This is a genomic window from Segatella copri (assembly GCF_009495355.1).
GTDB lineage: Bacteria > Bacteroidota > Bacteroidia > Bacteroidales > Bacteroidaceae > Prevotella.
The window spans coordinates 1-57,671 of record NZ_VZAD01000037.1 but is presented as its reverse complement, the minus strand read 5'-3'; the positions used below and the strand labels follow the sequence as shown (position 1 = coordinate 57,671).

Sequence of the window (57,671 nt, the reverse complement as noted above, 5' to 3'; positions counted from 1 at the left end):
CCTTCAGTTTGTCAAACATCAGTCGGCATACTGCAAAGTGTACGTCTGCATATTTTACGCCAGGCTTGGCAACCTCGAGTGTATAGTCATGACAGGCTTCCACGATAGAGTAAATCTCCAGCTGGCGTTGTGTGAACTTACCGCTTACAGGCATGGTGCGTGTATTGTCAGAACAATAGTTGTTGATGGTTTCTGCACCTGCATCGCAAAGAGCCAAGCGGCCTTCCTGGAGTATGTTCATGGATGGATTGCCATGCATGATTTCACCGTGCTGGGTAAAGATGGTTGGGAAACTGACCATGGCACCATACGAGTTGGCTATGCCGTCGACCTGTCCTGCAACATATTTCTCTGTCAGCCCCGGACGGGTAAGTCGCATGGCTGTGGTGTGCATCTTGTAACCGATGACAGCAGCACGCTCCAGTTCCTCAATCTCTTCTGCCGACTTGGTAGATCTCATCTTCACTACAGCCTGAATGAGAGTAAGCGATGCTTCCTCTTTCTGCTGGTTGGGATGAATGCCGAGCAGATCGAATATCTGCAACTTGATGTCCCATCTGTAAGGAGGGAGGAAGTGTATCTTGCGCTTCTTCGACATGGCGTTGTTGCAGATGGTCTTCAGCGACTTCATTGGAGCCGTGTTCTGGATTCCCACTTGTTCAGCCATATCGTGCACACTGTCTACGCTTCCGTACCAAACGATGTCTTCAATGTCTATGTCGTCGCCAATGAGTGTCTCGATGTCATTGTCTACATCTATCACACCAACCAATCCGTCTCGGTTTTGTCCGAAGTAATACAGGAACGAAGAGTCTTGTCGAAAAGGTGCATACCCGTTATTAGGGAAATTGCAAGGCGATTCGTTGTTGCCAAAAATAATGATGACGCCGCTTCCTACCAGTTCTTTCAACTCTTTGCGGCGCTTGATATAAGTATCCTTGCTAAACATATTTTAGAATTTTACTTTAATTTGCTGCAAAGTTAGTAATTATTTCCCTAAAAATGCTTATCTTTGCAATCAAAAGTGTATATTTAGTGTGAATTTATAAAATATTAATAGATTCGGACTACATTTTGTTGCAAAACGGATAAAAAATAGAAACGGATAGTAGGTTATGAACTTAAGACTTAGTGCAGGTTTGGTGTTGGAAGGCGGCGGTATGCGTGGTGTGTTTACCAGTGGTGTGCTGGATGCCTTTATGAAGTATGATTTGTATTTCCCCTTCACGGTGGCAGTGTCGGCAGGGGCTTGTAACGGTATGTCGTATATGAGCCGTCAGCCACGTCGTGCACGTATTTCCAATATTGATTATTTGGCCCGCTATCAGTATATTGGCCTGCACCATCTGGTGACTCAGGGGTGTATTTTCGACAGGAAACTGCTTTACGACAAGTTTCCTAATCAACTGTTGCCCTTTGATTTTGATACCTACTTCAAGTATGCTGACCGTTTTGAGATGGTTACCACCAATTGTCTGACAGGAAAGGCCATGTATATGTCAGAGAATCATGACCGACAGCGTGCGCTCGACATTGTACGTGCCTCCAGCAGTCTGCCTTTTGTGAGCAAGATAGTATGGGTGGATGGTATCCCGATGCTGGATGGTGGTATAGCCGACAGTATTCCGGTACTGCGTGCCATAGAGAAAGGATATGAGCACAATGTGGTGGTGCTGACGCGCAACAAAGGATGGCGTGATGACGGGAAGGACAGAAAGATACCTTATTTATATAAGAACTATCCGCGACTACGTGTGGCGTTGAGCCATCGTCATAAGGCATATAATGAGCAGATACAGCTGATAGACGACCTGGAGGCTGCGGGCAAGATAACCTGCATACGTCCCTTGCGGCCGTTGGAAGTGGGACGTATCGAAAAGGATACCGACAAGCTGGAGCGCCTGTACGAAGAAGGCTTCGCTCTGGGCGAAGCCTTCTGTAAGGAGCATCTTTGATATGCTTGTTTTATTTATAGTACTTGCGAAAGTTCTGTTGTTTATACCTCTTCTACATATTTGGGGCTTTCGCCGTACTTGTTGGTTCCTGGTTTTGAATCCAAGCAGCAGAAGACGAATACTACGAGACTTAGCAGTCCGCTGATGATAAACAAAAAAGAACCGGCCATAATGTTCATAGAGGTGCTGTTGTTCATGTTTTCAATGATTTCCTGGCTCAGCATGTCAGGAGTTTCTATCAGTTCAAAGATATTGATGTCCATGCTGAGAATGCCATAGAAAATGGCAACAAGACCAATCATGCTGATAATGAAGGGTATGCCAACAAACCATCCGCTACGGCCTGTGTCATGCAGACGGCGGAAAGTCAGTGATAAGGATAAAATGGTAATGGCAAGGCTGACGAGGTTGGAGATGATGACACCCGCTATTCCCATATAGCCGACAGGAGTCATGATGAGGTTGATGATGAATATACCTAATATGGCCCACCAAAACTCTGAGCGGCGTGCTCTGCCTTTGAATGTTACGATTTTCTTGCATGCTGTCGAGCATGCCTCAATAAATCCCATCTGGGGTTTTTCTGCATAATTAGCCATAATAAAATTGGTTTAATAGTTAATAATTTATGTTGATTTTCTCTATTCTTCTCCCAACAGGTCGGGGCGCAGTCGTCTGGTACGCTCCATAGCCTGGTCGAATTCCCATTGTCTTACCTTTGCCTCGTTTCCGCTCAAGAGGATCTCGGGTACTTTCCATCCCTTGTAGTCAGCAGGTCGGGTATAGATAGGTGCAGCGAGGATGTCATCCTGGAAACAGTCAGACAGTGCGCTCTGCTCGTCGCTGATCACACCTGGTATGAGTCGTATCACGGCATCAGATATGATGGCAGCTGCCAGTTCGCCTCCTGTCAGCACATAGTCGCCCACGGAGATCTCTCTGGTGATGAGGTGGTCGCGCACACGCTGGTCGATACCTTTGTAGTGTCCACACAGAATGATGAGATTGCCTTGCATCGACATCTCATTGGCTATCTTCTGGTTGAAGGTCTCTCCATCAGGCGACACGTAGATGACATCATCGTAGTCGCGTTCAGCCTTCAGGGCAGAGATGCAACGGTCGATAGGTTCACACTGCATTACCATGCCGGCGCTTCCACCGTATGGATAGTCGTCTACACGTTTCCATTTGTCGAGTGTATAGTCTCTCAGGTTGTGCAGATGAATCTCTGCCAGTCCTTTCTTCTGTGCACGGGCCAGGATGGATTCTCCGAAAAATCCCTCCAGCATTTCGGGTAATACTGTAATGATGTCTATTCTCATAATGTCTGCAAAGTTAATCATTCTACAGGAAAGAAGCAAATGTTTGGCAGATTATTTGCCGAAAAAAAGAGGCGCACAAGTATTTTGCTACTTGCACGCCTCTCTCTTTATTTGTTATTTACTCTGTATTTTCTCTCTTTATGCGCAGTTCAAACCTTTGCCTCTGAGCAATGCCTCGCCATAGTTGTTCATGGCTGACATATAGTTTGCAACGATGCACTTTACCAAATTCATAATCTTTGTTTTCATAATTGTTATCCTTTCTTTTTTTTGTGTTAATACTGCGGGCTCAATTGTGTGTGAGATTTTACTTGCCCATTTCCATTTTGTTGTTTACATGGATTGCCTGTGCTACCATAGCACCTACAACCAATAAAATCATTACTGTAATCATAGTCTTTTCCTTTCTTTTTAGGAGGCTCCCTTTGAGCCTCGGTTTAACATTATCCTTTAAAACAATCTTACCTTATCGAGTGCAAAGGTAATGCCATTTTATTGAATATCCGTCACAAAGACATGACAAAGATATGAAAATGTGCGATTTTTTGATACATGTCAAGATGGTGGCACTTTTTGCCATTCAGTGCCATGGTATTTGACTTCTGTCAATATTTTGGGGTGTTTGTTGCCTGTCATGCTTTACAGTGCTTCGTCGTCTGGACGCTGAAAGGCAGCCTTGGCTTTCAGTTTGGGAAGATGTTTCTTCTTTCTGAGCCATGCAGCCTTTCGTGCTTCGTACTGTTCGCGATGACGTTCCAGGAAATTGTCTGCCATGCTTACAATATATTTACTTCTATATTTATATACCTTATTATATATAATGTCTATTCTTTGAACTTGCTGTAGATAACCTTTATCTGTATGGGACTTGCGGGTTTGCCCTCACTGTCGGTGGAGTTGTCACCCCTGAACAGTCGGGTAGTGGAGAGTCCCATGTCGTGGGTTATCTTACTTACATACTGGTAGTTGTCGCGTGTCACGTAGCTGATGCTTACGGGCAGAAGCGCCACTTTGTTCCAGTTGGCTGTTCGCTTAGCCACAGGCACCTTATACATCTCGGTAATCAGATTGCCGATATTGTTGAAGGTGTAGGCGTTCTTTGGTGTAGAGGTGCTGCTCGAGTTGAAGGCTGCCGTGTAAGAGGTACGGTAGTTGGTAATGTTGCCATGCTCGAAGAAGCTTGTCAGACTATCTACCGGTATCATCAGAATGTTGGCAGGTGTGGCGAATGTGTATTCGTCGTCACTTTCCTGGTTGTTCATTCTTGGGAATGTAACCGAAGCCAAAGCCAAAGTGTCGTTCTCATGTCCTCGCATGATATCTTCAACAGGAAGTGTGGCTGTGGTGTAGATGCCAGCTGGAGACTTAAGATAGGTGCAGTTGGTTTGGGTCAGCATATTGTTGATGCTGTTCTGGTCGCTCTCTATGTAGTTGGTCTGCAGTACTTCCTGTGTGCTGAAGAAGGGGTAAGAATAGTTTCTCTTCTCAGTACTGTCGCGCAGACCGTCATACGACTTGATGTTCTTCCAGCGCTCCCAACAGAATACCAGCTGCATGATGTTTACCTTGGCTACGTTCCCGATACCCGCCTCATGCTTGATGTAGAAGCCCGGACATACGTTGTGAACAAACTGATAGTTGTTCTTGAAGTATTCAGGATGGTCCTTACGCATGGTCATCAGATAAGCACCATAGTTGTCGTACTGGGTGCCGTCCTTGGCAGTATAGCGCTTGTTGAGGTAAATCTTGAAGTATTTGTTCTTCAGCGTATAGGTGGCAGAAGCCTTGTAGCTGTTAGCTGTGTTGACATATCCCTTGGCTATAGGGTCGAAGTCGGAGTAGTAATTCTGACCTTCCTCCATAGGCTTGCTCATTTCGTAAGCCGTCACCTTCATCGGTGCAAGGGTATCGCCGTACGAACTCTCGTAGTTTACGAGCAGATAGCATGAATCGGCAGTCACCTTTCCTCCCTTGTACACTCCGTTTTCGTATTCTCCACCATGGGCGTAGCGAATATAGTCAAGTGTGTCGAGTTCGAAAGAGGCGAGGGTAGAGAACTGTGCCATGTAGTTGCCTGTGACATAGTTGCCAGTTTCAGGGTCCTTTACCATTCCTATGATGCCGTTGCTGTTGTTGCTGAGCACCGAACCTGTAGCGGCCGATTCTGTTATCACATTGTAGCGTGCGTCGGATATGTTGAGCCCGTCTACTCTGTTGGTGACAGACTGGCCTATAGAGTCTGTTGTGTCATCGCATGATGCCATGAAGAGGGCAGCGATGGCCAGTGTGGTTATCTTAAATAGTTTCATTATCCTTGAAATAATATCTTTGATTTTGTTATTCGTCGGGACAAACCTCGTTGATGAAGTTCTTGTAGGCTTCGGTATAGTCATCACCAGGGAATTTCATCACAGGCTTCTCCTTCTCGGCAGCATACTGAAGCAGTACTTCCGAAACGTTGGCTTCTCCCTCAATGACACCGTCGCTGTAGTCGATAGCCAGTTTGCCCAACTCGGTGAAGTCGAATGGAGTCTTGTATCCTTCGAGCAGTTCCGACTTGGCCTCGCGGAAGTCAACACTGTTAGAGAAGTTGTCGCCCAACTGTCCCTTCAGCTCATTGGTGTAAAGAGCCGAGATGACCTTTGTGTTGGCGAAGGAAGGCTCTTCAGCAAAAGCCGTCTTGATGTACAGTGGAGCCACAGCGCTCATCCATCCCTGACAGATGATGACGTCGGGCTGCCAGCGTAGCTTCTTCACTGTCTCGAGCACGCCTCTTGCAAAGAAGATGGCGCATTCACCATTATCTGTATACTCCTGACCAGTTTCGTCGGTACCCATCTGGCGATTGTTGAAATAGTCGTCGTTATCGATGAAGTATATCTGCTGGCGTGTGACAGGGATAGAGGCCACCTTGATGATCAAAGGGTGGTCTGTATCGTCGATGATAAGATTCATTCCAGACAGGCGAATGACTTCGTGCAACTGGCCGCGGCGCTCGTTGATAGTGCCCCATTTGGGCATGAATGTGCGAATCTCGAAGCCTGCTTCCTGCATCTTCTGAGGTAACTCACGTCCCATTACTGACATGTGGCTTTCTGCCACGTAGGGGTCAATCTCCTGATTGATGAATAATACTTTCTTTGCCATAGTTATAATTTTATTCTTACGAATTAGGTGCAAAGATACAAAAAAAACTTCAAATTAAGCCAACTTTTTGTCGAAAACAAGAAAAAGAACCGCTTTATTGGCATATTTTTATAATATTTCTTTCTTATTTAAGAAAAAAGTTGTTATTTTGCACCCCGAAAACAAATTTAGCAATGAAAGTATTCGATAAGATTGTTGACCTCCAGAATGAACTCTTCGCAGTTCGCAAGGAGGGTAAGGAAATCGGTCTTGTACCAACTATGGGAGCGCTTCATGAGGGTCACGCCTCTCTCGTCAAGCGTAGTGTGAATGAGAATGGCGTGACAGTAGTCTCGGTTTTCCTGAACCCTACTCAGTTTAACGATCAGGGTGACCTGGACCGTTATCCTCGTACACTCGAAGCCGACTGCAAGCTTTTGGAGGCTTGTGGAGCTGATTATGTGTTCGCACCATCAGTCAAGGAGATGTATCCTACACCCGATGAGCGTCATTTCGAGTTTCCACCTGTATCTACAGTCATGGAGGGTGCCCGTCGTCCTGGCCATTTCAATGGTGTGTGTCAGGTGGTAAGCCGCCTGTTCTATATTGTACGTCCTACCCGTGCTTATTTCGGTGAGAAGGACTGGCAGCAGATTGCTGTCATCAAGCAACTCGTGAAGTACATCGGGGCTGATGTACAGATTGTGGAGTGTCCTATTGTCCGTGATGAGGACGGATTGGCAAAGAGTAGCCGCAACACTTTGCTTTCAGCCGATGAGCGTGCCATAGCTCCAGCTATCTACAAGGCTCTGAAGGAGAGTGTGGAATATGCCAAGGGCCATACGGTGAAGGAGACTCACGACAAGGTTGTGGCTGACATCAACGCCATAGAAGGACTGGAAGTAGAGTATTTTGAGATTGTAGACGGCGACAGCCTGCAGGATGTGGATTCATGGGAAGCGAGCGACTACGTAGTGGGTTGTATCACAGTATATTGTGGTAAGACTCCTATCCGTCTCATCGACCATATCAGATATAAAGGATAAACGATTGTTAAACAAACCGATATTATGCAGATAGAAGTATTGAAGGCTAAGCTCCATTGTGTGACGGTGACAGAGGCCAACCTCAACTATATGGGCAGCATCACGATAGATGAAGACCTGATGGATGCCGCAGGGCTGATAGCGGGCGAGAAGGTTCAGATAGTGGACAACAACAATGGTGAGCGTCTCGAGACCTATATTATAAAAGGTGAGCGCGGAAGCGGTTGCATCTGTCTCAATGGTGCCGCAGCCCGTAAGGTGCAGGTGGGTGATACTGTTATCATCATTGCCTATGCGCTGATGGACTTTGAGGAGGCTAAGACCTATGAGCCTACAGTGGTGTTCCCCAAAGAGGGCAACAAACTGTAAACGAAGAAACAAACATATTGGATAAAACGATAAGACACACCGGTCGGGAGAGGTATAAAACACTCTCAGGTCGGTGTGTCTGTGTTTTTCATCACTAACTTTCTTTCTCTTCCTTTCGGTTAGCCCAAAGGAATGAGAAGCATAAACTAAAGAGTATTGCCAACATAGATATTGTCTTTTACTTGGTTTATATTTACTTTTTCTTTGTTTCTTTACCTTTTACTTTTTTACCTTCCTACTTTTTTACCTTCCTACTTTTTTACCTTCCTACTTTTTTACCTTTTTACTTTTTTACCTTTTTACCTTTCTATAAGGTACCAAAGGTTCTGCAGGATGATGATTGTCAGAACGAGGAACAGGAACAGGTAAAATCTTTCCCGTCGGAAGAAATCAGCGAGGGTGAACCGTGCCTTTATGTGCTCGTTCAGATAGTTGCGATAATCTCGTATCATGGCACAACCGATGATGATGCCTGATATGAGTATGGACGCTCCGATGATGAGCAGTACAGACTCTGTTGTTGTTGCTGCATATAGTTCTTTCATGGCACAAAATTAGTATTTTTCGTTGAAACAGGGTGTCGCATTCCTCAACTTTTGTGTCGCATTCCTATCAAAAAGGTGTCGCATTCGTAGGAATGCGACACCTTTTTGAGGATTTTTTCATGTTTTTTGTTCGAAAACAGAAATAGTATTTCTTATTCGCTCAACTTTTGCAAAGGGGAAATTTCTATGATTTATCTTCTTTCTATGAATGTATTTCTCGCCAGACGGTAGGAGTGCAGCCCTCTTTGGCTTTGAAAACGCGATAGAGATGAGTGCGCGAAGAGAAGCCACATTCTGCCGAAACGATGTCGTTGCTGTAGTCGGGACATTCTGTCATCATCTGCTTGGCTGCATTGAATCGTATCTCGCTGAGCCATATTCTGAAGGTGGATTTCAGGCACTGGTCGAAGTAGATACTCAGTTCGTTTTTCGAGATGTGGAGTGTGTTTGATAGTGTCAGCATATTGGCAGCGCTGTCTTTGTAGCCCATGTTGGCACACCACCTGTCAAGACTTTTCTGGATGAATTTCCTTCTTTCTTCTGGCAATTGGGGCGTATTGTCGATATCATCCATCTCGTTGTCATTGGACTCTTCTGTCTTTTCTTCTGACTTTGCTTTTTTTCTCTTTGCGTTCGCCTTAATGGCTTCTTCCTGTTCTTCTTCCTTGTCCAACAGTTCTTCGGTAGGAGTGTAGCTGCTGCCGAGTGCCACAAAGCTGAGGTTGAAGAAGAGAAGGGCGAGCAGGCCAAAAGGTCCTGCGATGAACAACAATGTGTTGGAGAGGATAGCGAAAGGCATGATGATGGCAGCCAAAAACAGGATGACCACGCTGGAACGGGCATATCTCACATAGGGGAGCATATCGGATGCCGCCATTGTTTCGAGCATGTTCTTGCGCTTGATCATTTCCTGCACAATCATATAAATGCAGTACACCACATTTCCGAAATAGAGTGCCAGCATGACGTAGAGCCACTTGCCGATGTACAGACCCTGATTGAGGTAGGAACTTAGGGCAAAGATGGCGATAATGGCGATATAGATGACTGAGCATACAAAGTGGAACTTCCTTCTGTTGGCATGGGTTGCCTCTATGTTATAGATACCCATGGAGATGAGGGTGAAGCAGGGGGTATAGATCAGGATGTTGATTATAGCACCCAAGTTGGCGTCTGTCGCCCTGAATCCGAAAAACATCTGCATGAAATATTGCAATGCCAAGCCTATCATGGCGATTAATATCATTCCACGCGAACGCTCGAATCGCTTGTTCTTCCAACTCACGTGAAGATGGGTCATAGCCAAGATGAAAGCGTTGATGAGCATGAAGATTAAACATGCAAATTGAAGTAGGTATAATGGGTTCATAGTTTTTTATTTTTTTACTTTTTCAATGCAAAAGTATAATAAAATTCTCAAAAACGGACTCTTTTCTTTGAAAAAAATGATAAAAAAACAGAAAAACGGGCAGAACCATGAGTTCTGCCCGTTTATGATGAAAAGCTTTTTGCTTCTTAGCCTTTAGAATGTATAATTCTATGTTTCTTGGAATTACTCGATAACTACGAGGGCATCCTCTTCGAGAACAGCCTGACCTGGTTTCACGCAGATGGCGGTTACCTTGCCGTCCTTCTCTGCCTCGATGTTGTTCTGCATCTTCATCGCCTCGAGAACGACAACTGTATCGCCAGCTTTTACTTCCTGACCAACAGCCACCTCGATGCTGGTGATAGTACCTGGCAGAGGAGCCTTTACGGCATTGGCGGTATTCACGTTGGCAGCAGGAGTAGCCTCTGCATCATCCGATGCGGCTGGCTGACCGAGCACTACTTTCTTCTTCTCAGGCTCAGCTTCCTGTTCCATTTCCACCTTGTAAGCTTCGCCGTTCACGTTCACGCTTGCGATGTTTCCCTCTACAGCGTCAATCTGAACCTTATACTCTTTTCCGTCGATTGTATATTTAAACTCTTTCATTTCTGTTACTTTATGGTTTAGCTGTTAAACTCAGGAACTTGGCATTCCACATAGTCTGTCGTGGCTGTATGGTGATGATGCCCGGCTCCTTGTCGTGTACGTTATTGCCCTGATACTCGTAGAGTGCCATGGCAATGGCAGCATAAATATTTTTGTCCATTTAATATAATGTTTAATTATTAATGTTTAATGTTTAATTGTTAGTGCTAAATGTACACAAAGTAAACATTAAGCACTAAACATTAAACATCATCTCATTACATTGGCATACAACCATGCTTCTTGGCAGGCAGGTTCTGGCGCTTGGTTGCGAGCTGAGCCAAACCGCGGCAGATGCGGAAACGGGTGTTACGTGGCTCGATAACGTCATCGATGTAACCATACTGAGCTGCCTGATATGGATTAGCAAACTTGTCAGTATACTCCTGCTCCTTCTCTGCCAGGAATGCCTTCACGTCCTCGCCGGCTTCCTTCTTAGCCTTGGCTTCCTTGCCACAGAGAACGGCAACGGCACCGCTGGCACCCATTACGGCAATCTCTGATGATGGCCAAGCGAAGTTCAGGTCGGCACGCAACTGCTTGCAGCCCATCACGATGTGGCTACCACCATAGCTCTTACGCAATGTGATAGTGATCTTTGGCACGGTAGCCTCGCCGTAAGCGTAGAGCAACTGTGCACCATGAAGGATGACAGCATTGTACTCCTGACCTGTACCTGGCAAGAAGCCTGGTACGTCTACGAGAGATACGATAGGGATATTGAAAGCATCGCAGAAACGTACGAAGCGGGCTGCCTTACGGCTGGCATTCACATCGAGTACGCCAGCGTATGCTGATGGTTGGTTGGCAACGATACCTACACTCTGACCATTGAAGCGGGCGAAACCAGTGATGATGTTCTTGGCAAATTTAGGCTGAACCTCGAAGAACTCGCCGTTGTCGGTCACAGCGCCAATCACCTTATACATATCGTATGCCTGGTTAGGATCCTCTGGGATAATCTCGTTCAGAGAATCGTCCATGCGGTCGATAGGGTCGGTGCACTCTACACGTGGAGCCTCCTCTGTGTTGTTGCTTGGGATGTAAGAGAGCAGGCTCTTGATCATTTCGATAGCCTCTTCCTCTGTCTTGGCAGCGAAGTGGGTTACACCACTCTTGGTAGCGTGAACCGAAGCACCACCGAGGTGCTCTGCATCGATATCCTCACCTGTTACGGTCTTAACCACCTTAGGACCTGTCAGGAACATGTAAGATGTCTGCTCCTTCATGATGATGAAGTCGGTCAAAGCTGGAGAGTAAACGGCACCACCGGCGCAAGGACCCATGATAGCTGAGATCTGTGGGATAACACCTGAAGCAAGGATGTTGCGCTCGAAGATCTCGCCATAGCCGGCGAGTGCGCAGATACCTTCCTGAATACGTGCACCACCTGAGTCGTTCATACAGATAACAGGTGCACCCATGGTCATCGCCATATCCATCACCTTGCATATCTTCTGTGCCATAGTCTCAGAAAGCGAACCACCATTTACGGTGAAGTCCTGAGCATATACATATACCAGGCGGCCAGCGATAGTAGCACTACCAGCAACCACACCGTCGCCAAGATACTGCTTCTTCTCCATACCGAAGTTAGTGCAGCGGTGCAACTTGAACATGTCATACTCCTCGAAGCTGCCGGCATCTACCAGCATTTCGATACGCTCACGAGCTGTATATTTGCCACGTGCATGCTGCTTCTCGATGGCTTTCTCGCCACCGCCAAGACGAGCCTGTTCGCGCTTGGCGATCAGCTCCTTAATCTTTTCTATTTGTTTGCTCATAATTAATTATTATGTATAGTTTTCTTTTCTTTTATAGTGGATGTAGGCGACAGATGCGCACAAATCGGTGGCAAAGATACGAAAAAAACCGCAGATAGCACGCTATCTACGGTTAAATATTTAGAATTCTATTAAAATACGTCCATTTATCTGTCTTCCTGTCAGATAGTTGGGCACGGCATACTGCTGATTGGTCACATCTGTCACCCAGTAGTAGCTGTTCACATTGTCGATTCCGAAGAGGTTGAGACAGTCTACACCCAGCCATATATCTTTGAGGAACGATTTCTTTGTTCGCTTGGTGTTGTCGTAGAGCAGGTAGCTCATACCGATGTCTGCTCTTCGGTATGAGGTGGCCCTGAAGGTGTTGGTCTCCAGTTCGCGGTGAGGAGCCGAGAAAGGCAGTCCGTCGGCGAAGGCCAACTTGAGTGACATGCGCCATCGGTCACTTCCGGGGAAGTAGTCGGTGAAGAAGAGGTTCATGGCGTACCGCTGGTCGGTAGGCAATGGGATGGACTTGCCGCCCAACTTCATCTTGGTATTCATGATGGAAAGGCTGATCCAAGAGTCAGTGCCTGGCACGAACTCGCCGTAGAGTTTGAGGTCGAGTCCGGCTGCATGTCCGCTTGCCTCATTGTTGCCGTAGTAGGTCACCTTCACGTTGTTGACAGAATAGGGCACCAGATTACTCAATGCCTTGTAGTAGGCTTCTGCCGAGAACTTGAATCGCTGGTTGGCCATGCGGAACCGGTAGTCGTAGCCTGCTATGAAGTGGATGCTTCGCTGGCTCTTTATCTTCTGGTTGAGTGAGGCGATGGTCATTCCGTTTATGGTAGAGGTGTCTCTCAGTTCCTTGAAGAATGGTGCCTGATAGTATAGACCTGCTGCCAGACGGATGGTGGTGTTCTCGCTATAGGCAGGAATGATGCCCAGCGAGATGCGTGGACTGAGGATGGTTTCCTTGTTAAAGCTCCATTGGCTCAGGCGTACACCATAGTTGAGGGTGAAATGCGTATGTCCTCCCTTGCTGGCAAAGCGGTAGGTGTCTTGCAGATATGCCTCTATGCGGTGGGCGTCGAGGGTGTTGCGGGCTTTGAGCGAGTAGATCATCATCAGGTCTTTTCCTGTATGTGGCACGCTGTAGCCGGCGCTGTCGCGCATTTCGTATTCCACAGAGTTCTCCGATATGTGTTCTTTCTTATAGGTGAAGGCTGCTTCCATCTCGTGGTGCTGCGCCTTGTGTTTGAACATCAGCTTGGCACTCAGAACACGGGCTGTCAGATAGTTGCGTGCATGCTCAAAGTAGGTGCCTACACCCAGATTCTCACTCGTCTCGGTCTGGTCGAGCCAGTACTGGCTCTGAATGTCGTATTTCTCCTGTTCCTTGGTATAGAAGGCACTTCCTATCAGCGACAGGTTGGTCTTCGTACCGAAGTTGCGCGTGATGCCAAGAGTTCCGAAGTAGGTGATGAAGCGGTCTTTCTCGTGTCCGTCAAAATACACCTTGAAACTCTTCACATTCTCCATCGTTCCAAAGGTGGTCTCTCTGTTTTCGGGCTCAAAGTCGTAATGGTTGTCGGATATGTAGCCTATGAGGTCGAGTTTCCATCTCTTGTTGGGAGTATAACTCAGATAGGTCTGGTAGTCGAGGTATTTGGGCTTGTACTCACCCTTGGTTTCCATCGATCCGAGCAGGTATGAGTTGGTCTTGTATCTCACGCTGTTGAGCCACGACAGTTTCTTGGTTCCCAATCCTATATAGGCATCAGCGCCCAGCATACTGGCAGCCAGACTTCCTTCTACAATCTGTTTCTTGCCTGCCTTGGGCTTCAGGGTCTTGTAGGTGATATCGAGGGCCGAGCTCATCTTGTCTCCATATTTGGCAGCATAGCCTCCTGTAGAGAAGCCTATCTTGTCTACCATATAGGGGTTGATGACCGAAAGACCCTCTTGCTGTCCGCTTCGTACCAGGAACGGACGGAATACTTCCACATTATTAATATATACAGAGTTCTCGTCGAAGGCACCGCCTCGCACATTGTATTGTGATGACAGTTCGCTGTGGGTGCTCACACCTGCCTGTTGCTGGATGAGGTTCTCCACAGCATTGCCACTGGCAGAAGGTGCCATCTTGGCATCTTTGGCCTTCAGTTCCTGGGTCTGACTGGTCTGAATCTTCTCGCCTGTCACCTGCACCTCGTCTATCATATTATCTTCGGTATGCAGCACTATCTGCAGGGTCTGTTTTCCCCTTGGACGTCGCAGCACACGGGTCTTTGTCTTATAGCCTATCATCGAGAACTTCACCACCACACTGTCTGCCGACATGAGTTGCATGGAGAATTCACCCTTGAGTGATGTGAAGGCTATCTTGCCTTGCTTGGCTACCGACACAGTAGCCAGTTCCACGGGGTTCATGTCCTGGTCGGTCACTCTTCCCCGGAGCGTAAAACTTTGAGCCACAGCCTGTATGGCGGCGACTGTCATTATCGTGAATATTAGAAAGAAACGTTTCATTATTCATAAAACGCAGAAAAAGACTTTTTATTATGATGCGTGTCTCGTATTTTTTTCGTAATTTTGCAGCCAGATTTCAGAATAGGTATTACAACATTAAGAAATTCGTTATTATTATGTCAACAATTATTTATCCGTCACCTATATTTGGTCCCGTCAACTCCCGTCGTTTAGGAGTATCGTTGGGCATCAACCTCATGCCTTCCGACGGCAAGGTATGTTCTTTCGACTGTCTGTATTGCGAGTGTGGCTTTAATGCCGACTTCCGTCCTCACAAGAAGCGCCCCACACGTGAGGAAGTACGCACAGCCCTTGAGCAGGTACTGGCACAGCGCAAGGCCAACAACGAACCCCTCGACGACATGACCTTTGCTGGTAATGGTGAACCTACAGGGCATCCCGATTTCCTGGGCATCATCAAGGATACCATAGCGCTGCGCGACAAGTATTTTCCCAAGGTGCAGGTGTCGGTACTGAGCAATGCCACCTATATCTATAAGCCTGAGGTGCGGGAGGCTCTTATGTTGGTGGAGAACAACATCCTGAAGCTCGATACCGTGGATATGGACTATATCCGCAAGGTGGACCGTCCGCAGCAGCCTGCTTACAACGTGGAGGATGTCATCCGTTATCTCAAGATGTTTGATGGACATGTTATCATCCAGACCATGTTTATGCATGGCGACGGAACCGACAATGTGAGCGAGTACTATGTGGCACCTTGGTTGGAGGCAGTCAAGGACATCCAGCCAGAAAAGGTAATGGTCTACACCATCGACCGTGAAACTCCCGACAAGCTTTTGGCAAAGGCTACTCACGAAGAACTCGATGCCATCAAGGCACGTGTGGAGGCGTTGGGTATCAAGTGTACAGCCAGCTATTAATCAGCATACATATACGATGAAAGCAAAAAGCAATATTCTGATTATTAGCGATATGTGTGGTTATGGCAAGGTGTCGGCAGCTGTGCAGATGCCCATCCTTTCCTATATGGGTCACGATGTGTTCAATCTGCCCACCATGTTGATCAGCAACACCTTTCCTTATGGCAAGTATGCCGTGATGGAAAGTACTTCGTATATGAAGGACGCCATGCAGAAGTGGGACGAGTTGGGAATTCATTTTGATGCTATCACCACAGGCTTCCTTGCCTCTGAGGAGCAAGCCAAGATGGTGGCGCATTACTGTCGTGAACAGGCAGAGCAGGGGACGGAGATATTTGTGGACCCAGTGATGGGCGACTATGGTCGCCTTTATTCTGGAGCCAACGAGGGTACCGTGCGGTGCATGCGGGAAATGCTGGGTGTGGCTCATCTTTGCTTTCCCAACTATACCGAGGCCTGCCTTTTGGCAGATGTGCCTTATAAGGAGGAGGGAATGACCGAAGCTGAGGCTTATGTCCTTGTCGACAAGTTGCGGGCATTTGGCTCGCAGTCGGTTCTCATCACTACTTGCATTGTCGACCAGCAACATGCCGTGGTGGGCTACAATCACTTTAACAATGAGCATTTTCTGCTTCCTTACGAGGAAATACCGGTACAGTTTCCTGGTACGGGCGATATTTTTTCGAGCATCATTGTAGGAAGGTTGAGAGACGGAGACAGTCTTCGTCATGCCACCCGCACTGCCATGGATATTCTGCGAAACTGGATTGACATCAATAAAGATAATGAGGACAAGAACCGTGGCATTCCCGTAGAGCGCCATCTTTCCGACTTGTAACGTAAACTATTATTCTGTGCAGATAGTTTTTTTCTGCTGTGTAGACAGAATAGTGTTGTGATTCGCGCGCTATATATATAATAAGGTGTAGATCTTTCGTTGGGTTCAATACATTATTGAACCCTGCGAAAGTTAGGTGCGTTGCAAAATGCAATCGTTTGCATCGCAAAAAGGGGAAAAATCTTTGGTCTTTTGGATCATTTTCTGGTATTTACTATAATTTTGTACCAGTAAATGAAAACAATACCAGATGTCAGGATAAGTACATTCGAATAGTTTTTAGCAGTGTTTTTTAAAGGTAATATAATAAATTAGGTTTTTGATATAATATAGGAACGTTTTTCATAAAGTCAAATAGCAGAGTAAAGCTTACTTTCACTCTGCATCGACGAGAAAAGGTGCGCTAATGCGACGTTTTGGAAATTTGGTTTGTCGTGAGACAAACCTTTTTTTTGTTCTTTCATTAAATACAAATAGATGAAAGGGCATTCTAAGTCAGCTGTGTATGTGTATACTTATACAGTATAATTATGCGATAATTGCTAAAAAATAATTATATAACTATGAAAAAGTCGTCGGTCAACTGGAAAAATAATTTTTCCTAACTGGATGATTTTTTCAACTCAACTAAGCTAATCGTATTCCTGAATATTTATTCATGAATTTCCCTTGCTGTTGTTGATTATACAGTTGCCTGAAGACAGCGGCGAGTTGCCATCGAAAAAGTTTGATTTTCGGAAGAGTGTATCTTTTCACTCGAGAAAAGTGTTGATAATGATGAGGGAGGGGGATAAATAAAATAGCCTCGGGATTGCCGAGGCTATTGAGTGGATATGGTTTGTTGTTATTTTGCAGATTCAAATTCGCGGAGGAAGCGGGTATCGTTCTCTGAGAAGAGACGAAGGTCGCTGACGCGATATTTCAGGTTGGTGATGCGCTCTACACCCATGCCGAAGGCATAGCCGGTATAGACATTGCTGTCAATGCCGCATGCATCAAGGTCGTGAGGATCTACCATACCGCATCCTAAAATCTCTACCCAACCGGTATGCTTGCAGAAGTTGCATCCCTTACCGCCACAGATGTTGCATGAGATGTCCATCTCGGCACTTGGCTCGGTGAAAGGGAAGTAACTTGGACGCAAACGTATCTTGGTGTCTGCACCGAACATCTCGCGGGCAAAGGTAAGAAGCACCTGCTTCAAGTCGGTAAAACTTACATTCTTGTCTACATACAAGCCTTCTACCTGATGGAAGAAGCAGTGGGCACGGGCGCTGATGGCCTCGTTGCGATATACTCGACCTGGGCAAAGTACACGGATAGGAGGCTCGTGAGTTTCCATATAATGAGCCTCGTCACCAGAGGTATGGCTGCGCAGGAGGATGTTCTTGGTGACATCATTGGGATCGCTCTGCTCGATGAAGAAGGTGTCTTGCATATCGCGGGCAGGATGGTCGGCTGCAAAGTTAAGCATGGTGAACACGTGCTTGTCGTCGTCAACCTCAGGTCCGTGATAGAGCGTGAAGCCCATACGAGAGAAGATGTCTATGATTTGATTCTTGACAATCGTAAGAGGATGGCGGGTTCCCAATGCTACAGGGTAGGCTGTACGGGTCAAATCGATGTCGTCACTTGAGGCTTCAGCCTCTTCGAGCTGCTCCTTCAAACCGTTGATCTTGTTTTGGGCAACCTGCTTCAACTCGTTGATCTTAACGCCAATAGCCTTTTTCTGATCGGCAGCCACTGTACGGAAGTCTGCCATAAGGGCATTGATTTCGCCCTTCTTGCTTAGGTACTTGATGCGAAGCTGCTCCACCTCTTCGGCATTCTTTGCTGTCAGTGCGCTGACTTCCTTCAAGAGTCCTTCTATTTTCTCTAATAACATATTTCTAACTTAATTAAGTCTAATTTGTGTGCAAAGATAACATTTTTCGGTTGAAATATGAAATATCTCAAAAGAAATGTGTACTTTTGCATGCAAAAATTTGAGAAAAACAGGTTGGTTTATGAAAAAACTTTCTTTTATTGCCGTCTTCATGGCGGCACTGACCATCATTGGATTTTCTGCAACAGGGTGTTCTGACAAAAAACCGGCAGCTGTTGCAGATTCCGCAAATACTGACACCTTAGTGGCAGACACACAGGCTATGGACTCTACTGAGGCTCTGATAGAGGAAACTCCTATGCCCAAGGCGGCTGATGAGTTGTTTGATGACTTTATCTTTAATTTTGCCGCCAACCGAAAGCTTCAGTTGAAACGTGTACACTTTCCTCTGCCTGTCTACAGACACGACAAGGTGGTTAAGACCATTGACAAGCGTCATTGGAGAATGGAGCATTTCTTTATGCGACAGGATTACTATACGCTGATATTTGACAACCAGCGTCAGATGAATCTTGTAAAGGACACAACTATCGATCATGTGGTGGTAGAGAAAGTGTTCTTCAGAACGAAGAAGGTGCAGCAGTTCCTGTTCAATCGTATCAATGGTCAATGGATGATGACTTCGATTAATTACAAGCCGATGTATGCCAATATGAATGCCAGCTTCCTGAAGTTTTATGGATCTTTTGCTTCGGATTCCACCTTCCAGTCGCAGCATCTGCACAATCCTGTGAAGTTTGTTGGTCCTGATCCAGATGATGACTTCAGTACGATGACGGGTGATATCGAACCGGAAACATGGCCTGCCTTTGCTCCCAAGTTGCCTAACGGGATGATATACAACATCATTTACGGACAGAAATATACGGAGAGCAGTCAGAAGATATTTGTTATCAGAGGTATTGCCAACGGAATGGAAACTCAGCTTACTTTCCGTCGTGTGAAGGGCAAGTGGTTGCTGATGAAGCTGAATATGTAGTAGAGAATACACCTCTTTATATATAATAAGGTATATAGAAATGAAAGATATAAGAAATTACAGCTTGTTGGGGCACAACACATTTGGTATTGATGCCTGTTGCCGTCGATTTGTGGAGTATGCCTCTGTTGAAGAGGCTCAGCAGATAGTCGCCTCCTTGGGTGAGACTGATGAGCCCTTGCTTCTTTTGGGCGGTGGCAGCAACCTGTTGCTTACGCAGGATTATCCTGGCACCGTGCTTCACTCAGCCATTCTTGGTGTTCGTGTTGTAGCCGAAGAGGGCGACAAGGTGTTCTTGGAATGTGGCAGCGGTGAGGTGTTTGATGATGTGGTGGCTTATGCCGTCAAGCATGGATACCATGGAGCAGAGAATCTTTCGCTTATTCCAGGTGAGGTGGGTGCCAGTGCTGTACAGAATATTGGCGCCTACGGAGCAGAGGCCAAGGATATTATATATAAGGTGGAAGCGGTGGAGGTTGCCACAGGAAAAGTGGTGTGGCTGTCGAACGAAGACTGCGGATATGGTTACCGACAGAGTAGATTCAAGCACGAGTGGCACAACAAGTATCTTATCACGCACGTGGTATATGAGCTTTCGCGTACTTTCGTTCCTTCGCTCGAATATGGCAATATCAATTCCGCTCTGGCAGCCAAAGGTATAGAAAAACCTACAGCAGAAGAGTTGCGCCAGGTGATTATAGAAATCCGCCGAGCCAAACTGCCCGATCCTGATGTGCAGGGCAATGCCGGCAGTTTCTTTATGAATCCTATTGTAGGCAAGGGTAAGTATGACGAGTTGGCTGCCCTGTATCCGGGAATGCCTCATTACACCATAGATGCCGAGCATGAGAAGATACCGGCAGGATGGATGATTGACCAGTGTGGCTGGAAGGGTAAGAGCCTTGGACGTGCCGGAGTGCACGACAAACAGGCACTGGTGTTGGTAAACCGTGGCGGAGCTACGGGAGCGGAAGTGGTGACGCTTTGTCGTACGGTACAAAAGGATGTGAAGAACAAGTTCGGTATAGACATCTATCCCGAAGTGAATATATTCTGAAGAATACACAAATAAGATATGTTGAAGGTAACACTGTTAGGAACGGGTACCTCGGGTGGGGTGCCTGCTTTGGGCTGTGAGTGTGACGTGTGTCGCAGTACTGATCCTAAGGACAAGAGGCTGCGGAGCGCTGCCATGATAGAGACAGAGAGCACCCGGCTGCTGATAGATGCTGGTCCGGATATCAGGCAGCAGATGCTCAGAGTGCCTTTCAGAAAAATAGATGGGTTGCTGATTACCCATAAACACTATGACCATGTAGGGGGAATAGACGACCTGCGTCCTTTCTGCAAATATGGTGATATCAATATCTATGGTGACAAGGGTGTGACGAAATCGTTGCCTGTTACTATGCCATATTGTTTTCCTGCCTCTTCTAAAGAACTGTATCCTGGTGCTCCCAAACTGCAGTTGCATACCATCGAGCCCCATCATATATATAAAATAGGTGATATAGAATGGATGCCTGTCAAAGTGATGCACGACAAAATGCCTATCCTCGGATTTCGTTTTGGCAAGTTTGCTTATATCACGGATATGAAAACTATACCTGACGAGGAACTGCCTTACCTGAAAGGCTTGGAAGTGCTCGTTGTCAATGCCTTGAGATTCGATAAACCGCATCACAGTCATCAATTGGTGGACGATGCCATCCGCTTTGCGATAAGGATAGGAGCCGAAAAAGTGTACTTTACCCACATGACGCATGATATAGGCTTACATGATGCTGCCAACAAACGGCTGCCGAAAGGTTTCCAGTTTGGTTATGATGGACAGGTAATTGAACTGTAAGGAAGATGCAAGGAAAAAGCGCTAAAAGTGTTAAAAAAAGGCTGTTGCCGAGCACGCGAAAAACTTTAACTTTTGTTAGCACTTTGTAAGTTGCTGATTGTTAGTGGTTTACAAAATAGTTACAAAAAGGCCCTAAAAAAAGTCACAAAAAAAAGAACAACGTATTAAAAAAATACTTACCTTTGCATCGTTTTAATAAACAAATGATTGTTTTACAGATTTAAAAAGCAAAGAAAATGAAGAAATTAGTTTTGATGTTCGTAGCTATTGCAGCTATCTCTTTCGCATCTTGCGGTGGTAACACAAAGTCAAATGCAAACTCTGCAGATTCAGTTGATACAACATCTGTTGATTCAGCTGATACTGTAGCTACTGTTGACTCAGCTGCTACTGATTCAGTTGCAAAGTAATTAAGTATTAGTATACTTAACGAACGAAAAATGAGAGAAACACCGCTGGACCTATGGTCTGGCGGCTTTTTCGTTTATATACACCAAACTCTTTTTATGATAGACACAAGTGCATTTCAAGGCAAAAAGGCTGCTTATTATACTTTAGGTTGTAAACTTAACTTTTCGGAAACCTCTACTTTTGGAAAAATGCTCGAAGACATGGGCGTGATAACTGCCCAAAAGGGAGAGCGTGCAGACATCTGTTTGATCAATACCTGCTCGGTGACAGAAGTTGCCGATCATAAATGCCGTCAGGCTATACACCGTATGGTGCGACAGAATCCTGGCGCTTTTGTTATTGTTACGGGTTGCTATGCGCAGCTTGAATCGGAGAACGTAAGTAAGATAGAAGGTGTTGACCTGGTATTGGGGGCCAATGAGAAGGCGCATCTGTTGCAGTATCTCAGCGATGCCTGGGCACAGAAGTTCGCTTTTGAGTCAGGACTGGAAGAAGTTGGTGTGAATGCGCTGCATGAACATCACAGCGTGAAGACCAAGGACATCAAGACTTTTCAGCCTTCCTGTTCGCGTGGTAATCGTACACGCTATTTTCTGAAGGTGCAGGACGGCTGTAACTATTATTGTACCTACTGTACTATTCCTTTTGCACGAGGCAACTCGCGCAATCCAAGTATTGCTTCGTTGGTTGAGCAGGCTGGGCAGGCTGCAAGCGAAGGAGGAAAGGAAATCGTGATTACTGGTGTCAACATTGGTGACTTCGGACAGACTACCCATGAGTGTTTTCTTGACTTGGTAAAGGCGCTCGACCAGGTGACTGGTATTCAGCGTTATCGTATATCAAGTCTGGAACCAGACTTGTGTGACGACGACTTGATAGCTTATTGTGCTGAGAGCCGTGCCTTCATGCCGCACTTTCATATCCCCTTGCAGAGCGGTAGCGACGAGGTGCTGAAGCTGATGCACCGCCGTTACGACAAGGCTCTCTTTGCCCATAAGGTAAACCTTATCAAGGAGAAGATGCCCGATGCCTTTATTGGTGTGGATGTGATGGTGGGCTGTCGTGGTGAGACTTCAGAGTGTTTTGAGGAATGCTATGAATTCCTGAAGAATCTGCCTGTCACACAGCTTCATGTGTTCCCATATTCGGAACGACCAGGTACTGCAGCTCTGCGTATCCCTTATGTGGTAAGCGACAAGGAGAAAAAGTTGCGCTCGAAGCGTCTGCTCGAACTGAGTGAAGAGAAAACCCAGGCTTTTTATGCCCAGTATATAGGAACGGAGGCTGAGGTACTCTTTGAGAAAGCGCCACGTGGCAAGGCCATGCATGGCTTTACCAAGAACTATGTACGTGTGGAACTGTCGCCGGCTTTGGCAAAGGAAGAGTATGACAACCAGCTTATCAAGGTTCGTCTGGGAGATTTTAATTATGATAAGACAGCCCTTAAGGCTGAGATCCTTTAGAGATGAACTATTACAACGACTTTGGCTCCTGGATACGTACTCAGTTTCCCTTCAGAGTGCAAAAGATATCTATAGACGCTGGGTTTTCCTGTCCTAACAGGGACGGGAAAATATCCAGTGGCGGTTGTACCTATTGTGACAACCGGACTTTCAACCCAAGCTACTGCAATCGCAAAAAGACAATCACCGAACAGTTGGAAGAAGGCAAGCGCTTCTTTGGCAGGAAATATCCTGATATGAAGTATCTGGCTTACTTCCAAGCTTATACCAACACTTATGCCTCGTTGGAAGAGCTTCGCAGAATGTATGAGGAAGCACTTCGGGTAGAGGATATAGTGGGAATAGTCATCGGGACGCGTCCAGACTGCGTGAGCGAGGAGTTGCTGGATTACTTGGCAGAGCTGAACAAACGCACCTTTGTACTGGTGGAGTATGGCATAGAAACTGCCAATGATGAAACTCTCTTGCGAATTAATCGCGGTCATGACTTTGCCTGCAGCAGAAAGGCGGTGGAGCAGACGCATGTCCGGGGAATATTGACAGGAGGACATATTATTATCGGCCTTCCCGGCGAGGATGCTGAGGAGAGTCTGCGTCAGGCTCCTATTATATCTTCGTTGCCTCTTGACATACTGAAAATACATCAGATGCAGGTTATCAAGGGCACCCGTCTTGCTCAACAGTATGCAGAGCATCCTTTCCACGTATATACGGTAGAAGAGTATATAGAAGTCATAGTGGGGTATATTAAGCTTCTAAGAAAAGATCTGGTGCTCGAACGTTTTGTGAGTCAGTCGCCAGCAGAACTGCTGATTGCTCCCAAGTGGGGACTGAAGAACTGTGAGTTTACCAACTTGCTCAACAACAGATTAAAGCAGGAAATGGAACGTTTTCGTTAAGTCAAATGAGCAGAGTAAAGCTTGCTTTTCCTCTGCCATGACGAGAAAAGGTGCGCGTAAGCGAACGTTTATCATTATAAAAACTTAATTATTCGGCACAGATAAGCTGTTTGTGCTTAATAATTTGTATCTTTGTCGGTTGATATGGCAAAGGTAGCAATCGTTATATTGAATTGGAACGGACAGAAGATGTTGGCAAAATATCTTTCTGGCGTTGTGGAGTATTCCAGACAGGATGCAGAGGTATGGGTGGCTGACAATAGTTCCACCGATGGCTCTATGCATCTGTTGGAGACACAGTATCCACAGGTGAAGACTATAGTTCTGGAGCAGAACTTTGGTTTTGCGGAAGGTTACAACCAGGCCCTGAAGCAGATAGAGGCTGAGTATTATGTACTGTTGAACAGCGATGTGGAAGTGACACATCATTGGCTAACTCCGCTCATCGAGTTTATGGACAGTCATCCGCAGGTGGCAGCCTGTCAGCCTAAACTGTTGGCAGAATACGATAAGGACAGCTTTGAATATGCTGGTGCTTGTGGTGGCTTTTTGGACAAATATGGTTATCCTTTCTGCAGGGGGCGTATCTTTGAGACTGTGGAGAGGGACAACGGACAGTATGATTACCAGCAGGAAGTGTTGTGGGCTACAGGTGCCTGCATGATGATACGTGCCAAGGACTATTGGGATGCCGGAGCGCTTGACGGTCGTTTTTTCGCACACAATGAAGAGATAGATTTGTGCTGGCGCCTGCGTCTGATGGGGCGCAAGATATACTGCATACCAGAGAGTGAAGTATATCATGTCGGTGGTGGTACGTTGCCAAAAAGCAATCCAATGAAGACATTCCTTAATTTCAGAAACAATCTGACTATGCTTTACAAGAATCTGGATGACAGGGATCTGCAGCATGTGATGTTCATTAGATGGTTTCTGGACTATCTGGCTGCATTCGAGATGTTGATTCTGAAAAGAAACTTGGGCGACTTCAAAGCTATATTCAAGGCGCGAAAGGCTTTCAAAGTCTGGCGTAAGGATTTTGATGAAGACCGCCAGCGAATACAGTCGGGTAGGGTTGAAGGTGTTGTCCCGCAAGTGTATGAAGGCTCGATATTGTGGCAGTACTATGCCAAGGGGAAAAAAGTCTTCTCGAAATTGAGCTTCTGACATTTCTGTGGCTTGAACTTTCGAAAATCGATAAACAAACTACAAAATAAAATCTAAGATGAAGAAAAAACTATTCATGTTGCTGGCTGCGTTTCTTTGTTTAGGAGCGCAAGCTCAGGCGCCGGTCCATGTGACGGTGACCAATCCTTCAAAAGAGGCACGTAAGGATGTGCCTGTGGTTATTGATATCCGTCAGTGGGGAGATGTCAAAAAGGCTGTAGTAACAGTAGACGGCAAGGAGGTGCCTTCGCAGTTGGATGACATCGACCGTGACTGTGTGAACGATGAGTTATGCTTTCTTGTCGACCTTGACAAGAAGGAAACCAAGGTGGTAAGCGTGCAGTTATTGCAGGAAGGTGACCAGACTGCCTATCCTGCCCGTACCTTTGCCGAACTGGTATTGCCAAGTCGAAATAAAAAACTGGCTAAAAATGCGCAGGATATCTATATGCGCAGTATCTCATTTGACAAGAAGACCAAGGATCCTTACCATTATGTCCACTCCCATGGCGTCTGTTTTGAAAGCGAATTGGTAGCCATGCGTGTGTACTTCGACCATCGACAGACTATCGACCTATATGGCAAGGTGAACAAGGGACTGGTGATTCGTGATACGCAGTTCTATCCTTCTGAGGAACAGGTGAAGGGTGGTTCGGGTGATGACTGCCTGTGGGTGGGCAATACCTATGGCTTGGGTGCCCTCCGTGGCTGGGATGGAGAGAACCAAGTATTGCTGACCAATGTAATGTACCAAGAACAGAGAGTTGTCTCGGAAGGTCCTGTAAGAGCCATTGTTGAAGTAGTAGACAATGGCTGGACTCCAGCTCCAGGACTCAAACCTGTCAATGCCACCATACGTTATACCATCTATGCGGGGCATCGTGATTTTGATGTCGACGTGTTCTTTAACAAAGATGTGTCGGATTATCAGTTTGCCACAGGATTGATTAATGTGAAAGGTTCCAGCGAATATACTGACGGCAAGGGCTTAAGAGGCTGCTATGGCAGTGACTGGCCAACGGGCAAGGATGACGGCAAGCACAAACAGGAGACAGTGGGCTTGGGTATCTATGTGCCGCAGGCTGCGCTGGTGAAAGAGATGCCTGCCAATAAAGACTGCTACACGCAGGTGGTTCGTCCTTCAGGCAACAAGCTGAGTTACAAGCTGGCTTATACCAGCGCCAATGAGACCTATGGCTTCAAGGGTGAGAAAGAGTGGTATCGATGGTTGAAAGACTGGAAAAAACTGAACGAAGAACCTGTGCAAGTGTATTATAATATACGATAATGACTACACAAAAGGGCAATAATGAGCAAAAATACACCAAAATTGTTCATTATTGTTCTTTTTGTTTAAAAATATTAGTAAAAACACTTTGTTTTTATCACATTTTTTAGTATTTTTGCACACGTAATGTTAATAGATAGCGACAAAGTGAAAAATATTTTTAAATATATGGCATTCATGGCGGTGACGCTTCTTCTTTGTTCGGCTTGTGAACTCAAGTTTAAGCCGAATGAGGAAGCAGAGGCTGCTGTACTTTCCGTACAGCGCTATGATCGTCTGGAAAGTCGTTATCTGACAACAGGAGATTTCTCTGCCTTGCAGCAGATGAATACCGATTATCCGATAGAAACACGTACGTTGATAGAGAAGATGCTTCAGTTGGGCACGATTACTGATGCCAATATCAGCAATCGGTTTCTGATGTTCTATCAGGACTCTACTCTGCAGGCGCTTATTGCCGATGCTGAGGCTGAGTATGCCAATATGGATGATATCAACCAGCAGTTGAAGGAATCGTTTGAACGTCTGAACGCCTGGATGCCAGAGTTGCAGCAGCCTTCTTTCTATGCACAGATAGGAGCGCTCGACCAGAGTATCGTGGTGGGTGAACACTCTGTAGGAATTTCGCTTGACAAGTATATGGGCAGCGAGTATCCGCTATACAAGAAATTTTATACAGCCCAGCAACGTGCTACCATGTCACGAACTTATATTGTTCCGGATTGCCTTACCTTCTATCTGTTGAGCATTTATCCTATGGATGATTTTGATAATCGTTCGCAGCTTGACCGAGACCTTCACATGGGAAAAATCATGTGGGTGGTGAATAAGGCGATGAACAAGGAAGTCTTTACCACAAGTTATGTAAAGACCATCAGCAGTTATCTGAAGCGTAATCCAAAGATAACCGTACGGCAGTTGCTGGAGTGCAAGGATGATTCGCCTATCAAGGCATTGCACAAAGACTGATTATGAAGAAACTTATTATATTTATAGCAACCTTTATGATGGTGTCATCTATACAGGCAGCTGAGAAGTTGGACTTGGAGGATATTACTTCGAGATGTTTTACAGCTTCTTATGTCAGCGGAGTGAATCCGATAGAAGGCACCGACCTGTATGCTTCTATCAGCAACGATGGAAGTCAAATCGTGAGTTATTCGTTTAAGACTGGCAAGCAGGTGACTGTCTTGTTTGATGCCGCAGTATGCAAGGCTCCCTTTGAGTCGGTAGATGGTTACGAACTGAGTCCTGACGGAAAGCGAATGCTCATTCTTACCAAGCGTAAGAGTATTTATCGCCGTTCTTTTACAGCAGAGTATTTCATTTACGACATTGCCAGCAAGTCTTTGCTCAAGTTGTCGGATGGAGAGAACCAGCAGGTGGCTACATGGTCACCAGACTCCCGCCATGTGGCTTTTGTAAGAGAGAACAATCTTTTTATCACAGATGGTAAGAAGGAGGTACAGGTTACAAACGACGGCAAGTTCAATGAAATCATTAATGGTATCCCTGACTGGGTGAACGAAGAAGAGTTTGGTTTCAATAAGGCTTTTGCTTGGAATGCTGACGGAACTGCACTCAGCTGGATTCGTTATGATGAGTCGAAGGTGAAGACTTACTCCCTGCAGTTGTTCTGCGGTCAGAAGCCTGCCTTGAAACAGTATACCGATTATCCAGGTGAATATTCCTATAAGTATCCCAAGGCTGGTCAGGACAACTCTGTGGTGAGCCTTTGGAGTTATGATGTGAAAGCCGGCAAGACAGTACGCATGAATGTACCTTTGGCTTCGGACGGTTATATTCCTCGCGTAAAGCAGGCTCCTGATGCCAAGAGTATGATAGCCTTTACGATGAACAGACATCAGGACGAACTGAATCTTTATTCTTTCAATCCTTTTACGGGTGAGGCGAAGCTGGTGATTAAAGAGAGTGTGCCCAAGTATGTGAAGGAAGAAGTGGTGGAATGGACTCGTGTAGGCAATAAGTACATCTTGCTGCCCAGTGATCGCGACGGCTTTATGCATCTTTATCTGTACGACATTAAGGGGAAGTTGATTCGCCAGGTAGAAAAGGGTGACTATGAGGTGACTGATGTATATGGCATGAATGAGAAAACGGGTGATATCTATTTCCAGTCAAGCATGTTGAGTCCGCACGATAGACAGGTCTATGTGGCACATGCTAACGGCACGACCGAAAGACTTACCGATGCACGTGGAAACAATGCAGCCATATTCTCGGGTGATTATCGTTATTTCTTCAATACTTGGAGCAGTTACAGTCATCCTTATGTCTTCACCTCGCGTACCAATCGTGGAAAGGTGGTAAGAGTGTTGGAGGACAATAAGGAGTTGCTCGACAAGGTTGCCCAGTATAATTGGGGAAAGCGTGAACCTTTCTCTTTCACCACATCTGAGGGAGTGAAACTGGATGGATGGATGGTGAAACCTGTAGACTTTGATGCCAACAAGAAATATCCCGTTATACAGTTCCAGTATTCTGGTCCGGGTAACCAGCAGGTAAAGGATGCATGGAGTACAGGAAGTATGGGTAATGGAGGAGCCTTCGACTATTATCTGGCCCAGGAAGGATATATTGTCGTTTGTGTAGATGGTCGTGGCACTGGAGGCAGAGGAGCAGCCTTTGAGAAATGTACTTATCTCAGACTGGGTGACTTAGAGGCAAAAGATCAGGTAGAGACAGCTCTTTATTTAGGCGGTCTTCCTTTCGTAGATAAAAACCGCATCGGTATCTGGGGCTGGAGCTTTGGTGGATTCTGCACACTGATGAGTATGAGTGAGGGTCGTCCTGTATTCAAGGCAGGTGTTTCTGTGGCACCTCCCACCAACTGGCGCTATTATGACACGGTGTATACTGAGCGCTATATGCGTACACCTCAGGAGAATGCCGCTGGCTATCTGACCAATCCCATAGAGCGTGTTGACAACTTGCATGGAGCTTTGCTTATGTGTCATGGCATGGCTGATGATAATGTTCATCCACAGAATACATTCGAGTATGCCGAGGCTTTGGTTCAGGCAGACAAGGACTTTAAGGAGATATATTATACCAATCGTAATCATAGCATATATGGAGGCAACAGCCGCAGACATCTCTTGCGCCAGATTGTGAATTGGTTTAACGACAATATGAAATAAAGACGATTAGAGTATGAAAGCTAAGAACGGATTCAATCTTCGTACTGTTTGTGGGGAAAACATTCTCGTGGCAGAAGGAGAGGAGAATATTGATTTCAGCAATATCATCAGCATGAATGAAAGTTCTGCTTACTTGTGGAACAGCATTCAGGGAAAAGACTTTGAGGTGAAAGACCTGGTTGATCTGTTGATAGAAATGTACGAGGTGGATGAGGAAACTGCCACTCGTGATGCTCGGCTGTTGGTAGACCAATGGAAACAGGCTGAGATAATAGAATAAGGTGTAAATTCAACGTATAAAAGAAGAAGTGAAGGAGTTTAGAAAATGGATTCTTTTCAACTCTTTCACTTATACTACTTGTATTACATGATTCCGAAAATCGGAATCCATATCTTGCGATAAAAGGCCAGCAAATATCTTCGGCAAGGCGACAAGGCAGTCCAGATGGCAGAGTAGATTCTCCATTTCCTGCCGTCAATTCTGTCGAGTGTTTGATGGCTTTTTCTGTAGAATCCCACAGCTATAGCCTTGATGTCTTTCATCTTGCAACTTTCTGTTGTGAGGTTTCCGTCGCCTTTCAGTGTGACGTCCTCGCCCTCAATTTTGATGATGCGATGCAGTACATAGTGGCGAGGACTGATTTCTGCCAATACAGGCTCACCGATATTGTATATCTCGCGTTTGGCAAGCAGGGCTTTGTCGCGCTTGTCTTCCAGGAACGGACGCATGGAAAAGCCCCTAAGTTGCAGGGTGACAGTGTGTCCCTCATTAAGCAACTTAATGATTTCGGGCAGTAGCTGCGCATTAGGAAACTGTATTTCCGTTACTTGTAATGTAGTCTCTTTCATCATATAAAATCTTATACAGAATGGGGGTTATGCTTTTCTGATGGCTTGGTTGCATACAATGGCAGCCTCGCGATTGGGAAGGCAGTGCAAGGTGTAGATATCCGACAGCTCAACAAGATGGCTGATGGTATTGCAGATATTGTTGAAAATATCCAGATCCCATTTCATAGAAGAACAAGATGGCAGTATGGATGCAAAGGCTTCTGCTGGTGATAGCTTTTCCACATAGTTCTTTTGTGCGCGGTCTATGCGGGTGATGGCACCGAGTTTTGCTTTTACGTTGCGATAGCATGGTGTTTTTCCGCTCCAGGGACTACCATATATATAAGGTGTATCGTCTATGATTCGTAGGATAGGGTTGTCGTCGTTCATCAAGTCGCACCCCGACAGATAGCGCAGCCACATGCTCACCTGTGTACTCTTTCCCGTTCCGCTCTTGGCAATGAAGGCATAGCCATATCCTTTTTGCCTTACAAGTGATGCATGCAGCAAGAGTGTTTCTATCTTGCTTCCTGCAAAGGCAAAGATGAGCATCAGGGCATTGTTGAGTCCGAATTTTCGCATGTTGTAGTTACCGTTCAGTGCGCATTGGCAGTCGCTGAAGTCTTTATTGGTCAGCAACAGGCAGCAGTTGGCACCTTGTATGTCCTTGATGATATACTGGTATCCGCCATTGTCGAGTTTATCGACGATGGTGTTTCCATTTCCAGTATCAAAGGCTCTGATGCGTTTGCGTTTTTCCTTTGGGTAGGGGCGAAGGGTATCGTCAACCGAGAGTTGAAAAAAAAGTTCACCCTTCAGATTTTTCTCTCTGAAGGGTTCTAATGATGGGATAAGATGCATGCCGTTGAATGGTGACTCGGCAAAGCAGATCTTGATGTCGAGTTCGGCTATGCTAAAGAAGTTCTCATTTTGCATTACGCTTCTTTTTCTTTTGTTGTTTCAGTGCGTCTTTTGCCTTAATCTTCTTGGCTGGCTTCTGAGCCACCTCTTCGTTGGCCTCATAGTCAGGCTTAATGCCCGAGAATATGAAACGGTCCATACCGATGATTTTAACCTGATATTTTGGTGCTGCATCCTCTATCATACCGCTTTTGTTTTTGGATTTCTTGGGTTGAGCGGTATAGCTGTTGCGCATTTTGTTATATTTCTTGGTCAGCTTTTTCAGGTTTGTGCTGTAGCTTACCATGCAGGTGGGGTGTTTGTAACCTTCTCCCTCTAAATAGTCGCGCAACTGGTAAGAGTAATCTTCTCTGCTTACCAGGAAGTGGTTCTTGCTGTTGAGCCAGGCAGAGTCTACTGCCTGCACATCGGTGAAGCATACGATAGAATCATTGAACGATGATGCAAATCCAAAGATATAAATTCGCTTCATCTCGTCTTTGGCCTGCATGCTGACAGCGATAAGCAATGTGGCAGCAATGGCTGCAAATACTGATTTTCTAAGTTTCATTTTCTGTTTCTTCTGTTATGGATATTGCTTACTGGCCTAAGTAGGTCTTCAGCGTTTTACTTTTCGTGTTGTATCTCAGCCTGCGAATTGCCTTCTCCTTAATCTGTCTTACTCTTTCGCGGGTGAGGTTGTATTTGTCTCCAATTTCCTCGAGGGTCATTTCTTGCATGCCGATGCCAAAGAAAGCTTTTATCACTTTCTGCTCTCTGTCGTTGAGAACATCGAGCACTCTTCCTATCTCTGTTCGTAGCGATTCCTGATCGAGTACGTTGTCGGTAGAAGGTGAGTCGGTGTTGGGCAGGAAGTCAAGCAGGCTGTTGTCCTCGCCTTCGGCGAAAGGTGCGTCCATGCTTACATGGTGCGTATTGATCTTCATCGCCTCTGCGATCTTTTCCTCGGGAAGGTCTATGCGGTCGGCCATTTCTTCCACACTGGGCTTGCGCTCGTTTTCCTGCTCAAACTTGTTCAGTTCGCGGGCGATACGATTGACACTTCCCACCTGGTTGAGCGGGAGGCGTACGATGCGGCTTTGCTCTGCTATGGCCTGCAAAATGCTTTGTCTAATCCACCATACAGCATAAGAGATAAACTTGAAGCCTCTTGTCTCGTCATATTTTTCGGCTGCTTTTATCAAGCCGAGGTTTCCCTCGTTGATGAGGTCGGGTAAGCTCAGACCCTTGTTCTGATATTGCTTGGCGACGGAAACGACAAATCTAAGGTTGGCCTTCGTCAATCTCTCAAGTGCTTTGCGGTCACCCTTTTTGATTTGTTGAGCCAGTTCCACCTCCTCATCTGCTGTGAGAAGATCCTGGTGCCCAATTTCTTGAAGGTATTTTTCAAGTGATGCACTCTCTCTGTTGGTTATCGACTTTGATATTTTCAGTTGTCTCATGGTTAGCATTATTTTTTGTTCGTAGATGCAAAAATACGCTTTTTTGTCGATATGTGCAAAAAAAATAGCAGATATTTGAGAAAATATCTGCTATTTTTTTATTTATAGAACTGTTTTACTTATTTATTATCATTTCTCAGGCTTGGTCTTGCCCCTCAATAATTGACTTTGTTTTGCTTAGTCTTTCTGAAGTGGCACGGCGAAGTATGACTTCTTGCCTGTAGGCCATACACCCTGAATGTAGAGTACTGGCTCCTTGCTTGTGGATGCACTCTTTACTATCTTCTGCAAGTCATCGAGCGTGGTGATGTTGGTATCATTTACACGCTGGATAATAAGTCCGCGCGAAATTCCAGCATCCTTGAGTGCGCCAGCTCCAACCTTCAATACCTCCAGACCATATTTGACGCCAAGTTCCTTCTTTTGTGCTTCTGTCACAGGACGGAAGGTTCCACCCAATACATCCAGATCGGCACTCTTGATGACCGAAGTGTTGCCTTGAGCATTTTTGAGTGTGATGCTCTTGGTGTAGCTCTTCTTGTTGCGTAAGTAGGTGATAGAGAGTTTGTCGCCAGGGCGTTTGCTGTTGAGGGCTTCCTGGAGTTCAGCCATCTTGGTCACCTTCTTGCCGTCTATCTTGGTTATGATGTCACCTTCCTTCAAGCCTGCGTCGGCTCCGTTTCCGTCCTCATCCACTTTGGTTACATATACACCTTCATTGGTGCCTAAATCTACTTCTTTGCCATTTTCCTTCTGCGAGTTGATGTAGTTGAGTACATCGCTTCCCTGAATGCTGAGCATCACGCGCTGTACACTGCCATATTTCTTCAGGTCGTCTACTACCTTATTCATTATAGAGGTAGGAATGGCGAAACCATAGCCTGCGTATGAACCTGTCTGCGAGTAGAGCATGGCGTTGATACCTACCAGCTCGCCCTGTGTGTTGACCAGTGCACCGCCCGAGTTTCCAGCATTGATGGCGGCATCAGTCTGTATGAAACTCTCCACACCGTTGGCACCTAACGAGCGAGCCTTTGCAGAGATGATACCTGCTGTGACAGTGTTGTTCAGACCGAAAGGATTGCCTACTGCAATGACCCATTCGCCAACCTTGACGTTGTCGCTGTTGGCAATAGGAAGAGTAGGGAGGTCTTTCGCGTTGACTTTTATCAGGGCAAGGTCTGTACTTTTGTCTGTACCAATGATGCGTGCAGAGAATTCGCGGTTGTCGTTGAGTGTTACCGTCAGTTCGTCAGCTCCTTCTACCACGTGGTTGTTGGTGACGATATATCCGTCGCTGCTGATGATGACACCAGAGCCTGTAGCCTCTCTCTTGGGAGTCTGCACTTTCTGTTTGCGTGTTCCGCCTTGACCACCGCCAGGGTTGCCAAAGAAACCGAATGGATCGAAGAAATCTCCAAACGGATTGCTCTGAACATCTACTGTCTGTACCTTTGAGTTCTGTACATATTTGATATGGACAACTGCTGGCAGAGCCTTTTCGGCAGCATAGGTTAAATCTACTGGTTGACCAGGAGCGGCCGAAGTCACTGATGGTGCGGCTGCATTGACTTTCATGAATGCGCCTGCTGAGAATGCGAGTGAGCTGATGCAGAGCACAGCCAAAACATATTTGCTTACTTTTCTCATAATGTATAATTTTTTGTTGTTAATTTTAATGTTTGCTTTGTTGGCGTTGCCAACTTTTCATTTCGGCTGCAAATATAGGTGCAAAAAACGAGAAACAGTCAATTATACATGTATTTTTATCCCGTTTTAACATTCTAAATTAACATATTAACGGCTCTTAAACAAGAATGTGCCTAAATTTACAAATATTCAATACTTTGTTTGATATGTATAGTTGTAAATATGGAATTAATATTTTGTAATATGCAAAAAACTATTAACAAAACAGTCTTGCTAAAGCCCTTTTTGTGTACTGATAAGAGGGCTTTTGTTATCCTTATAGGGTTGAGGTATAGAAAATAAGTAAGAAAAGTCCTTTACTTTTCGAAAGTTTTTTGTACCTTTGCACTTTAGTAAGATACAGAAAGCAGTGCCCCGGCGTGTCGCTGGTCTTCTTGGTAAGACGAGAGGAAAGTCCGGGCAGCACAGAGCATCCCACTTCCGAAAATAGAAGCTATTGGTGACAGTAGGTGTAGGCAGAAGAAAATAACCGCCTTGTTGAGTCTTTAGATGAAAGCAGGGTAAGGGTGAGAAGGTGGTGTAAGAGACCACCAGATGACGGGTGATCGTCATGCTGTGTCGGCTGGGAGCTGTAAGCTCATGTATACCGCAGACTGAGGGTTGCTCGCCCGAGTGTCTTTTATGGCAGCTGCGGAGGGTAGAGTGCTCAAGCCCTGGGGTGACTCAGGGATTAGATAAATGACATGCACCTGCACTTTGTTGCAGGAACAGAACTCGGCTTATAGGGGCACTGCTTTCTTTTTATATTTTTATTTTTAATCTCCACTTAATTATTTAAAGTCATGAACATCAGAGAACCAGAAAAGCAAATCCTCAACGATTTTGAGCATAAAGTGACCAACAAAATCAAGTTGTATGGCAATTATCCCGACTTCCCCAAGATGGAAGACTATGGTATCGAGGGTATGGAACTGGATGATTATCTTTTTGACAAGCAAGCTATTCTCGATATGGGAGGAAGCAGTCGCAATAAGCTGACGGTGGGTGGCATTATCACTTTGTTGCCTGTTATCGTTCTTTCGGCTTTTCCCGACAGTGCCTATATTTATGGTAAGATGGGAACTACGGTTTTGGCTATCGCTGTCGGCCTGATGTTGGCATTGTGCCTATATGCAGTACTGAAAGCCATTATCCGCTTTCGGCTGGCGCGCCATGCCGACCTGAAGTTTGAAACCTACATCAAGGCTGTGTTGTTTTATCAGCCACGACAATAGTCTTGCTGTTGCTTTAAAAAAAGAAATCCTAACCTCTCACGAAGAGAAGTTAGGATTTTTTTATGTGTATAATTAAATATCTGTCATTTTATTATACGATACCCTGAGCCATCATAGCCTTGGCAACCTTCAGGAAGCCTGCAACGTTGGCACCCTTTACGTAGTTTACGTAACCGTCTGCCTCGGTACCATACTTCACACAGTTGGCGTGAATATCGTTCATGATTTCGTGAAGTTTAGCATCAACCTCCTCACGGCTCCACTTCAGACGCTCAGAGTTCTGACTCATCTCAAGACCTGATACAGCTACACCACCAGCATTGGCAGCCTTACCAGGAGCATAGAGGATCTTGGCATCCTGGAATACCTTGATGGCCTCAGGAGTTGTAGGCATGTTGGCACCCTCGCTCACTGCGAATACGCCGTTGGCAACCAATGCCTTTGCAGCCTCTTCGTTGATTTCGTTCTGAGTAGCAGAAGGAAGAGCGATGTCTGCCTTCTCGAACCAAGGCTTAGCTCCTTCAACATACTTCACGCCATATTTCTCGGCATATTCCTTGATACGGCCACGCTCTACATTCTTCAGTTCCATGATGTAGTCGAGTTTCTCGCGGTCGATACCGTCTGGATCGTAGATGTAACCATCTGAGTCGGAACATGTGACAGGCTTTGCACCCAACTGAAGCAACTTCTCCATAGTGTACTGAGCCACGTTACCAGAACCAGAAACCAAGACAGTTTTGCCCTTGATGTCAATATTCTTGGTGGCAAGCATGTTGCAGAGGAAATAAACATTACCATAACCTGTTGCCTCAGGACGGATACGAGAACCGCCAAACTCCTGGCCCTTACCAGTCAAGACACCCTGGAACTGGTGAGTCAACTTCTTGTACATACCGAAGAGATAGCCTACCTCACGGCCACCTACACCAATATCACCTGCAGGAACGTCCTCGTCTGGGCCCATGTGGCGATAAAGCTCAGTCATGAAAGCCTGGCAGAAACGCATAACCTCATTGTTGCTCTTGCCGCGAGGTGAGAAATCAGAACCACCCTTGGCTCCACCCATAGGAAGGGTTGTCAGAGAGTTCTTGAATGTCTGCTCGAAGGCCAGGAACTTCAAGATGCTCAGGTTTACTGACTTATGATAGCGAAGACCTCCCTTGTAAGGACCGATGACATTGTTGTGCTGGATTCGGTAACCCATGTTAGTCTGTACATTACCCTTGTCGTCTACCCATGAAACACGGAACTCGATAATGCGGTCTGGAATGCAAAGGCGCTCAATGAGGTTGGCCTTCTCAAACTCAGGATGCTTGTTGTACTCTTCCTCGATAGTACCGAGAACCTGACTAACTGCCTGGATGTATTCAGGCTCATTAGGGAATCTTCTCTGAAGATTCGCAATCACTTCTGATGCTTTCATAATCTATATCTTTTATTGGGTTTAAAAATTTCTATTTTGTTATTTCCGATTGCAAAGTTAAAGAAAAAGTTTGAAAAAAAGAACAAAAAGACAGAAAAAATAAAGAAAAGGTGTAAAAAGGTAAGTTTTTAACAGTTTATAAGAGGCTTTTATTATAGAATTGTGGGCGTACACCTTATTATATATAGGGAAAACAGCCCGATTGTACATAGGGAAACAGCCCTGTTTTTTCAGCCATGAGTAGTTACTGATAGTGGTAATTACTCAGCATAAGTAGTCAACTATGAATATGACTGAGATAAATGTTTCTTTTAGCCTGTAAAAATCTATGTTCTAAAGTATCGAACTTATGTTCTAAAGTACCGAACTTATGTTCTAAAGTTTCGAACTTATGTTCTAAAGTACCGAACTTATGTTCTAAACTATCGAACATAGATTTGATTGTGGTTTAACGATTTTAGTTGACCACTCTAAGTATTATTGATAATATGAGTTGACTCGGTTATTACTTATTTATAATTCACGTAGACTTACTCAACTTTCGCAAATATGTTCCACACGCCCAGAAGGGGCAGAAGCCCTTAGCCTGTACTTGAACCATTTTGCGAAACTTCAGTTACTTAATTATTAGTCTTATTTACAGTTGACTATTCATGGCTATAAGGGTGCAAAGTAGTTACTGATAGAGGTAAGTGCAGCTAAAAAAGTAATTGGCAGGATCATCTTAAAACAAAAAAGTATCTTAAGAAACATCTGCATGTAACTTAAGATACTTTTTGTTTTCAACTACAGTTTCTTCTTGCTTCAGGTAGACGAGAAACTGGAGCAGTTGTTATTTTTTGAAGCCGAAAATGCGCTTGATGAATTTCTTGACTACATTTTCTTTCTTCTGAGGATTTACGATAGGCGTAACCTTACGTGTGGTTGATTTTTCAGAAGTCTTCTTCTGGCTGACACCTCTTCCTCTGCCGTTGCTGCCTGGGCGTACATTGCGACGCTTGCCGTTGTTGTCCAGGCTGCCTGGCTTGTTGTCAGTCTGTGCCTGTCTGTTGCGTGACTTGTTTTCTGTCTGATCGCTTGCAGGACGATTATTGCCTTTACGTCGGTTGTTGCGATTTTGCTTATTCTCGTTTTCCGGTTTGCCACTATTGTTCTGCTGCTGGCTGTTGCCCTGCTGCTGGCCATCCTTGGTACGAGGAGCGTTCTTACCCTGTTGTCTGGCGTTGCCCTGTTGTTTCTTGTTGTCTTTGTTCCTGGGCTGGTTGTTGTCTTGCTGGTTGTTGCCTTGCTTGCTGTTTTCCTGTGGGTTGTTGTCTTCAGTACGACGCTGAGCCTTTTCAGGTCGGTTGGCAGTTTTATTGGCAGGTTTGCGTTTGTGTGCAGTCTGTTCACGATCTTTGCGTCGTCTGCTCTTTGCGCTGTTGTTGCCTGCCTTTCTGGGCTTGTTCTGCTTGGTGTATGCAGGTCCTTCTCCGCATCCTTCGGGCAGAGCAACCTTTTCCACTTTTTTTTCCAAGAACTTCTCTATCTGCTGGAAATAGAAGATATCTTCCTCGCTCACGAAGGTGATAGCCACTCCGTCGCGGTCGGCACGTGCAGTACGTCCGATACGGTGCACATAGTCTTCAGTATCGTGAGGCACATCATAGTTGATAACCAATGCGATATCATCGATGTCTATGCCTCGTGCCACGATGTCGGTAGCTACGAGCACATCGATTTGTCCGCTCTTGAATTTGAACATCATATTGTCGCGTTCAGCCTGGTCCAGGTCAGAGTGCATCTCTCCACAGTTGATATGTTTACGCTGCAGTGATCCTGCCACTTGCTTTACCTTCATCTTGCTTCCGCAGAAGATGATGACTCGCTGCAGGTCGCCAGCTTTGAAGATGTCCTTGATGATGTCCATCTTCTGTGTCTCGTAGCATACGTAAGCTTTCTGCTGTATCTTCTCGGCAGGTTTGCTTACTGCGAGTTTGATCTCTACAGGATTCTTGAGCAGAGTCTTTGCCAGTTCTTCTATTTTCTCGGGCATTGTGGCAGAGAACATAATGGTCTGGCAAGTTTTTGGCAATTTGGCTGCGATGGTCTTGATATCCTCCGAGAATCCCATGTCGAGCATGCGGTCTGCCTCATCAAGAATAAAGAAGCTTACCTTGCTGAGGTCTACATTGCCCAAGCTGATATGAGAGATGAGTCGGCCTGGTGTAGCTATCACCACGTCTGCACCCATGCGCAGGCTTTTCAGTTCCTGGTCGTAACGGTTTCCGTCGTTTCCTCCATATACAGCCACGCTGCTTACGCCTTGCAGGTAATATCCGAAGCCCTGCATGGCCTGGTCTATCTGTTGTGCCAACTCGCGTGTAGGCGACATGATAACACAGTTGATGGCATCAGAAGGATAACCACCGTCGTCGAGTTTACTGAGCACTGGCAGCAGATAGGCAGCAGTTTTGCCTGTTCCGGTTTGCGCAACTCCCATTACGTCGTTGCCTTTCAATATCTCTGGAATACACTTTTCCTGTACTGGGGTGCAAGTGTCGAAGCGCATATCGTAGAGCGCATCGAGCACGTTGTCATTTAAATCTAATTCGTCGAAATACATATTTCTTATTTTTCTTTTTCCTTTTTTCATTTTTTGTCATTAATCATTAATACTTACCTCGGTGCGTTGCGGTAGCAGAAGTATGCCACGAATGCGAAGAGGAAGTTGGGCATCCAGGCAGCCAGCATAGGCGGGAAGTTGTCCTGGATGGCGAATGTGGCAGAGATGGTTTGCAGCATGATGTAGCTAAAACTCAGTGCCAGTCCGATGCCGAGCGATGTTCCCATTCCACCTTTGCGCTTGCGCGACGAGAGCGACACACCTATTATGGTAAGGATGAATGAGGCGAATGAGGCTGCAATTCGCTTGTGATATTCCACCTGGTATTGCACCACATTGCCCGAACCTCGGTTGATCTGTTTGGAGATATAATCCTTCAGTGCAGGACTGGTAAATGTTTCCTGCTGTCCCTTGGAGTATACCAGGTCGGTGGGTTCCATCATGATGATGGTGTCTTTCTCGGCTCCGCTGGTGATGTGCTCCTTCAGTCCTTGGAGCTGTCGTACCTTCCAGTTTCTTATTTTCCAGTGGTACTTGGAGTCGGAGATGGTGTCGTACTGCACCTCCATGGCGGTGAGGTGGCTTACCAATTTCTTGTCCTTAAACTTGTCAAGGCAGAAGCCGAAGCCTTTCTTGCTTTGGTTGTCGTAGTGCTGCAGATACGCGATGACGCCCCTGTCCACCTGCAGCTGTACGTTTTCTGCCGATGTGTTCTTGCTCTTCTTCTTGTACTTGATTTCGAAATTCTGTCTTACCACCGTTCCATAGGGAATAACATAGGCAGAGAGGGCATACGACATGGCCGAGAGCATGATGCAGGTAATCATGTAAGGGCGCAACAGCCGCTTGAATGAGATGCCTGATGCCATGATGGCGATAATCTCAGAGTTGCCAGCCATCTTAGATGTAAAGAAGATGACGGCAATGAAGACAAACAGCGCACTGAAGAGGTTGGCGAAGTAAGGCACGAAGTTGAGGTAATAGTCAAAGACGATAGCCCTCAGCGGTGCATGATTCTCGGTGAATTTAGGCAGGTTGTCGTTTACGTCGAACACGATAGCCACCGAGATAATCAGCAGGATAGAGAAGAAGTATGTGCCTACAAACTTCTTGATGATGTACCAGTCCATGCGCTTGATATACCTGAATGGGTTCAGGAACCTGAGTATACGCAGGAAGGCCAACTTCTTTGCGAGCCATTGTGTGATGTGTATGAGCCCAGCAAAGTGTTGTCCGAACCATCTTTTGGCTTTATAGAGCCTGCGATGTTTTCTTAATTGATGAAATGTCTTCATTTTATGTTTTTGACCTTTTAATAGGTCTTTTTTTTGTTTGACCAGTCAGTCTGTGGTCTTTGCGTTTGTTCTCCCAGCCTGTGGTCTTTATATTCTTTGTCCCAGCTGGTCGATGATCGAATTTTTCCATTGCACGAAGTCTCCCTGCTCGATGTGCTGTCGCGCATCGGTGACGAGTCGCAGATAGAAGGCCAGGTTGTGTATGCTTGCTATCTGCATGGCCAGGAGTTCCTGTGCCTTGAAGAGGTGATGCAGGTAAGCCTTGGTTGTGATACGGTCGATGTCGCATCCGTCAGGGTCTACGGGACTGAAGTCCATTTCCCATTTCTTGTTGCGCATGTTCATCGTTCCGTTGTAGGTGAAGAGCATGGCGTTGCGTCCGTTGCGGGTTGGCATCACACAGTCGAACATGTCCACTCCTCGTTCTATGGCCTCGAGTATGTTCTGTGGTGTACCCACACCCATAAGATAGCGCGGCTTGTCCTTGGGCAGGATTTCGTTCACCACCTCTATCATTTCGTACATCACCTCAGTGGGCTCGCCTACGGCAAGTCCACCGATAGCATTTCCGTCGGCTCCCTTGTCTGCCACATATTTGGCCGCCTCTCTTCTCAGCTCGGGGAAGGTGCAGCCCTGCACGATGGGGAAGAGGCTTTGCTGATATCCGTACAGCGGTTCGGTCTCGTTGAAGCGCTTGACACAGCGGTCGAGCCAACGCTGTGTCATCTCGAGACTCTTCTTGGCATACTGGAAGTCGCTTTGTCCAGGAGGACACTCGTCGAACGCCATCATGATGTCGGCACCAATAATTCGCTCAGTGTCCATCACGTTCTCGGGTGTGAAGATGTGCTTGCTTCCGTCGATGTGAGAGCGGAACTCGCACCCCTCCTCACGCAACTTTCGGATGCCTGTAAGCGAGAACACCTGGAATCCGCCACTGTCTGTCAGGATGGGTCGGTCCCATCCGTTGAAGCCATGCAGTCCGCCTGCGGCCTTGATGACCTCGAGTCCTGGTCGTAGGTATAGGTGGTAGGTGTTGCCTAAGATGATCTGTGCCTTAACCTGTTGGCGCAGTTCCTCGAAGTGCACACCTTTCACTGATCCGACAGTTCCCACAGGCATAAAGATAGGAGTCTTTATCTGTCCGTGGTCGGTGGTGATGATGCCTGTGCGTGCATCACTGGCTTTATCTGTTACTTGTAGTTCGAATTTCATTCTTCTTGTTTATATTGATTTCTCACTCTCCTTTCTTCGCATCCTCGGGAATCGTGAAATCGATGGGATGTTCCACCTTCTCGTCGGTGAGCGCGAAGTGCCAAACATCGGCAACATTCTCCACATAGTGGAATTCCACTCCCTTGCGATAGATCTCAGGAATCTCCTCAATGTCTTTCTTATTGTCCTGACAGATCACGATATCGGTAATGCCGGCTCGCTTGGCGGCCAGAATCTTCTCCTTGATGCCACCTACGGGGAGAACTTTTCCACGAAGTGTTATCTCTCCTGTCATGGCTGTGTTCTTTCGCACCTTGCGCTGTGTCAGGGCCGATGCGATACTTGTAGCGATGGTGATACCAGCAGAAGGACCGTCTTTAGGAGTAGCTCCCTCGGGCACATGGATATGGATGTTCCAGTTTTCGAAGATACGATAGTCTATGCCCAAGAGGTCGGCGTGCGCCTTGACATATTCCAGCGCAATGACCGCCGATTCCTTCATCACGTCGCCCAGGTTTCCTGTCAGGGTGAGTTTGGCAGCCTTGCTCTTGCTGAGCGAGGTTTCTATGAAGAGGATTTCTCCTCCTACCGATGTCCATGCCAGTCCTGTTACCACGCCAGCATATTGGTTTCCCTGGTAGATGTCGCGTGTGAAGATAGGCTTGCCCAACAACTCTTCCACCTCAGCAGGAGTGATGGTAGGCTTCTCCAGTTCGTCGGTATATGCCAGCTTGTATGCCATCTTGCGCAAAGCCTTGTTGATAGCTTTCTCGAGTTGGCGCACTCCGCTTTCGCGTGTATAGTGGTCTATCAGGTCTTCGATGGCTGCTTTGGTAAACTTTATCTTGGGCTCATACTTGTCGAGACCAGTATTCTTCAGTTCGCGTGGCACCAGGTGTCGCTTGGCTATCTCCACCTTCTCCTCGATGATGTATCCGCCCACCTCGATGAGCTCCATACGGTCGAGCAACGGACGTGGAATACTGCTGATATCGTTGGCAGTAGCAATGAAGAGCACCTTCGACAAATCGTAGTCTGTATCGAGATAATTGTCGTGGAAGGCATTGTTCTGTTCTGGGTCGAGCACTTCGAGCAGAGCCGATGCCGGGTTTCCGTTGATGGTGTTCTGTGTCACTTTGTCTATCTCGTCGAGGATGAATACAGGGTTGCTGCTTCCAGCCTTCTGAATGTTCTTGATGATTTGTCCGGGCATGGCTCCTATATAGGTACGGCGGTGTCCTCGTATCTCCGACTCGTCGTGCAGACCGCCCAATGACATACGCACATATTTTCTGCCCATCGCCTCAGCGATGCTCTTTCCAAGACTTGTCTTGCCAACTCCTGGAGGGCCATAGAGGCAGAGGATAGGGCTCTTCAGGTCTCCTCGCAGCGATCTTACAGCCAGGTATTCCAGGATACGTTCCTTAACCTTTTCCATGCCATAGTGCGCTTTGTCGAGAACTTTCTTGGCATGCTTGAGGCTCAGGTTGTCCTGAGTATATTCATTCCAAGGCAGGTCTACCATGGTCTGCAGGTAGTTGACGAGGATAGAGTAGTCGGGGCTCTGTGGGTTGATGGTTTCGAGCTTGTTCAATTCCTTATTGAACGCCTTGGCTGTAGCCTCGTTCCATTTCTTGTTCTTGGCCTTTTCAGTCAGTTCTTTTCGCTCAGGATTCTTCTCGTCTCCCCCCAGTTCCTCGCGTATGTTCTTGAGTTGCTGCTGCAGGAAGTATTCTCTCTGCTGTTCGTCGAGGTCGAAGCGTGTTTTCTGCTTGATGTCCGACTGTATGCTCAGCAGCTGCAGCTCTTTGTGCTCAGCTTTCAGAGCGATGTAAAGACGGTCGCTGAGGTTGTCTTTCTCCAGCATCTCCATCTTGTCCTCTATGCTGAAAGGCATGTTGCTGCAGATGAAGTTGGCAGCTATCATGGGGTTGGATATGTTGTTGAGGGCATATTCAGCCTCATTGGGCATATCATCGCAGGCATGTATGAAGTTGGCTGTTTCCTGATGCAGTGTGTCCAACAGCGTCTGGAAATGCACGTCTTCCAGGTTGGGCCACTTTTCTGGCAGACTGGTTACCTGTCCTTTGTAGTAAGGACTTATTGATGTGATCTGTTCGAGTCGGCATCTGCCAAGAGCCTGTACCACGATGGTTATGTTACCTGATTCTACTCCTGGCAGTTCAACTGTTTTTATGAGTTTAGCAAACACACCAGTCTTATAGAGGTTTCCAGATGTGGGGTTTTCTGTAGCCTCATCTTTCTGGCAGAAGATACAGAATACCTTGTCTGGATTTTCGATTAGCTTTTGGGCGAGCTGAACGCTCTGGGGTCTTCCCACGATGATGGGTGCCAGAACGGTAGGAAAGATGACGAGATTGCGTGTGCAGAGAATAGGGTATTCTCCTGATTCTCTTTCTGCCACCAATACAGAAGCATCGCCGTCAAAATCGGCTATCATTTGAAATTGTGTATTTTGTTTTCTGTTCATATTCGTTTTTAGAATTCTTTTTAGGGTGCAAAGGTAGTCATTTTTATTGAATTCAGAGGGGTTGGTATAGATATTTTAATATATTCGTGGCATTTTTTTGTAAAAATGATAAAATAAAACAGACTTGTTTGCGTTTTTCCTGAGGTAAGCGAAAGTTGCGTAAATCAGAATAAAAACAAGAAACGGTGGCAGATTTTCAATTCAAACATTTTGGAATCATGCAGGATAAGTGCGGCATGAAGGTAGGCACAGACGGCGTACTCTTGGGAGCGTGGGCTTTGGGAGGCAGCAGGGTGCTGGATATAGGTACGGGGACAGGTCTCGTAGCACTCATGATGGCCCAGCGTTTTCCGCAGTCAGTAGTCGATGCCATCGATATTGACGAGGAGGCTTGCAGGCAGGCTGCCGAGAATGTGGCGGCAAGTCCTTTTGCCGGAAGTGTGCATGTGAGTCATTGTCCGTTGCAGGATTTTCTGTCTTCCCAGCCTTACGATGCCATCGTCAGCAATCCGCCTTTCTTTGTCGACAGTCTGAAAAATCCTGATGTCAAGCGCTCGCTTGCCCGGCACACAGATACACTGCCTTTTGCCGACCTCTTTGCCGGAGCCAGACGTCTGCTTACGGAACATGGTTTCCTGTCGATTGTTGTACCCACAGAAGTGTTTGGTAGGGTGGAGGAAGAGGCTTATTATAAGGGCTTTACGCTTGTTCGCAAATGTATGGTGAAGACTGTGGAGCGCAAGGCTCCCAAACGGCTTCTTCTTACCTTCTCCCGTAGCCGTATGGGCAACTTTGAGGAGTCTACAGAAGTGCTCCAGTTGCCGGATGGCAGTCGTTCGGAATGGTATTCCCGGTTAACGGAAGAATTTTATATCAAGTAACTGAAGTTTCGCATGTGGTTCAAGTACGGGCTGAAGGCCCAAAAGCTCCTAGCCCAGGGCATCGCCCTGGGTATAATGGCAATCAGCAATGCGCCCTGTAAGGGCAACAGCTTTATATATTGCCTGGAGTTTTAAAGCTTTTGCCCTTACAGGGCGACAGGTTACCGCCCCAAACAACCCAGGGCGATGCCCTGGGCTAAGAGCTTCTGCCCTTTCAGGGCGTGTGGGGCTTACTTGCGAAACTTGAATCAAGTAGATTTCAAAGTAGATTTCAAAGTAGATTTCAAAGGAGTTTTCAAAGGATTTCAAGGAAGTTAAGAAGTTAAGAAGTTATCGCTCCCTGCGGTCGCTGAGGAGCTAAGACAAATGCTTAAGTGGACTTGAAATTAAACAATCCCTTAAAGGCATTTGTCTTAACTCCTTAACTCCTTAACTCCTTAACTCCTTAACACCTTAACTCCTTAACTTCTCAACTCTTTAACTCCTTCGTCAAGCATCATAAGTTCAGTTTGCTCTGCACGAGTTTGCTCAGTGCCTCCACCTTTCTTCCTTGCTCTCTGATGTCGCTTCTCACGGCATTGAGACCGTTGAAGAAATCGGCAAAGGCCGACTGTATGGCGTTGGGTTTCCGGGCATTCTTGTCGGCAAATGGGTTGACGATAATCTTGATGCCTTTCTCCTCCAAATGCACATCAATGTCAGCACCCGTCATAACCGGGTCGCCGTCATAATGGATGACACCAGGCTTGGTGCGGGTGATATGCAGCTTTTTGCATCTGAACGACTTAATCTTGGAGTGCTTGTCGAGCGTCTTGTTGAACATATCGAAACTTACCTGCGGAGCCTCCAGTACATCGAAAGGCTCCATGATGACCACGTCCATCAGTCCGTCGCTCATCGATGCCTGTGGAGCGATATAGGCGTTGTTGCCATATTGCGATGCGTTGGCACACGAGATGAGGAAGGCCTTGTATTGCTTTGTTCCCGTCTCGTCCTCGAGGGTGTAGGTTTCAGGCTGATACTTCAGTCCTTCTCTCAGAATGTTCTCAGCATAGCTGATGGGTCCTCGTTTGCCGCTTTCGGCAAACTTCATGCTTACGAAGGCGTCAAATCCCATACCGCAGGTACAGAAGAAAGGATAGCCGTTGATGACCCCATAGTCGAGGTCGTGAATCTCGCATTGGTTGATGATCTCAATACTCTTTTTCAGGTTCATGGGCAGCATGAGGTGACGAGCCAGTCCGTTGCCCGATCCACAAGGCAGAATTCCCAGAGCTGTGTCGGAGTGTACGATGGCTCTTGCCACTTCGTTGACAGTACCGTCACCTCCCACAGCCACCACAATGTCAACATGAGCCTCCTTCGCCTCGGAAGCAATTTCCGATGCGTGTCCGGCTCTTTCCGTAGTTCTTATCTCGTACTCAAAGCGGTCCTTGTCCAGAATGCTATCTATCAGGTTGGGGATGGATGCTTTGCTTGCCGTGCCCGAGATAGGATTCATGATAAAAACGATCTTCTTCTTCATCTAATTAGACAGAATTTTATGAATATTCAGTTGCAAAAGTAATAAAATTAGTATAAAAACGCCTTTTTAGACCCTAAAAAAACACTAAAAATCAACTTTCTTGGAAAAAATCACGATATATTAGTTCTTTTTTGTATCTTTGCACCCTGTAAACTTAGAAATTATAAAAAGTACACCTATTCATAATGGGACAATTACAAGAAAAATACAAGAATTATCGTGAACCTCAGAAGTATATGGCTGCCGGTGTGTACCCATACTTCCGTGAGATCACCAGTAAGCAGATGACGGAAGTTACCGACATCGATGGACATAAGATTTTGATGTTCGGTTCTAATGCTTATCAGGGTTTGACCAACGACCAGCGTGTTATCGATGCAGCCAAGGCTGCTCTCGACAAGTATGGTTCTGGTTGTGCAGGAAGCCGTTTCCTCAATGGAACCCTCGACCTTCACGTACAGCTCGAGAAGGAGTTGGCCGAGTTCATGCACAAGGATGAGTCCCTGTGCTTCTCTACAGGTTTCTCTGTCAACCAGGGCGTGTTGGCTTGTGTGGTAGGCCGCAATGACTATATCATCTGCGACGACCGCGACCACGCCAGTATCGTAGACGGCCGCCGTCTTTCGTTTGCAACCCAGCTGCACTATAAGCACAATGATATGGAGGACCTTGAGCGCGTACTCAAGACCTTGCCTCATGAGGCTATCAAGCTGATCGTTGTCGATGGCGTCTTCTCTATGGAGGGCGACTTGGCCAACTTGCCAGAGATTGTCAAGTTGAAGCACAAGTACAACTGCTCCATCATGGTGGACGAGGCTCATGGCCTGGGTGTGTTTGGCAAGCAGGGACGTGGCGTATGCGATCACTTTGGTCTTACCGACGAGGTCGACCTCATCATGGGTACATTCTCCAAGAGTCTGGCGTCTATCGGTGGTTTCATCGCATCAGACAAGGACACCATCAACTTCCTGCGTCATTCTTGCCGTACTTATATCTTCAGTGCATCCAACACTCCAGCAGCCACAGCAGCAGCCTTGGAGGCTCTTCACATCATTCAGAACGAGCCAGAGCGCTTCGAGCAGTTGTGGGATGTTACCAACTACGCCCTGAAGCGTTTCCGTGAGGAAGGTTTCGAGATTGGCGAGACAGAGAGTCCTATCATTCCTCTCTATGTGCGCGATGCTATGAAGACTTTCGAGGTAACCAAGAAGGCTTACGACCGTGGCGTATTCATCAACCCAGTCATCCCTCCAGCATGTGCTCCTCAGGACACATTGGTACGTTTCGCCCTCATGGCTACTCATACCAAGGAGCAGGTAGAACGCGGTGTGAAAATTCTGAAGGAGGTCTTCGTAGAGGAAGGCGTCATCAAGTAAGCGCTACTTATATTGGAATTACACCTATTTATATTATAGAGAGAGGCAGCCCTTGGAATGAAGGGCTGCCTTTTTGGAAAATAAGTGTTTTGTGACGGTAAAATAATAACGAGATAAGAAAATATGATTTCAGTAGAAGGCTTGAAAGTCGAGTTTGGCGTAAAACCTCTCTTCCACGATGTGAACTTTGTCATCAACGACCGTGACCGCATAGCCCTGGTGGGCAAGAACGGAGCAGGTAAGTCGACGATGCTCAAGATACTTTGTGGTATGCAGAAACCAACAGATGGCGTTGTGGCTGTGCCCAACGATACAACGATAGGCTATCTGCCACAGGTGATGAAGTTGCAGGACGACACCACCGTGAAGGAGGAAACCCGCAAGGCCTTTGCTCATAACACAGAGATGAAGGCACGTCTCGACAAGATGCAGCAAGAGATGGCCGACCGTACCGACTATGAGAGCGAGTCGTATGCCCAACTGGTAGAGAAGTTTACCCAGGAGCATGAACGTTACATGATGATGGGCGGCGAGAACTATGAGGCAGAGATAGAGCGCACGCTTACAGGTCTGGGCTTCACCCGCGAGGACTTCGACCGTCCTACCCGTGAGTTCTCTGGTGGATGGCGTATGCGTATCGAGTTGGCTAAGATACTGTTGCAGAAACCCGATGTGCTTCTTCTCGACGAGCCTACCAACCATCTCGATATAGAGAGTATACAGTGGTTGGAGCAGTTTCTTGCCCAGAGTGCCAAGGCGGTGGTGCTGGTCAGCCACGACCGTGCCTTTATTAACAATGTGACCAACCGCACCTTAGAGATAACCTGCGGCAGGGTAGAGGACTATCGTGTGAAATACGACGAGTATGTGGTACTTCGTGCAGAGCGCCGCGAACAGCAGTTGCGAGCCTACGAGAACCAGCAGAAGGAGATTGCCGATATCAAGGACTTTATAGAGCGTTTCCGCTACAAGCCCACCAAGGCCGTGCAGGTGCAGAGCCGCATCAAGCAGTTGGAGAAGATCGTTCCCATTGAGGTCGACGAGGTCGACAACAAGCAGATGCACCTCAAGTTTCCACCCTGTCTTCGCAGTGGCGACTATCCCATTATCTGCGACGAGGTGCGCAAGGATTATGGCTCGCATACAGTTTTCGACCACGTCACCCTTACCATCAAGCGCGGTGAGAAAGTGGCTTTCGTCGGCAAGAACGGCGAGGGAAAGTCCACACTTGTGAAGTGTATCATGGGCGAGATTCCGTTTACAGGAACGCTGAAGATAGGCCACAATGTGCAGATAGGCTATTTCGCACAAAACCAGGCACAGCTCTTAGACGAGCGCCTTACCATCTTCCAGACCATAGACAATGTGGCCACGGGCGATATGCGCCTCAAGGTGAACGATCTCTTGGGAGCATTCATGTTTGGCGGCGAGACCTCCGAGAAGTATGTCAAGGTGCTCAGTGGCGGCGAGCGCAGCCGACTGGCGATGATCAAGTTGCTGCTCGAGCCTGTCAACCTCCTGATTCTCGATGAGCCAACCAACCATCTCGACATGCAGTCGAAGGATGTTCTCAAGGAAGCCATCAAGGCCTTCGACGGAACAGCCATCATCGTGAGCCACGACCGTGAGTTCCTCGACGGACTGGTAGACAAGGTGTATGAGTTTGGTGGCGGAAAGGTACGCGAGCATCTGGGCGGCATCTACGACTATCTGCGTGCCCACAATGCCGAGACCATCCAGGCAGCCCTTGCCAAGGGCGAGCCATCCATGGGCGCTTCTTCAGCCAAGCCACAGCAGCAGGACGCATCGCCTGTCGCAACAGACAATGCGTCGTCGAAGAAGCAGAGTTACGCCGAGCACAAGGAACAGCAGAAGAAGATTCGCAAGGCCGAGAAGGCGGTGAAGGACTGCGAGCAGCGTATCGCCACCTTGGAAAAACGCAAGAAGGAGATTGACGATTTGCTGATGAAGCCCGAGAATGCCACCAACATGGAGCTCGTCACAGAGTACACCTCGCTGATGCAGAAACTCGATGAGGAGAACGACAACTGGCTCGTCCTCTCCGAGGAGCTGGAAGAAGTGTCAGGGCAATAAAATCCAGACAAAACAACTATAACCAAATAATTATAACATTATGAACATGAAGATGATTATCCCGATGGTGATGATAGCAGCCATGCCTATGGGTGCAGACGCACAAAACAAGTCGGGACTTGTCATGAGCAATCTTGACAAGACGACAAAGCCTGCCGACGATTTCTATCAGTTTGCCACAGGCGGATGGCAGAAGAACAATCCTTTGCCAGCAGCCTACAGCCGCTATGGAAGCTTCGAACAGTTGCAGGAAAACAACAACAAGCGTATCAACAGCATCTTGGGCGAGCTCCAGAAAAAGAGCTACAAGAAGGGAAGTATCGAGCAGAAACTGTCCGACTTCTACAAGTTGGCGATTGATGTCGACCGCCGCAACAAGGAGGGCATAGCTCCCGTAAAGCCTCTGCTCGACGAGATAGCTGCTGCCCAAACCAAGGCCGACCTGCAGAAATTGCAGATCAAGTATGCCTGGATGGGACTCGGAGTAAGCTATGGTGCAGGTTTCGGTGCCGACGAGAAGAATGTCACTCAGAACATCTACAATCTCTCGCAGGGCGGCCTCACCCTTGGCGCCAAGGATTATTACCTCAACAACGATGCCGCCACTGTGGCCATCCGTGAGGCTTACAAGGCATATCTTGCCAAGATGTTCCAGCTCTATGGTTTCTCTGCAGCCGATGCTGTCCAGTATGCACAGGCCATCTTCCTGCACGAAACCAGTCTTGCCTTTGTTTCCAAGAGCCGCACCGAGCTTCGTGACCCACAGGCCAACTACAACAAGATGACTCTCAAGCAGTTCTGTGAAAACTATCCCAACATACCTCTCGAGGCCTTGGCCAATGGCGAGGGCATCAAGAGCGAGTATATGCAGGAACTCATTGTAGGTCAGCCAGCATTCTTTGCAGCCTACGACAAGCTTTCGGCAGCCGAGAACGCCTCTGTCCTGAAGGCGCTGATGCTCTGGAGTGTCATCCGCAGCTCTTCCGCTTACCTGACCGATGAGATTCGCGAGGCCAACTTCGACTTCTTCGGCAAGACCATGAGTGGCCGTAAGGAGGACTATCCTCTCTGGAAGCGTGCCACTAATCAGGTAGAGAATCAGATGGGTGAGGCGCTTGGCCGCATCTACTGCAAGAAGTTCTTCCCCGAGAGTTCCAAGAAGATGATGGAGACCCTGGTCAAGAACCTGCAGATCAGCTTGGGCGAGCGCATCGACGCACAGACCTGGATGAGCGACGTAACCAAGGCTGCAGCCCATAAGAAGCTCGACAAGTTCTATGTCAAGATAGGTTATCCCAACAAGTGGACCGACTACAGCCTGCTCAACATCGATCCTTCCAAGAGTTACTACGAGAATGTGTTGGCTTGCCGCAAGTTTGCCAACGACAAGGAGATCGCCGAGAAGGCCGGAAAGCCAGTCGACAGAGACGAGTGGTACATGACTCCACAGACCGTCAATGCCTACTACAATCCTACCACCAACGAGATCTGTTTCCCTGCCGGAATCCTGCAGTATCCTTTCTTCGACCCCAAGGCCGACGAGGCGTTCAACTATGGCGCCATCGGTGTCGTGATAGGTCATGAGATGACTCACGGTTTCGACGATCAGGGTCGCCAGTATGATGCTACTGGCAATCTGCAGGACTGGTGGACAGCCGACGATGCCAAGGGCTTCAATCAGCGTGCCGACATGTATGCCGACTTCTTCAGCAATATCAAGGTATTGCCCGACCTGAATGGCAACGGCCGTTTCACACTGGGCGAGAATCTTGCCGACCATGGCGGTTTGATGGTAGCCTTCAATGCTTTGAAGAATGTCACCGCCAAGAAGCCCCTCAAGAACAAGGACGGTTTCACTCCAGCTCAGCGCTTCTTCCTGGCCTACGCAGGCGTATGGGGACAGAACATCACCGAGAAGGAGATACGTCAGCGCGTCAAGAACGACCCACACGCTTTGGGCAAATGGCGTGTCGACGGAGCCCTGCCACATATCGATGCCTGGTATGAGGCCTTCGGTGTGAAGCCGGGCGACAAGATGTTCATTCCTAAGAATGAGCGACTGGAACTTTGGTAATAATCGATAAAAAGAAGGATGCTGAAAGAAATTTTGGCATCCTTTTTTCATTATCTCATTGAAAAAGTGTATTTTTGCACAAAATTAGAGAAAGGAATAGAATCATGCCATTAAGATTGCCAGATAAATTGCCAGCCATAGAGCTGCTGAAGCACGAGAACATCTTCGTCATGGACGAGAGCAGGGCGCACAGTCAGGAGATTCGCCCCCTGCGTATCGTAGTGCTCAACCTCATGCCGCTGAAGATAACAACGGAGACCGATCTCGTCAGACTGCTCTCCAACACACCACTGCAGATAGAGGTGTACTTCATGAAACTGAAGAGCCATACTCCCAAGAACACCCCCATCGAGCACATGATGATGTTCTACAAAGACTTTGCCGAACTGTCAAAGCAGAAGTTTGATGGCATGATCGTGACGGGTGCACCCATCGAAACCATGCAGTACGAGGACGTGGAATACTGGCCCGAGATTCAGCAGATCTTCGACTGGGCTCGTACCCATGTCACCTCCACACTCTACATCTGCTGGGGCGCGCAGGCAGGACTTTACCATTTCTATGGCGTACCCAAGCATCCACTCAGCAAGAAGATGTTTGGCATCTTCCGGCAGAAATCCCTCGACCCCTCGCTGCCTATCTTCCGTGGCTTCGACGACTGGTTCGCCATGCCGCAGAGCCGCCATACCGAGGTGCGACGCGAGGACATCGAGAAGGTGCCGGGGCTTGACATCATAGCCGAGTCGCCCGAGAGCGGTGTGAGCATCGTGATGGCACGTGGCGGCAGGGAGTTCTTTGTCACGGGCCATTTGGAGTACGCTCCCGACACACTCGACAAGGAATACCGTCGCGACCTGGGCAAGCGTGATGACGTCGACTTGCCCAAGAACTATTATTATCACGACGATCCCACCGAGGAGCCCTTGGTGACCTGGAGGGCGCATGCCAACCTGTTCTACAGCAATTGGATCAACTATTACGTATACCAGGAGACACCTTATAATATTGATGACATCAAGTAAGCGCGAAAGCGAAGAAGCGAAAAAGCGAAGAATGAGAACTTTGGAATTGCTGGCACCTGCCAAAAATTTAGAGTGCGGCATCGTAGCCATCGACCATGGCGCAGATGCCGTATATATCGGAGCACCCAAGTTTGGTGCCCGTGCGGCTGCGGGTAACTCGATCGAGGATATCCGTCAGCTGTGCGACTACGCCCATCAGTTTCATGCCAAGGTGCATGTCACGGTCAACACCATAGTCTACGATTCTGAGATCAGGGACACCCTGCAGATGATTCAGCAGTTGCAGGCAGCCGGTGTCGATGCCCTGCTGTTGCAGGACATGGGTGTGCTCTATGCCCTTCAGGGCGAGGGCCCTCTGTCGACAGAGGGCGGGTGGACAGAGTTACTGCATTCCAGCACCCAGTGCGACACCAGGACTGCCGACAAGGTGAAGTGGCTTCAGTCGTTGGGCTTTCATCGGGCAGTATTGGCTCGCGAGCTCTCGGTCAGTGAGATAGAGGCCATTCATGCCGCCGTGCCCGATATGGAGCTCGAGGTGTTCGTCCATGGTGCGCTTTGTGTGTGCTATTCCGGCGTGTGCTATGCGTCAGAGTATTGTTTCGGCCGCTCAGCCAACAGGGGCGAGTGCGCCCAGTTCTGCCGCATGAAGTTCGACCTTCTCGATGCCGACGGACAGGAGATCGAGCATCAGCGCCATCTGCTGTCCCTCAAGGATATGTGCCAGATAGACAACCTGGAGGCCTTGGCTGACGCCGGAGCCTGCTCGTTCAAGATTGAAGGCAGGTTGAAGGATGCCGACTACGTGAAGAATGTGGTGGCAGCCTACAGCCAGCGCCTCGACGACATCTGCCGCCAGCGTCCCGGCGAGTATGAGCGTCCATCGCTGGGCAGACCCCGCTATGCTTTCGAGCCCAACCTGAAGAAGACTTTCAACCGTGGTTTTACCCATTATTTCCTTCGTGGCAGACAGATGGACATCACCTCCTTCGACACCCCGAAGGCCATCGGCGAGTATGTGGGAAAGGTGAAGGAGCTGCGCGGCAACAGTTTCAATGTAGCATCCGTGGCGAGCTTTGCCAATGGCGACGGCTTGTGTTTCATCAATGACGAGCGCGAGCTGGAAGGCTTCCGTGTCAACCGTGCCGAGGGCAACCGCCTCTTCCCCTTAGAGATGCCTCGCCATCTGCGTCCCGGAGTGGCGCTCTATCGCAACAACGACGTCGCGTTCAGCAGGATATTGGCAGGCAGAACGGCAGAACGGAAGATTCCTGTCAAGATCGTCTTCGACTTGTACGATGAGGACGCTGTGAGCGGCTTCTCAGCCACTGCCTATTACTGCAAGGAGCAGGGAAAGACCCCATTCGTGAGCGGAGATGCCGAGCAGCATGCCTCCTTGGAATACATGGCTACCGAAGCCGTAGCCTTTGAGCACAGCATGGCGAAAAAGCCGCAGCGCGAGAATATCATCAAGCAACTCAGCAAGTTGGGCGGCACCATCTATGAGTGCCGTGAGGTGGAGATTCGCAATGCTGCCGACCAGTATTTCATCCCCAGCAGTGTGCTTACCGACCTGCGCCGTTCTTTGGTGTCAGCCCTGTCGGGTGCCGTCGCTGCCCCGGAGGCATCTCATGCTGAGGCTTCCGCCGACAAGACATCGCCCGCAAAGGCATGGCAGCCGGAATACGCCAAGTACAGCTATCTCTACAATATCGCCAATCAGAGTGCTCGCTCTTTCTATCAGGCACACGGCATGGCGAAGCCAGGCTATGCCTTCGAGCTGCGCAACGGGGCAGAGCGGCAGGAGGAGGTTCTGCTGATGCAGTGCCGCCACTGTCTGCGTTATTCGTTGGGCTATTGTGTGAAGCGGGGAGGGCGCATGTCCACGTGGAAGGAACCGCTCTTCCTTCGTCTGGGCGACGGCAGGAAGTTCCGCCTCCAGTTTGCCTGCAACGAATGCCAAATGAATGTGTATTCTGAGCGTTGAAAAAAGAATGATATATGAGCAAAGTAAAACGAAATACATGGATTACCTGTTGTCTGTTGGGCATGCTGTTGCTGCTCAGCGGTTGCTATCATCGTCATGGTGGCAAGGTTCAGCATGCCGCCCTGATAGAGTACAGCGACCGGCAACTCGACTCCATCTCGTTTTCCTCCACGCATCATTACACCAACAAATACAACTTTGTAGTCAGTTCCGACTCACTCATGCTGATACGTCAGCAGCCGGAGGAGTATGTCAACCATCTGCGCATCGACTCCTTTGCCGTCAGGAAGCACTGCCTGCTGGTCGTTTCCGACATACGCATCATTCCCCAGGACGCAGAAGACTCCGTATGGGTACAGTTGGCCACCGAGGAGAATGAGTTTGGCTGGACACACGAGTCCCGTCTGTTGCCCCGTGTCGTCCCCGACGATCCCATCTCTCAGTTCATCCTCATCTTCAGCAACACCCACCTGCTCATCTTCATGATCGTCATCGTGTTGATTTCTGTGGCTTATCTTCTGCGCAAGATATCCCACAGCAATGCGCACATCGTTCATTTCAACGACATCGACTCGCCATATCCTACGGCATTGGTGCTGATGGTGTCGCTCTCAGCGGCTTTCTATGCCACCATCCAGTTGTTTGCACCCGAGATGTGGCGTCATTTCTATTTCCATCCCACTCTCAATCCCTTTGCCGTACCCCGTGTGTTGGGATTCTTCCTGGCGTCTGTTTGGGCGATATTGATATTGGCATTGGCCTGTCTCGACGAGGTAAAGCATCGTCTCAGTCTTGGCGATGCCATTCTGTATCTGGGAGGTCTTGTCGGAGTTTGTGCAGTCGATTACATCATCTTCAGTCTCTGCACACTATATTATGTGGGTTATGTCCTCTTGGCATTCTACTTCTGGTTTGCCATCCACCGTTTCCTGCGTCGATGAGACGGAAAGGAAGAAATAAATGTCGATGTGGCAAGATGGTTTGCTTTCGCTCATGGCTTTCATTATGTGATATTGATGACTGTGAAAAGCGAGAAGAAGATGCAGTTTTTGTAAAATCTGTTTACTGCGTTCTTTGCACCGAAAATTCCTGTTTTCTCAATAATGCATATTTATACATTCTGCCTTGACGATGTGTTTTAGTATATTTATACAAATTCACTCATTGAAAACTGCAATAAGTATACATAGTAAAAGTTAAATACGAGCTAACTTTTCTCTTTTATGTTATATATTGTTAATATAATGACTTTTGCTTTCCCTTTCCTGAACAGATTTTAAGGAAAGGCTGGAGTTTTGAATATGATTATTTTTCTGTTTCTGCACTACTGATAGATTGCAAATGTGTAATGTTACTTTACTTTGTGGTTAGGGTGATTCCGGTCAAATCCGGTCATGGTCATTTCGGTCAAAATCAAAAAAGAAAATATTTTCTCGCCTAAAGATAGTATATATAAATAATTAATATTATTTATATATACTATCTTTAGAACTTTTTTTTCATCAGAAAACGAATTTGACCGAAATGACCATGACCGAAATGACCATGACCGAAGTTGACCGAGACTTTGTGTTGCATTTTGACAATTGTCCTGGCAAAATAAGTCATTTTGTGTCATTGTCATTTTGTGTCATTTTCGTTTTTTGAAAGAGAAAAGTGCTCTATATAATAAATAAATATTTATATTTATTTATTATATAGCGGCGGAAATGACATTGAATTTCAAAAATGACACAAAATGACAATGACACAAAATGACACTTTTTCTTTTTCGTACTGTCTTGATAGTTCATGAAAAGGAAAGTTATACACCAAAAATCGGAGTTTGCGTATTCCACACATACACAGCAACTTACAGCACTGTTTCTTGTCATTCTTGACCTGTTTCCCTTAACAAGTCATTCTACAAATGAACAAACAGCCGAAAAATGTATTATCTTTGCACCGTCAACCAATGAAAGTGCTATAAGAGCCTCGCAGGAGGCATCTAGTACGACCAAGGGCGGTAACAATAGACGACAGGCGCCGGTCATCTATTAAGACCCAAAAGGTGGCACTATCGG

Annotated in this window: 48 protein-coding genes and 1 other RNA gene (1 of these 49 running past the window's edge); 25 read left to right on the top strand and 24 right to left on the bottom strand. The window is 47.1% G+C overall.

Annotation, left to right across the window (positions count from 1 at the left end):
* A protein-coding gene (locus F7D20_RS04380; protein WP_158462997.1) for an aminopeptidase P family protein crosses the window boundary here: on the bottom strand, positions 1–949 show its 5' portion. Its footprint begins 452 nt before the window's first position; 949 of the gene's 1,401 nt are visible here — the first part of the coding sequence; the start codon lies at positions 947–949; its stop codon lies off the left edge, out of view.
* Positions 950–1,115: 166 nt separating this feature from the next.
* On the opposite strand from F7D20_RS04380, the gene F7D20_RS04375 reads away from it, so the two are divergent.
* Complete coding sequence (locus tag F7D20_RS04375) at positions 1,116–1,955, top strand: patatin-like phospholipase family protein (protein ID WP_158462996.1); 840 nt, start codon at positions 1,116–1,118, stop codon at positions 1,953–1,955.
* Positions 1,956–1,996: 41 nt separating this feature from the next.
* Here F7D20_RS04375 and F7D20_RS04370 read toward each other — a convergent pair whose 3' ends face one another.
* The 5 genes from F7D20_RS04370 to F7D20_RS04350 form a co-directional block, all read right to left on the bottom strand.
* Positions 1,997–2,554 carry a DUF805 domain-containing protein gene (locus F7D20_RS04370; RefSeq protein WP_158462995.1) on the bottom strand — a complete coding sequence of 186 codons (558 nt, stop codon included), beginning with the start codon at positions 2,552–2,554 and terminating at the stop codon, positions 1,997–1,999.
* Positions 2,555–2,596: 42 nt separating this feature from the next.
* Positions 2,597–3,277 carry a tRNA (guanosine(37)-N1)-methyltransferase TrmD gene (gene trmD, locus F7D20_RS04365; RefSeq protein ID WP_022252622.1) on the bottom strand — a complete coding sequence of 227 codons (681 nt, stop codon included), beginning with the start codon at positions 3,275–3,277 and terminating at the stop codon, positions 2,597–2,599.
* 639 nt (positions 3,278–3,916) lie between these two features.
* A complete protein-coding gene (locus F7D20_RS04360; RefSeq protein ID WP_022252624.1) occupies positions 3,917–4,051 on the bottom strand; it encodes a hypothetical protein in 135 nt (44 codons plus the stop codon).
* Between the two features lie 50 nt (positions 4,052–4,101).
* Positions 4,102–5,586, bottom strand: coding sequence for a DUF4270 domain-containing protein (locus F7D20_RS04355; RefSeq protein WP_194253490.1), 1,485 nt, complete (start codon positions 5,584–5,586; stop codon positions 4,102–4,104).
* Positions 5,587–5,614: 28 nt separating this feature from the next.
* Complete coding sequence (locus F7D20_RS04350; protein ID WP_158462993.1) at positions 5,615–6,424, bottom strand: glycogen/starch synthase; 810 nt, start codon at positions 6,422–6,424, stop codon at positions 5,615–5,617.
* A 173-nt stretch (positions 6,425–6,597) separates the two neighbouring features.
* Here F7D20_RS04350 and panC point away from each other — a divergent pair, with 173 nt between their 5' ends.
* Both panC and panD read left to right on the top strand, forming a co-directional pair.
* Positions 6,598–7,449, top strand: coding sequence for a pantoate--beta-alanine ligase (gene panC / locus F7D20_RS04345; protein WP_158462992.1), 852 nt, complete (start codon positions 6,598–6,600; stop codon positions 7,447–7,449).
* Positions 7,450–7,473: 24 nt separating this feature from the next.
* Positions 7,474–7,818 carry an aspartate 1-decarboxylase gene (panD, locus tag F7D20_RS04340; RefSeq protein ID WP_022252628.1) on the top strand — a complete coding sequence of 115 codons (345 nt, stop codon included), beginning with the start codon at positions 7,474–7,476 and terminating at the stop codon, positions 7,816–7,818.
* Between the two features lie 299 nt (positions 7,819–8,117).
* Here the strand turns inward: panD and F7D20_RS04335 are convergent, their stop codons facing one another.
* From F7D20_RS04335 to F7D20_RS04310, 6 genes are all read right to left on the bottom strand, one after another.
* Positions 8,118–8,363: a hypothetical protein gene (locus F7D20_RS04335; protein WP_158462991.1), complete on the bottom strand. Its 246-nt coding sequence runs from the start codon at positions 8,361–8,363 to the stop codon at positions 8,118–8,120.
* Positions 8,364–8,565: 202 nt separating this feature from the next.
* Positions 8,566–9,732, bottom strand: coding sequence for a helix-turn-helix domain-containing protein (locus tag F7D20_RS13035; protein WP_228114097.1), 1,167 nt, complete (start codon positions 9,730–9,732; stop codon positions 8,566–8,568).
* A 183-nt stretch (positions 9,733–9,915) separates the two neighbouring features.
* The gene (locus tag F7D20_RS04320; protein ID WP_022252631.1) at positions 9,916–10,338 is read right to left on the bottom strand and encodes a biotin/lipoyl-containing protein; all 423 of its coding nucleotides are present in this window, start codon (positions 10,336–10,338) and stop codon (positions 9,916–9,918) included.
* A gap of 10 nt (positions 10,339–10,348) precedes the next feature.
* Positions 10,349–10,498 carry a hypothetical protein gene (locus F7D20_RS12895; RefSeq protein ID WP_022252632.1) on the bottom strand — a complete coding sequence of 50 codons (150 nt, stop codon included), beginning with the start codon at positions 10,496–10,498 and terminating at the stop codon, positions 10,349–10,351.
* 97 nt (positions 10,499–10,595) lie between these two features.
* Positions 10,596–12,161, bottom strand: a complete 1,566-nt coding sequence (locus F7D20_RS04315) for an acyl-CoA carboxylase subunit beta (protein ID WP_022252633.1) — start codon at positions 12,159–12,161, stop codon at positions 10,596–10,598.
* A 120-nt stretch (positions 12,162–12,281) separates the two neighbouring features.
* Positions 12,282–14,678 (bottom strand): TonB-dependent receptor, encoded by a 2,397-nt coding sequence (locus tag F7D20_RS04310; protein WP_158462990.1) that lies wholly within the window; start codon positions 14,676–14,678, stop codon positions 12,282–12,284.
* 116 nt (positions 14,679–14,794) lie between these two features.
* On the opposite strand from F7D20_RS04310, the gene F7D20_RS04305 reads away from it, so the two are divergent.
* Positions 14,795–15,562 (top strand): radical SAM protein, encoded by a 768-nt coding sequence (locus F7D20_RS04305; protein WP_158462989.1) that lies wholly within the window; start codon positions 14,795–14,797, stop codon positions 15,560–15,562.
* Between the two features lie 16 nt (positions 15,563–15,578).
* Complete coding sequence (locus F7D20_RS04300) at positions 15,579–16,400, top strand: pyridoxamine kinase (RefSeq protein WP_022252636.1); 822 nt, start codon at positions 15,579–15,581, stop codon at positions 16,398–16,400.
* 844 nt (positions 16,401–17,244) lie between these two features.
* On the opposite strand, the gene pheS is transcribed toward F7D20_RS04300, so the two are convergent.
* A complete protein-coding gene (pheS, locus tag F7D20_RS04295; protein ID WP_022252638.1) occupies positions 17,245–18,285 on the bottom strand; it encodes a phenylalanine--tRNA ligase subunit alpha in 1,041 nt (346 codons plus the stop codon).
* 121 nt (positions 18,286–18,406) lie between these two features.
* Between pheS and F7D20_RS04290 the strand changes: the two genes are divergently transcribed.
* The 11 genes from F7D20_RS04290 (at position 18,407) to F7D20_RS04245 (ending at position 29,782) form a co-directional block, all read left to right on the top strand.
* A complete protein-coding gene (locus F7D20_RS04290) occupies positions 18,407–19,264 on the top strand; it encodes a DUF4348 domain-containing protein (protein WP_158462988.1) in 858 nt (285 codons plus the stop codon).
* 40 nt (positions 19,265–19,304) lie between these two features.
* Positions 19,305–20,321 (top strand): UDP-N-acetylmuramate dehydrogenase, encoded by a 1,017-nt coding sequence (gene murB / locus F7D20_RS04285; RefSeq protein WP_158462987.1) that lies wholly within the window; start codon positions 19,305–19,307, stop codon positions 20,319–20,321.
* Positions 20,322–20,342: 21 nt separating this feature from the next.
* Positions 20,343–21,113 (top strand): MBL fold metallo-hydrolase, encoded by a 771-nt coding sequence (locus F7D20_RS04280; RefSeq protein WP_158463005.1) that lies wholly within the window; start codon positions 20,343–20,345, stop codon positions 21,111–21,113.
* Positions 21,114–21,349: 236 nt separating this feature from the next.
* Positions 21,350–21,523 carry a PG1828 family lipoprotein gene (locus tag F7D20_RS12890; RefSeq protein ID WP_194253489.1) on the top strand — a complete coding sequence of 58 codons (174 nt, stop codon included), beginning with the start codon at positions 21,350–21,352 and terminating at the stop codon, positions 21,521–21,523.
* A gap of 96 nt (positions 21,524–21,619) precedes the next feature.
* Positions 21,620–22,987, top strand: coding sequence for a tRNA (N(6)-L-threonylcarbamoyladenosine(37)-C(2))-methylthiotransferase MtaB (gene mtaB / locus F7D20_RS04275; protein ID WP_158462986.1), 1,368 nt, complete (start codon positions 21,620–21,622; stop codon positions 22,985–22,987).
* Positions 22,988–22,989: 2 nt separating this feature from the next.
* A complete protein-coding gene (locus F7D20_RS04270; protein ID WP_158462985.1) occupies positions 22,990–23,886 on the top strand; it encodes a TIGR01212 family radical SAM protein in 897 nt (298 codons plus the stop codon).
* A 144-nt stretch (positions 23,887–24,030) separates the two neighbouring features.
* On the top strand, positions 24,031–25,053 hold the full coding sequence (locus F7D20_RS04265) for a glycosyltransferase family 2 protein (RefSeq protein WP_158462984.1): 1,023 nt from the start codon (positions 24,031–24,033) through the stop codon (positions 25,051–25,053).
* Positions 25,054–25,111: 58 nt separating this feature from the next.
* Positions 25,112–26,341 (top strand): DUF4861 domain-containing protein, encoded by a 1,230-nt coding sequence (locus tag F7D20_RS04260; protein ID WP_158462983.1) that lies wholly within the window; start codon positions 25,112–25,114, stop codon positions 26,339–26,341.
* A gap of 168 nt (positions 26,342–26,509) precedes the next feature.
* Positions 26,510–27,310: a gliding motility protein GldB gene (locus tag F7D20_RS04255; RefSeq protein ID WP_158463004.1), complete on the top strand. Its 801-nt coding sequence runs from the start codon at positions 26,510–26,512 to the stop codon at positions 27,308–27,310.
* Positions 27,311–27,312: 2 nt separating this feature from the next.
* Positions 27,313–29,502, top strand: a complete 2,190-nt coding sequence (locus F7D20_RS04250) for a S9 family peptidase (RefSeq protein WP_158462982.1) — start codon at positions 27,313–27,315, stop codon at positions 29,500–29,502.
* A gap of 13 nt (positions 29,503–29,515) precedes the next feature.
* On the top strand, positions 29,516–29,782 hold the full coding sequence (locus tag F7D20_RS04245) for a PqqD family protein (RefSeq protein ID WP_022252649.1): 267 nt from the start codon (positions 29,516–29,518) through the stop codon (positions 29,780–29,782).
* Between the two features lie 83 nt (positions 29,783–29,865).
* Here the strand turns inward: F7D20_RS04245 and F7D20_RS04240 are convergent, their stop codons facing one another.
* The 5 genes from F7D20_RS04240 to F7D20_RS04220 all read right to left on the bottom strand — a co-directional run bounded on the left by F7D20_RS04240 (position 29,866) and on the right by F7D20_RS04220 (position 34,346).
* On the bottom strand, positions 29,866–30,351 hold the full coding sequence (locus tag F7D20_RS04240) for a peptidase S41 (protein ID WP_158463003.1): 486 nt from the start codon (positions 30,349–30,351) through the stop codon (positions 29,866–29,868).
* Positions 30,352–30,378: 27 nt separating this feature from the next.
* On the bottom strand, positions 30,379–31,269 hold the full coding sequence (locus F7D20_RS04235) for a hypothetical protein (RefSeq protein WP_158462981.1): 891 nt from the start codon (positions 31,267–31,269) through the stop codon (positions 30,379–30,381).
* A complete protein-coding gene (locus F7D20_RS04230; protein WP_158462980.1) occupies positions 31,259–31,804 on the bottom strand; it encodes a hypothetical protein in 546 nt (181 codons plus the stop codon). The genes F7D20_RS04235 and F7D20_RS04230 overlap by 11 nt, the downstream gene beginning before the upstream one ends.
* Positions 31,805–31,832: 28 nt before the next feature.
* Positions 31,833–32,696 carry a sigma-70 family RNA polymerase sigma factor gene (locus tag F7D20_RS04225; protein ID WP_158462979.1) on the bottom strand — a complete coding sequence of 288 codons (864 nt, stop codon included), beginning with the start codon at positions 32,694–32,696 and terminating at the stop codon, positions 31,833–31,835.
* A 177-nt stretch (positions 32,697–32,873) separates the two neighbouring features.
* Positions 32,874–34,346, bottom strand: a complete 1,473-nt coding sequence (locus F7D20_RS04220; RefSeq protein ID WP_158462978.1) for a trypsin-like peptidase domain-containing protein — start codon at positions 34,344–34,346, stop codon at positions 32,874–32,876.
* Positions 34,347–34,752: 406 nt separating this feature from the next.
* Between F7D20_RS04220 and rnpB the strand changes: the two genes are divergently transcribed.
* An RNA gene (gene rnpB / locus F7D20_RS04215) (RNase P RNA component class A) lies at positions 34,753–35,144 on the top strand.
* A 44-nt stretch (positions 35,145–35,188) separates the two neighbouring features.
* Entirely contained in the window at positions 35,189–35,620 is a 432-nt protein-coding gene (locus tag F7D20_RS04210) for a hypothetical protein (protein WP_022252655.1), read from the top strand.
* 91 nt (positions 35,621–35,711) lie between these two features.
* Here F7D20_RS04210 and F7D20_RS04205 read toward each other — a convergent pair whose 3' ends face one another.
* The 5 genes from F7D20_RS04205 to lon all read right to left on the bottom strand — a co-directional run bounded on the left by F7D20_RS04205 (position 35,712) and on the right by lon (position 44,652).
* Positions 35,712–37,046 (bottom strand): NADP-specific glutamate dehydrogenase, encoded by a 1,335-nt coding sequence (locus F7D20_RS04205; protein WP_158462977.1) that lies wholly within the window; start codon positions 37,044–37,046, stop codon positions 35,712–35,714.
* Between the two features lie 832 nt (positions 37,047–37,878).
* Positions 37,879–39,651, bottom strand: a complete 1,773-nt coding sequence (locus F7D20_RS04200) for a DEAD/DEAH box helicase (protein WP_158463002.1) — start codon at positions 39,649–39,651, stop codon at positions 37,879–37,881.
* A 53-nt stretch (positions 39,652–39,704) separates the two neighbouring features.
* Positions 39,705–40,946 (bottom strand): LptF/LptG family permease, encoded by a 1,242-nt coding sequence (locus F7D20_RS04195; RefSeq protein WP_022252659.1) that lies wholly within the window; start codon positions 40,944–40,946, stop codon positions 39,705–39,707.
* An 87-nt stretch (positions 40,947–41,033) separates the two neighbouring features.
* Complete coding sequence (gene tgt / locus F7D20_RS04190) at positions 41,034–42,161, bottom strand: tRNA guanosine(34) transglycosylase Tgt (RefSeq protein ID WP_022252660.1); 1,128 nt, start codon at positions 42,159–42,161, stop codon at positions 41,034–41,036.
* Positions 42,162–42,183: 22 nt separating this feature from the next.
* Positions 42,184–44,652: an endopeptidase La gene (lon, locus tag F7D20_RS04185; protein WP_158462976.1), complete on the bottom strand. Its 2,469-nt coding sequence runs from the start codon at positions 44,650–44,652 to the stop codon at positions 42,184–42,186.
* A 218-nt stretch (positions 44,653–44,870) separates the two neighbouring features.
* Here lon and F7D20_RS04180 point away from each other — a divergent pair, with 218 nt between their 5' ends.
* Positions 44,871–45,533: a tRNA1(Val) (adenine(37)-N6)-methyltransferase gene (locus tag F7D20_RS04180; RefSeq protein WP_158463001.1), complete on the top strand. Its 663-nt coding sequence runs from the start codon at positions 44,871–44,873 to the stop codon at positions 45,531–45,533.
* Between the two features lie 496 nt (positions 45,534–46,029).
* Here F7D20_RS04180 and F7D20_RS04175 read toward each other — a convergent pair whose 3' ends face one another.
* Entirely contained in the window at positions 46,030–47,058 is a 1,029-nt protein-coding gene (locus F7D20_RS04175; protein ID WP_158462975.1) for a diacylglycerol/lipid kinase family protein, read from the bottom strand.
* A gap of 185 nt (positions 47,059–47,243) precedes the next feature.
* Between F7D20_RS04175 and spt the strand changes: the two genes are divergently transcribed.
* The 6 genes from spt (at position 47,244) to F7D20_RS04145 (ending at position 56,549) form a co-directional block, all read left to right on the top strand.
* On the top strand, positions 47,244–48,434 hold the full coding sequence (gene spt, locus F7D20_RS04170) for a serine palmitoyltransferase (RefSeq protein ID WP_158462974.1): 1,191 nt from the start codon (positions 47,244–47,246) through the stop codon (positions 48,432–48,434).
* A 123-nt stretch (positions 48,435–48,557) separates the two neighbouring features.
* Positions 48,558–50,528 (top strand): ABC-F family ATP-binding cassette domain-containing protein, encoded by a 1,971-nt coding sequence (locus F7D20_RS04165; RefSeq protein ID WP_158462973.1) that lies wholly within the window; start codon positions 48,558–48,560, stop codon positions 50,526–50,528.
* 40 nt (positions 50,529–50,568) lie between these two features.
* A complete protein-coding gene (locus F7D20_RS04160) occupies positions 50,569–52,602 on the top strand; it encodes a M13 family metallopeptidase (protein ID WP_158462972.1) in 2,034 nt (677 codons plus the stop codon).
* Between the two features lie 104 nt (positions 52,603–52,706).
* Positions 52,707–53,624, top strand: a complete 918-nt coding sequence (metA, locus tag F7D20_RS04155) for a homoserine O-acetyltransferase MetA (RefSeq protein WP_158462971.1) — start codon at positions 52,707–52,709, stop codon at positions 53,622–53,624.
* A gap of 31 nt (positions 53,625–53,655) precedes the next feature.
* On the top strand, positions 53,656–55,608 hold the full coding sequence (locus tag F7D20_RS04150) for a peptidase U32 family protein (protein WP_158462970.1): 1,953 nt from the start codon (positions 53,656–53,658) through the stop codon (positions 55,606–55,608).
* A gap of 14 nt (positions 55,609–55,622) precedes the next feature.
* Positions 55,623–56,549, top strand: a complete 927-nt coding sequence (locus tag F7D20_RS04145; RefSeq protein WP_158462969.1) for a zinc ribbon domain-containing protein — start codon at positions 55,623–55,625, stop codon at positions 56,547–56,549.
* Positions 56,550–57,671: the final 1,122 nt, after the last annotated feature.

Coding starts and splice junctions, on each gene's coding strand:
- F7D20_RS04255 (WP_158463004.1), top strand. CDS start 26,510: ATGGCATTCATGGCGGTGACGCTTCTTCTTTGTTCGGCTTGTGAACTC.
- F7D20_RS04220 (WP_158462978.1), bottom strand. CDS start 34,346: ATGAGAAAAGTAAGCAAATATGTTTTGGCTGTGCTCTGCATCAGCTCA.
- F7D20_RS04300 (WP_022252636.1), top strand. CDS start 15,579: ATGAAAGCAAAAAGCAATATTCTGATTATTAGCGATATGTGTGGTTAT.
- F7D20_RS04235 (WP_158462981.1), bottom strand. CDS start 31,269: ATGCAAAATGAGAACTTCTTTAGCATAGCCGAACTCGACATCAAGATC.
- spt (WP_158462974.1), top strand. CDS start 47,244: ATGGGACAATTACAAGAAAAATACAAGAATTATCGTGAACCTCAGAAG.
- F7D20_RS04290 (WP_158462988.1), top strand. CDS start 18,407: ATGAAAAAACTTTCTTTTATTGCCGTCTTCATGGCGGCACTGACCATC.
- pheS (WP_022252638.1), bottom strand. CDS start 18,285: ATGTTATTAGAGAAAATAGAAGGACTCTTGAAGGAAGTCAGCGCACTG.
- F7D20_RS04245 (WP_022252649.1), top strand. CDS start 29,516: ATGAAAGCTAAGAACGGATTCAATCTTCGTACTGTTTGTGGGGAAAAC.
- F7D20_RS04250 (WP_158462982.1), top strand. CDS start 27,313: ATGAAGAAACTTATTATATTTATAGCAACCTTTATGATGGTGTCATCT.
- F7D20_RS04370 (WP_158462995.1), bottom strand. CDS start 2,554: ATGGCTAATTATGCAGAAAAACCCCAGATGGGATTTATTGAGGCATGC.
- lon (WP_158462976.1), bottom strand. CDS start 44,652: ATGAACAGAAAACAAAATACACAATTTCAAATGATAGCCGATTTTGAC.
- panC (WP_158462992.1), top strand. CDS start 6,598: ATGAAAGTATTCGATAAGATTGTTGACCTCCAGAATGAACTCTTCGCA.
- F7D20_RS04150 (WP_158462970.1), top strand. CDS start 53,656: ATGAGAACTTTGGAATTGCTGGCACCTGCCAAAAATTTAGAGTGCGGC.
- F7D20_RS04175 (WP_158462975.1), bottom strand. CDS start 47,058: ATGAAGAAGAAGATCGTTTTTATCATGAATCCTATCTCGGGCACGGCA.
- F7D20_RS04310 (WP_158462990.1), bottom strand. CDS start 14,678: ATGAAACGTTTCTTTCTAATATTCACGATAATGACAGTCGCCGCCATA.
- F7D20_RS04350 (WP_158462993.1), bottom strand. CDS start 6,424: ATGGCAAAGAAAGTATTATTCATCAATCAGGAGATTGACCCCTACGTG.
- F7D20_RS04335 (WP_158462991.1), bottom strand. CDS start 8,363: ATGAAAGAACTATATGCAGCAACAACAACAGAGTCTGTACTGCTCATC.
- F7D20_RS04315 (WP_022252633.1), bottom strand. CDS start 12,161: ATGAGCAAACAAATAGAAAAGATTAAGGAGCTGATCGCCAAGCGCGAA.
- F7D20_RS04320 (WP_022252631.1), bottom strand. CDS start 10,338: ATGAAAGAGTTTAAATATACAATCGACGGAAAAGAGTATAAGGTTCAG.
- F7D20_RS12890 (WP_194253489.1), top strand. CDS start 21,350: ATGAAGAAATTAGTTTTGATGTTCGTAGCTATTGCAGCTATCTCTTTC.
- F7D20_RS04165 (WP_158462973.1), top strand. CDS start 48,558: ATGATTTCAGTAGAAGGCTTGAAAGTCGAGTTTGGCGTAAAACCTCTC.
- F7D20_RS04180 (WP_158463001.1), top strand. CDS start 44,871: ATGCAGGATAAGTGCGGCATGAAGGTAGGCACAGACGGCGTACTCTTG.
- trmD (WP_022252622.1), bottom strand. CDS start 3,277: ATGAGAATAGACATCATTACAGTATTACCCGAAATGCTGGAGGGATTT.
- tgt (WP_022252660.1), bottom strand. CDS start 42,161: ATGAAATTCGAACTACAAGTAACAGATAAAGCCAGTGATGCACGCACA.
- mtaB (WP_158462986.1), top strand. CDS start 21,620: ATGATAGACACAAGTGCATTTCAAGGCAAAAAGGCTGCTTATTATACT.
- F7D20_RS04265 (WP_158462984.1), top strand. CDS start 24,031: ATGGCAAAGGTAGCAATCGTTATATTGAATTGGAACGGACAGAAGATG.
- F7D20_RS12895 (WP_022252632.1), bottom strand. CDS start 10,498: ATGGACAAAAATATTTATGCTGCCATTGCCATGGCACTCTACGAGTAT.
- F7D20_RS04270 (WP_158462985.1), top strand. CDS start 22,990: ATGAACTATTACAACGACTTTGGCTCCTGGATACGTACTCAGTTTCCC.
- F7D20_RS13035 (WP_228114097.1), bottom strand. CDS start 9,732: ATGAACCCATTATACCTACTTCAATTTGCATGTTTAATCTTCATGCTC.
- F7D20_RS04355 (WP_194253490.1), bottom strand. CDS start 5,586: ATGAAACTATTTAAGATAACCACACTGGCCATCGCTGCCCTCTTCATG.
- F7D20_RS04375 (WP_158462996.1), top strand. CDS start 1,116: ATGAACTTAAGACTTAGTGCAGGTTTGGTGTTGGAAGGCGGCGGTATG.
- F7D20_RS04145 (WP_158462969.1), top strand. CDS start 55,623: ATGAGCAAAGTAAAACGAAATACATGGATTACCTGTTGTCTGTTGGGC.
- F7D20_RS04240 (WP_158463003.1), bottom strand. CDS start 30,351: ATGAAAGAGACTACATTACAAGTAACGGAAATACAGTTTCCTAATGCG.
- F7D20_RS04200 (WP_158463002.1), bottom strand. CDS start 39,651: ATGTATTTCGACGAATTAGATTTAAATGACAACGTGCTCGATGCGCTC.
- F7D20_RS04210 (WP_022252655.1), top strand. CDS start 35,189: ATGAACATCAGAGAACCAGAAAAGCAAATCCTCAACGATTTTGAGCAT.
- F7D20_RS04205 (WP_158462977.1), bottom strand. CDS start 37,046: ATGAAAGCATCAGAAGTGATTGCGAATCTTCAGAGAAGATTCCCTAAT.
- F7D20_RS04225 (WP_158462979.1), bottom strand. CDS start 32,696: ATGAGACAACTGAAAATATCAAAGTCGATAACCAACAGAGAGAGTGCA.
- murB (WP_158462987.1), top strand. CDS start 19,305: ATGAAAGATATAAGAAATTACAGCTTGTTGGGGCACAACACATTTGGT.
- F7D20_RS04305 (WP_158462989.1), top strand. CDS start 14,795: ATGTCAACAATTATTTATCCGTCACCTATATTTGGTCCCGTCAACTCC.
- F7D20_RS04230 (WP_158462980.1), bottom strand. CDS start 31,804: ATGAAACTTAGAAAATCAGTATTTGCAGCCATTGCTGCCACATTGCTT.
- F7D20_RS04260 (WP_158462983.1), top strand. CDS start 25,112: ATGAAGAAAAAACTATTCATGTTGCTGGCTGCGTTTCTTTGTTTAGGA.
- F7D20_RS04195 (WP_022252659.1), bottom strand. CDS start 40,946: ATGAAGACATTTCATCAATTAAGAAAACATCGCAGGCTCTATAAAGCC.
- F7D20_RS04360 (WP_022252624.1), bottom strand. CDS start 4,051: ATGGCAGACAATTTCCTGGAACGTCATCGCGAACAGTACGAAGCACGA.
- F7D20_RS04160 (WP_158462972.1), top strand. CDS start 50,569: ATGAACATGAAGATGATTATCCCGATGGTGATGATAGCAGCCATGCCT.
- panD (WP_022252628.1), top strand. CDS start 7,474: ATGCAGATAGAAGTATTGAAGGCTAAGCTCCATTGTGTGACGGTGACA.
- metA (WP_158462971.1), top strand. CDS start 52,707: ATGCCATTAAGATTGCCAGATAAATTGCCAGCCATAGAGCTGCTGAAG.